This is a genomic window from Bradyrhizobium liaoningense, from assembly GCF_018130825.1.
GTDB classification, from domain to species: Bacteria; Pseudomonadota; Alphaproteobacteria; order Rhizobiales; family Xanthobacteraceae; genus Bradyrhizobium; species Bradyrhizobium liaoningense_B.
The window spans coordinates 284387-342057 of the sequence record NZ_JAFCJS010000005.1; the positions used below are offsets into that span (position 1 = coordinate 284387).

Below are 57671 nucleotides of genomic sequence, written 5' to 3' on the forward strand. Positions count from 1 at the left end.
GCCTCGGAGCAGGCGATGGGCAAGGGCCGGGTGTCGATGATCCTGATCGAGACCCCGGCCAACCCGACCAATGGCCTCGTCGACATCGCCATGATCCGCCGCATCGCCGATTCCGTCGGCAAGGCCCAGGGTCACACGCCGATCATCGCCTGCGACAACACGCTGCTCGGCCCGGTGTTTCAGCGGCCGATCGAGCACGGCGCGGACCTGTCGCTGTATTCGCTGACGAAATATGTCGGCGGCCATTCCGACCTGATCGCGGGCGCCGCGCTCGGATCGAAGGCGATCATGAAGGGCATCAAGGCACTGCGCGGTGCGATCGGCACCCAGCTCGATCCGCATTCCTGCTGGATGATCAACCGTTCGCTGGAGACGCTGAGCCTGCGCATGGAAAAGGCCGATGCGAATGCGCGCCTGGTGGCGAGCTATCTGCGCGATCATCCGAAGGTCGCCAAGGTCCACTATCTCGGCCATCACGAGCAGGACTCAGCCCTGGGGCGCGTGTTCGCACAGCAATGCCTGGGGGCGGGATCGACCTTCTCGTTCGACATCGTCGGCGGCAAGGAGGCGGCGGCGAAATTCCTCAACGCGCTGCAGATCCTCAAGCTGGCGGTGAGCCTTGGCGGTACCGAGTCGCTTGCGAGCCTGCCGGCGACGATGACCCATTCCGGCGTTCCCGCCGAGATCCGCCGGAAGATCGGCGTGCTGGATTCCACGATCCGATTGTCGATCGGGATCGAGAACCCGTCGGATCTGATCGCCGATCTCGCGCAGGCGCTGAACGCGGCTTGAGCGAGGAGCTCAAAGCGGATTGGAGGCGCGGCACGCCGACATGATCGCCGCGGCAGCCTCGTTGCTCTGCGCGCCCGAGAGCTGCCGCACGAGGCAGACGTAATAGCCCTTGCTGGATGCGTTCAACAGGGAGTCGCCGTTGACGACGAGCCAGTTGCAGGCGGAACGGATGTACTGCACCGCAAGGGGCGAACGCGTATCGCGGATGGCGGACAGCTCGCATTGCGCCTGCTTCTCCATGTCGCTCTGCGCCAGGACAGGTGCGGAGAACGAAAGCAGCGTTGCCGCAGCGACGAGGCCTGCCAGAACATGCGAGGGCCCGCGCGCCCTTCCTGGACTGGCGTTGTCGGGCCGATCGAGAACGCTGGAAACAAGCCGCACGGTGCCACTTCCCGAGATGGATGGTGCCGAAGTTTACGGCGGAACGCGCGAGGCTGGCAAGGCACGAGCGCGGACGTTGCCGGATCGTCCTCCGCCACGAATCGAAAAGGCCGGACGCTCCCTCCTTGCGTCCGGCCTTTCCGCGACGAAGCCGCGTTGTCGCTTACTTCGTCAACCTATTTCGTCACTCTATTTCGTTACCCTATTTTGTCACTTGGCCGCGAATCTCGCCGCCCGGGTTCGCCGCCGTGTGGATGTTGATGTAGTACTTGCCGGCGAGCAGGTCGGCGGCCTGCGCGTCGGTGAGCGTCGCTTCGCCCTTGACCGGGCTCGCGCCCGCATTCGCGATCGGGACCGCAACGCCGGCGTTCTTGCCGGCTTCGGCGGGGCCGTGGAAATGCGCGGCGGTGGCAGCACCGGAGAGACCGGAATAGGTGACGGTCCACGACAGCTTCTTGCTGGCGGCGTCATAGTCGAGCTCGGCCGTTCCGGTGCCGCTGCTGGTGTTGGCGGGCACTTCGGCTTTGCCGTCCAGCGTCGCCTTCAGTTTCTCCGCGCTTGCCGGGGCGGCGAACGCAACGGCAGCTCCGAGTGCCAGTGTGGCAAAAACGGCTTTGGTCATGGGTCTCTCCCTGTTGACGCCTGATTGCTGTCAATCTCCAAACAGTACGTTCTGCAGTTTATTCCCGTATTACAGCCGGACCATTTAAAATATTCGTGGCTGGATCGGGCCGGGCATGACCCTTAAGTTCGCGCGCTCACGATGGAATGATTGAATGCTGCGTCGAACTATACTTGCCGCCCTGATCGCCGCCGTCGCGGCGTTCGGCCTCTATTGGTGGTTGACCGCCCCGGCGGCGCTGGCCGTGCCGGCACCGACACGCGCCCCCGATCTCGCCAACGGGCAGGAGCTGTTCAACGCCGGCGGCTGCTCGTCCTGTCATGCTGTGCCCAATCAGCCCGATCGGCTGCAGCTCGGCGGCGGCCTCGCGCTCGGCTCGCCGTTCGGGACGTTCTACGCCCCCAATATTTCCCCCGATCCGACCGACGGGATCGGCCGGTGGAGCGAGGCTGATTTCGTCAACGCCGTGATGCGCGGCATCTCGCCCGAGGGCACGCACTACTTCCCGGCGTTTCCCTACACGTCCTATCATCTGGCTGACATCGACGACGTCCGCGATCTCTTCGCCTATCTGAAGACGCTGCCGCCGGTATCAGGCAGAGTGCGCGATCACGCGCTGCCGTTTCCGTTCAACATCCGCCGCAATGTCGGCATCTGGAAACGGCTGTTCATGGACACCGGGCCGTTCGTCGCGGACGCTTCACGCTCGCCGCAATGGAATCGCGGGGCCTATCTCGTGAACGGCTTCGGCCATTGCGCCGAATGCCACAGCCCGCGCAATCTGCTCGGCGGCGTCATCACGGCGCAGCGCTTCGCCGGCGGCCCCAATCCGGAAGGAAAGGGCTGGGTGCCGAACATCACGCAGCAGGGCATCGGTAGCTGGAGCGAGAAGGATATCGCCGATTTCCTCGAGACCGGCGACATGCCCGAGGGCGACAGCGCCTCGGGCGCGATGCGGCCGGTGATCAAGAATCTGGCGCAACTGACCGCGGAAGATCGCGCCGCGATGGCCGCTTATCTGAAGTCGCTGACACCGGTGCAGGGACCGACGCCGCCCAAGCGCAAGGAGGGCGGCTAGCCAGCGAGCTCTAGCCCGTGCCGAACGCCTTGAAGGTGATGATGGTGAGGGTGTCCTGGATGCCCGGCAGCACCTGCACCTTCTCGTTGACGAAGTGGCCGATGTCGGTGTCCTTGTCGACGTAGAACTTCACCAGCAAATCATATTGGCCGGCGGTCGAGTAGATCTCGGAGGCGATCTCGGCTTCGGCGAGCGCATTGGCGACCGTATAGGACTGGCCGAGCTTGCATTTGATCTGGACGAAAAAGGGAACCATTGCAGTCACTCCGAAAGCGCATCTGGCGGCTAATAGGCCAAAACCGGGGTGGCTTGGCAAGCGAACTTGCCGCCTTGCGGTTGCCGGGGGGCGCCTCTAGGAAGGCAGGGGCGCGGCGGCGAACGCTTCCCTGAGCCGGCGGGCCAGCTCGGCATTGCGATAGGGCTTGGTCAGGACGATCGACTGGGCGTGCGCGCGGCCTTGCTCGACCAGGGTCTCCAGGGCGTAGCCGGACGAGAACAGGACCGGCAGGCCGGGGCGGATGCGCCGGGCTTGGTCGGCGAGCTCCCAGCCGCTCATGCCGCCGGGCATCACGATGTCGGTGAACAGGAGGTCGATGGCCGGGTTGGTGCGAAGCAGCTGCAGCGCCTCCTTGCCGTTGACGGCCGAGATCACGCGATATCCAAGCGCCTCCACGCGCAGCGTGACGGAGGAGCGGACGAACGGATCGTCCTCGGCGATCAGGATCGTCTCGTGGCCGCGGGGCGCGGCTTCCTTGCGCGCCGCGATGTCGGCGAGCGATTGCTCGCCGCCGGCATGCGGCAGGTAGATGCGGACGGTCGTGCCGAGGCCGGGCTCGCTGTAGATCGAGACATGTCCGCCCGACTGCTTGGCGAAGCCGTAGACCATGCTCAGCCCGAGGCCGGACCCCTTGCCGACCTCCTTGGTGGTGAAGAACGGCTCGAAGGCGCGCTCGATGACGTCAGGGGCCATGCCTTCGCCGTCATCGGTGACCGCGATCAGGGCGTAGCTGCCGGATGCCACTTCCGGATGCTGCATGCGATAGTGTTCGTCGATCGCCGTGAGCTCGGTGCTGAGGGTGAGATGCCCGCCCGACGGCATGGCATCCTGCGCGTTCAGCGCGAGATTGAGCACGGCGGATTCGAGCTGGGCGCGGTCGGCGAAGGCCAGGATGGAGCCGGCGCCGAACGCCGTGCTGATCTCGATGTTCTCGCGCAAGGTGCGCTTGAGCAGCTTGTGCATGGAGGTCAGGAGCTCGCGGCACTCGATCGCACGGGGCTGCAGCAATTGGCGCCGGCTGAACGCCAGCAGTCGCTGCGTCAGCTCAGCGCCGCGCTCGCCCGACTGGCAGATGTCGTCGGCGAAGCGACGGAGGTCGGGACGCTCGCGGAGCTGCTCGCTGAGATATTCCGCATTGCCGATGATGACGGTGAGCAGGTTGTTGAAGTCGTGGGCGATGCCGCCGGAGAGCTGGCCGACCGTCTCCATCTTCTGCGCCTGCTGCAGCTGCTGCTCGGTCAGCTTGCGCCTGGTCAGGTCGTGGACGATGGCGACATAGATCAGCTCGCCGTCCTGCCACGCCTGGCCGACCGACAGATTCATCGGAAAGCTCGATCCGTCCTTGCGCACGCCGACCGCTTCCCCGGTTGCGAAACGCTGCGCGTGAGCGGGGGATGAGGGCCTCTCCTTGGACATCAGCATGCCGATGTCGCGATTCATGACTTCGTCGGCGCGATAGCCGAACAAGCGTTCGCAGGCGGGATTGAACAGGAGAATGCAGGCTTGCGCGTCGAACAGGATGACGCCGTCAACCGCGGTCTCGACCACGGCGGTGAGGCGCGTCATGCTCTCGCGCAGCGCGCGCTGGGTTTCACTGACCTGGCCGAGCAGCTGCGCCGCATCCCGGTTCTTGGTTTCCTGCTCCTCGAGCGCGGCCTGGACCTGCCGGAGCTCGAACGGCGAGGGGATGCTCAGGATCTTCGGCAGCAGCGGCCAGAGCGCGCCCGCGGTGACGACCGACGCCACGGCGGTGAGCGCCTTGACGATGCCCTCGATGCCGTAGACCGGCACCCAGAGCGTGTAGATCGACAGCACATGTGTCAGGCCGCAGGCCATGATGAAGACGGCGAACGCCCAGAACACCCATCCGAACTTGAGGTCGCGCCGTTTGGTGACGAGGATCGCAAGCGCGAACGGGATCGAGAAATACGCCAGCGCAATGCTGGCGTCCGAGACCGCGTGCAGCCATATCAATTCGGGTTCCCAGAGCAGGCAGATGCCGTGCGGGGAGAACATCGAGGAGTCGAGGAGACGTTCGAAATAGGCCCACATGATTGGGTTCCCGAGAGGATTGCGCGCCGGGGCTGGCCCGCAACATGGCGTTGTGGACGAATCCACGGGCCAACCTCTCATTCATCGGAATCGATGCCAAGGCCATGCCGAGGTCCTATGTTGGCGGAATGTGCACGGTTGCGGGAAGACACGCGGTCCGGTCGAGGTCGCTCTGTGCTTGATTCGCTGGCCCCATCCCACGGCCCGGCTTGCTGGCCCATCGGTGGCGCGCTAGGACAGGGCATGGCGGTGTCCCTCTCAAACGAATGTACCCGGCGATGACGACCCCGGTCGCTCTCACCATTGCCGGCTCGGATTCCAGCGGCGGCGCCGGCATCCAGGCCGATCTGAAGACCTTTGCGGCGTTCGGCGTCTACGGCGCCTCCGTGATCGCGGCGCTGACGGCGCAGAACACGCGCGGCGTCACCGGCATTCACGCCGTGCCGGCCGAGTTCGTCACCGCGCAGATCGATGCGGTCTTCTCCGATCTCGACATCGGCGCAGTGAAGATCGGCATGGTCGGCCAGGCCGACAGCATCGATGCGATCGCGGCCGCGCTGTCGCGCTGGAAGCCGCGCCACATCGTGCTCGATCCCGTGATGGTGGCGACGTCGGGCGACCGCCTGCTGGCGTCCGAAGCCGTTGACGCCTTGCACACGAGACTGCTGCCGCTGGCCTCGGTGATCACGCCGAACCTGCCGGAGGCCGCGGCTCTGCTCGGCGAGCACATTGCGGCGAGCGAGGCCGAGATCGAAGCCCAGGGGCGCCGGCTGCTGGCGCTCGGCTGCAGCGCGGTCCTGATCAAGGGCGGGCACGGCGATGGCGCCGAGAGCATCGACTATCTCGTCACCTCCGGACACACGACCGCGCTCGCCGCGCCGCGCGTTGCAACCCGCAACACCCATGGCACCGGCTGCTCACTGTCCTCGGCGGTCGCCGCGGGGCTCGCCAAGGGTGAGAACCTTGAAAACGCCGTGCGCAACGCCAAGGCCTGGATCAGCGCGGCGATCGCGGCCGCCGACCGCTTCAGCGTCGGCCACGGCCATGGGCCGATCCATCATTTCCACAAATTTTACTGATGGCGTCCCGCTCTTACCCTCCCCTGGAGGGGGAGGGTCGCTGCGCATGCAGCGAAGCGGAATGCGCAGCGGGGTGGGGTGACGGTCTCTCCACCTCGAACAGTGCCCGCGTGGAGAGATCACCCCACCCCGCTCGCGCTGCGCGCGATCGACCACGGGCGAGCTACGCTCGTCCCGGACCCCTCCAGGGGAGGGTAAGAGCCGACCGAGCCAAATTTCATCATCCTCGTTGCAGTTCCGGAGTCTTGCGGGCGCCGCTGCGGCGCCATGTCGCCTGATTGTCGCATGCGACTGATATTCGCGGGGAGGGCGAGGCAAGGCGTGATTCGTATTTGAAGGTGCCTCAAGGGTTCAATCGGTCATCCCCCTGTCACGGGACATTGTTACAGGCTGGCGCATGGGAAGTTACGATGTGAGTGACGAGAGCCCGGAGCGGCGCTTTCGCACGTTGTTCATCTCCGACGTTCATCTCGGAGCCCGCGGTTCTCAAGCCGACCTTCTGCTCGACTTCCTGCGTTACCATGATGCCGACACGATCTACCTCGTCGGCGACATCGTCGACGGCTGGGCGCTGAAATCGAGCTGGCACTGGCCGCAATCGCATAACGACCTCGTCCAGAAGCTTTTGCGCAAGGCGCGCAAGGGCGCCAAGATCGTCTACATCCCCGGCAATCACGACGAGTTCCTGCGCAACTATTACGGCACGCATTTCGGCGGCATCGACGTGGTCGAGAACACCGTCCACACCGGCGTGGACGGCAAGCGCTATCTCGTCATCCACGGCGACATCTTCGACCTCGTGGTGCAGAACGCGCGCTGGCTCGCCCATCTCGGCGACAAGGCCTACGACTTCGCGATCCAGATGAATCGCTTCGTCAACTTCTTCCGCCGCATGTTCGGCGTGCCCTATTGGTCGCTGTCGCAATGGGCCAAGCAGAAGGTCAAGAACGCGGTCAATTATATCGGCGCGTTCGAGCAGGCGCTCGCCGCCGAGGCGCGGCGCCACGACGCCGACGGCGTGATCTGCGGCCACATCCACTATGCCGTGATCCGTGACGAGGCCGGCATCCGCTACATGAATTGCGGCGACTGGGTCGAGAGCTGCACGGCCCTCGTCGAGCATGACGACGGCCATTTCGAGATCATCACTTGGGCGGATCATTTGCAGAAGCCGGCGGAAGTCCCGCAGGTCGCAGCCAGAGCTGCATAACAAGGGCCACTTGATGCGCATCCTGGTCGCGACCGACGCCTGGCACCCGCAAGTCAACGGTGTGGTTCGGACGCTGACCAAGCTGGCTGATGCCGCCAAGGGGCTTAGCGTTGAAGGTCTTGGCGTCGAGTTCACGTTCCTGACGCCGCAATCGTTCCGCACCTTCGCGATGCCGAGCTATCGCGACGTGCGCCTCGCGATGCCGCGGCCGGCGCGGATCGCGAGACTGATCGAGGAGGCGCGCCCCGACAGCATCCACATCGCGACCGAAGGGCCGATCGGCCTGATCGTCCGCCGCTATTGCCGCCAGCGCAAGCTGCCGTTCACGACCAGCTTCCACACCCGCTTTCCCGAATATGTCCGCGCACGCGTGCCGGTCCCGGGCTCGCTGATCTGGCGGGCGCTGCGCCGTTTCCATGCGCCCAGCCGCGCCGTCATGGCGGCGACGCCGGCGCTCGCCCACGAACTGACCGAGCGCGGTTTCGACAATGTCGTGCTGTGGCCGCGCGGCGTCGACACCGGCCTGTTCCACCCCCGCGCCGTCGACCTCTGCCTGCCGGCGCCGGTGTTCCTGTCGGTCGGCCGCGTCGCGGTGGAGAAGAATCTCGAGGCCTTCCTCGCCCTCGATTTGCCCGGCACCAAGGTCATCGTCGGCGACGGCCCGGCGCGCGCCGCGCTCGAAGAGGCCTATCCCGATGCGATCTTCCTCGGTGAGAAGCACGGCGAGGCGCTGGCGGAAATCTATGCCGCGGCCGACGTGTTCGTGTTCCCCAGCAAGACCGACACGTTTGGCCTGGTCCTGCTGGAGGCGCTGGCGAGCGGCCTGCCGGTCGCGGCCTTCCCCGTGAAGGGTCCCCGCGACGTCATCGGCGATGCACCGGTCGGCGCTCTCGATCACGATCTGCGCAGTGCCTGCTTCGCCGCGCTCGGTGTCTCCCGGCAGGATTGCGTCGAATTCGCCGCCAACTACACCTGGGAGGCCTCGGCGCGGGTCTTCATCGACAGCATCCAGGCGGTCGGGGCGGTGATATCGGGCAGGAATGGGGCGGAGCCGGTTAGTTTCGTAGCCTGAAAACCAGGACGCATCGCGCGGAGGTGTCTTGCCCGGGCCTCACTGGCCGCGATAACATTCCGCCATGACCGAACAGCTCCTTCCGGTCGGCCCCGCCGACATCGATGCCGCAGCGCGCGTGATCGCGCCCTACGCCATCCGCACCCCGCTGTTGTCCTTTCCCGTGCTCAACGAGCGTGTCGGTGCCAAAGTGTTCCTGAAGCCGGAGATGCTCCAGCGCACCGGCTCCTTCAAGTTCCGCGGCGCCTTCAACAAGGTGTTCTCGATCCCGCAGGACAAGCGCGCCGGCGGCGTGGTCGCGTTCTCCTCCGGCAACCATGCCCAGGGCGTGGCGGCCGCCGCAAAGATCCTCGACATGCAGGCGACCATCGTGATGCCCGCGGACGCGCCGCTGTCCAAGCGCGAGCGCACCAAGTCCTACGGTGCCGAAGTGGTGCTGTATGATCGCTACAACGACGACCGCGAGGCGATCTCGCGCGGCATCGCGGAGAAGCGCGGCGCGACGCTTGTCAAACCCTATGACGATCCCTTCGTGATCGCAGGGCAGGGCACCGCCGGCCGCGAGATCGCGGAGGACATGGCAACGCTCGGCCTCAGCCCCGACATCGTGGTGGCGCCGGCCTCCGGCGGCGGCCTGATCGCGGGCGTCGCGACGGCCGTGAAGGCGCGCTATCCGCAAGCCGAGATCGTGGTGGCCGAGCCCGAGGCGTTCGACGATCACGGCATCTCCCTGACCGCCGGCCATCGCGAGCCGCATCCGCCGGCAGGCCGGACCATCTGCGATGCGCTGATGGCGCTGATGCCTGGCGAGATGACCTTTGCGATCAACAGCAAGCTGCTCGCGCGCGGTGTCACCGCGTCGGACAAGGAAGTCGGCGCGGCCGTGGCGTTCGCCTATCGCGAGCTGAAGCTGGTGGTCGAGCCGGGCGGTGCCGTCGGCCTTGCCGCGCTGCTTGCGGGACGCCTCGACGTTGCCGGCAAGAACGTGGTCATCGTGCTGTCAGGCGGCAATGTTGACGCTGATCTGTTCGCCGAGCTGGTGGCCTGAGAGCGGTTTCCCTGCCGCCATCCTTCGAGACGCCCGCTTTGCGGGCTCCTCAGGATGAGGACGGAGTGTGTGGCAACAGTTCAACCGGCACCGATGCTCATTAGCCTCATCCCGAGGAGACCGCGAAGCGGTCGTCTCGAAGGACGAGGCGTGCGCACAGGCCCATGTCTATTCCCAGACATGAAGAAGGGGCAGAGCGTTTCCGCTCTGCCCCTTTGTCGTTTCGCTCGCCGCGATCAGTGCATGAAGCCGCGGTGGTTGTTGCCGCCGCCCATGCTCGGGGCCTGGTTCATCGACTGGCGGAAGTTGTTGTTGCTGTTGACCATGCGGTTCGGCGTCGTGTTGAGCTGCGGACGGTTGGTCTGCGGGTTGTTCTGGACCTGCACCTTGTTCACCGGATTGTTGTTGAGCTTCACGATGCCGGTGTTGCCGTTGTTGACGCGGATCGGGTTGTTCTGCGTCTGAACAGGCTTCACGTCGACAGTCGTGCCACCCTTGCCGACATTCACCGGCATGCTCACGATCTTGCCCGGATTGCCGTTTGCGTTGCCGGCGTTCGGCTTGGTGTTGGTCACGGGCAGCGTCACGATCTTGCCGGTGCCGCCAGTGTTGGTCGTGTTGGTGGGCGCAGGCAGGGTGACGATCTTGCCCGGGGTCTGCGACGGCGTGCCGTTCGGCTGGTTGTTGCCGGCCGGCAGGCCCCCGACCTGGCCGCCGTTGCCGAGCTTGCCGATGACGTTGCCGTCGACCGGCTTCTGCACGACGGGCAGGTTGCCATTGACCTGTGCACCACCATTGCCCTGCATCAGCGGCATGTATTTGGGCTGGCCGAGATTGCCCATCTTGAAGACCGGGGCAATGTTCTGCGGCGCCAGGAACTTGGTCGGCTGCATCAGGGGGATCAGCTTGGGCTGGGCTGCGAGCTTCAGTGCGGACACGGCATAGGGGCTGGTGCCGTAGCTGTCGTAGAAGGTCTGGTAGCCGAGCGGCGAATTCGCGAGCACGGCCTTATGCCAGGCCTGCGAGATCAAGAGGTTCGAGAGCAGCCAGCGGATGTGGTCGCACAGCGGGTCGTGCGGATACATCCGGATGAACTCCTGATAGTACTCCGGCCGTCCCTCGGACACGACGTAGTCATAGGCCTGACGCGTCGAGCGGCTCGGCAAATTGGAAGCCATCTGCACCACGGGCGCATTCACCGGCGCGCGGTTGGCGGCCACCGCGGTGTCGCCGAAGAAGGTGAAGTCGGACGTGAGCGAGGAGCTCTCCCACGGAATCTGTGCGCCGCTGGTAGTCTGGTTCACCTGGAGACGCACGCGCTTGAACAGCTGCTCGATCGGCACGTTGGGCTCGCGCGCGACGTTCAGGAAGGCCTGCGTGTAGGGGCTGTGGCCGCCGGTGCCGTCCTGTGCCTCGGCGCCCGGCGCGGTCGAATAGCCGACGATCGAGCCGTTCGGCGCATCGACGATGGCAAGGCCGCGGCCGGCGTCGTTGACGGACGGGAAGGGGTTGTTGCGGCAGGCATCGAGGATGACGATGCGCATGCGGCTCGGGATCGTCTCCAGCGTCGACATCACGTCGACGAGGCGCACCGAATTGTTGACGAGCTCGGTGGGGCTGGACACCCTCGCATCGACCGGAACGAGATAGTTCTCGCCGGCGAGCTGCACGCCGTGACCGGCGTAGTAGACCATCGCCACCGTGTTCGGACCGCGCGCGGACACTTTTGCGGAGAAGTCCTGCACCACGCGGAGCATGTCGTTCTGGCCGAGGTCGGTTGCCGAGACCACCTCGAAGCCGGCGGAGTTCAGGAACTGCGCCATCGATTGGGCGTCATTGTCGGGATTGGCGAGCTGCGGCGCGTTCTGGTAGTTCGAGTTGCCGATCACCAGCGCCACGCGCTGCTCCGGCCCTTGCAGGGCGGTTGGCGCCGGCTGGACCGGGGCGACTTGCGCGGACACAGGGCCGCAGGCAAAGCCGAACAGGCTTCCCACGAGGCTGGCCGTCATCAGGAAAGGTCTTAGGCGGAACATGGCGTGCTCCTTTCGGCACTGATCTCGATGCGAGATTGGTTGCGAGGCAGACTGGCCGCGTTCGAGTTCGGGGTCCGTGATCCCTGTCACCATGGTAGGCTGCGTGATCTGAATCACGCTTGGAACCTGCTATGGTGAATGGCCGGTTCTGCGGCGAAGAACATGCTCCGGGGGATGTGCCGTCACATGCTGAAATCGATCGATCCGATCCTCACGCCCGATCTGCTCTGGCTGCTCGCCTCGATGGGGCACGGCGACGACCTGGTTTTCGTCGATGCCAATCATCCCGCGACCCGTATCGCCCGGAGCACGACGTCGCAGCGCCTGATCCAGCTGCCGGGCATGAGCATGGAGACCGCCATCCGCGCCATCATGTCGGTCTATCCGCTCGACGATTTCGATCCTGATCCGGTGCGCGTGATGATGCCGGTCGACGATCCCGATCGCGTGCCCGAGGTGCAGCGCGCCGTGCTCGCGGAGATCGAGCGCGCTGTTGGCCGCACTGTCACTCCCGGCAAGCTCTCGCGTCCGGATTTTTATCGCGCGGCGGCAGCGGGCTTCGGCGTGGTGCAGGTGGGGGACAGCAGGGGCTATGGCTGCTTCCTGATCCGCAAGGGTGTGATCTGAATCGTGATGAGATTGGGGCGAACGGTCATCGCGCTTCAGGCTGCTGTTTGAACATATCTCCGCGCTAAAGCATGATCCGGAAAAGTGCGAAGCGGTTTTCCGGAAAGATCATGCGCAAGCAACAACTCAAAGCGCGATGACGATCCATCCAAATCTCATCGCGCTTTAGCCCCGCCCCACCAGATGAGTCGCCGAGCGCCAGGCGTGCTGCGACAGGGCTTCGAGGTTTCGCACCGCCTCGACACGAAGCAGAGCGGCGTCGGCGGTCAGGGTTCCATTGGCCACCGCACCGAGCGTCGCACTGCGATGGGTGCGCAGCATTTCAGCGAGCTGTGTCGTACAACGCTCGAGCTCGGCGATCGCCTCGTCTGGCGGGTCGGCGCGCGGACCGGCCATGGCGTCGCCGGCACGTGAGGCGGGTACGGCGTGCGGCGATCCGTCGACGCGGGGCGGCGCCGCCACGCCGCGCGCAATCGCAGCCGCGCTTCGCATGATTTCGGCACATAGCTCTCCGGCGCGGATGTCCTCCGGTCCGCCTGCCACCGAAGCGAAATTGTCTCCTCCACTTGCGAGGTCCGTCAGCCGGGACGCGTCGTCGAGGGCGTGCAGCGTGCTCGTCAGACGCTGTTGCTCGTCGTCGGTCTCGGGCGGTCCAGCTACATCCGACAGGAATATTTGTGCCTGGCGCACGGCATCGGCCGCTTCCTCTACGGATACAGGGTCCTTCCCCAGGCGTATCGATCCAGAGCGGCCGGCCAGTTTCGCCTCGACCGAACTGCACACCGTCAAGAGCACGCGCGCGATCGTGCGCCGTACCGCTTCCACCGCCACGATCGGGGTCTCAAGCGACGAAGGATCGAGACATCGCGTCAGCGGCGAGCCGCGCTCGGGCAGAATCCGTTCGACCAGTCGCGTGAACGGGTGGATCAGGGGCAGCAGGACCGCGACGCCGACGACGTTGAAGGCCGTGTGGTAGCCGGCGAGCAGCGTGACGCCGTCGATCGTGTCAGAGGCGCGCAGCAGCATGGGCGTTACGATGGGAAAAGCCACCAAAGCGATGAGTGCGGCAATCAGCTTGAAAAGAACATAGGCGATGGCCAGCCGCTTCGCGGTCGGGCTCGCGCCGATCGCGGCTAGGGCGGAACTCGTCGCTGTTCCGATGTTCTGGCCGATGATCAGGGCGCAGGCCTGGTCCAACCCGATCGCGCCCGCGAAATAGGCGGACAGGGTCACCGCGATCGCGGCCGTCGACGATTGCATCAGCGCGGTCATGACCAATCCGATCACGACCAGCGCCAGCACGCCGAACAGGCCTGACCACCATGAGACCCCGGAACTGCCGAGGACTGCGGGCAGGTCCGCCGGGTGCAATCGTTCAGCCAGGCCGCCCATGCCCTGCTGCAGGGTTGTCAAGCCGAACAGCACAAGTCCGAAGCCGGCGAGCGCGGCGCCGACCCCGGAGATTCGTCCTTTGCCGAGAAGCTTGGTCAACGCGCCGACGAAGATCATCGGCAGCGCCGCGGCCGTGAGCGAGACGCGGACGCCGATCAGCGCGACCAGCCAGCCGGTCCCGGTGGTGCCGATATTCGCGCCGAAGACGAGGCTCAACCCCTGCTGGAAGGTCAAGAGGCCGGCGCTGACGAGACCGATCGTCGTCATGGTCGTTGCGCTGGAGGACTGCACCAGCAGCGTGACCACGGCCCCCCAAAACGAGCCAAGCAGCGGCGTCGACGCAGCCTTGCCGAGCACCGTGCGTAGCGCAGAGCCGGCCAGCGTCTTCAGGCCCTCCGTCATCACGGTCATGCCGAGCAGGAAGAGACCTACCCCGCCGAGCGTCGAAATCGCCGTGGACATGTGTGCTCCTTCCGACAGGGCACCACGAATAGTGAAGCAGACAGTACAGCAACCGAGTGCTGATGGGTCGGGTCAATTATTGCACGATGGTCGGGCTTCCCGCGTTTCGGATGGGCGTGATCAGCCGGGGGACGTCATCAGATCGGTCAGCCACCCGATCGCCGCGAGCCAACGCACAACGATTCCGCGAAAGCCGGCATGGCTGCGTGTGCGGGATATTGACCGAGGCGGCGAAAAGCCTCGCACTCGAATTTGAGTGGCCTGCCTGCATTTGATTGTCTATGGTCGATCCATGTCTCGTCTTGTGTGTCTATTCGTTGCTGTCATCCTGTCTCTGCTGCCCGCTGTCGCGACCGCTGAGCCCGTGCAAAAGCGCCCCAAGCCGGTCTGGAAGGGCTACGGATTCCTGCCCGGCTATCGTCAGCCGCTGAGCAACAGCATTCCGCTCTACAAGCAGAAGGACGCCATGCGGCGCCTCGCGCGCAGTGAACGCCGCCATTGGTACATCGACCCGGTTCCGCAGTATTACCGCTGGGACGGCGAGTGGCACTATTTCGGCCGGCCCGGCTTCGGCGGCGGCCGCTACAACGGCGGCAGCTTTGGTCCGTGCTGGACGCGGACGCCGATCGGGGCGGTGTGGAATTGCGGGTGAGCGCGAGCGGCTAGGGGAAACGCCTGATCACCTCGATCAATCCGACGATTGCGGCATTGAACGGTTCATCCTTCGAGGCTCCCCGCACGATGCTGCGCATCGTGCGCCTCGCACCTCAGGATGCCGGAATTGGTACTGTCGTCATTGCGAGCGCAGCGAAGCGACGAGGCAATCCAGAGTCTGTCCGCGGAGGGATTCTGGATTGCTTCGCTGCGCTCGCAATGACGATGTGGAGGGAGCATCGCTTGACGCGGTCCACACGAAAAGCATCGCGTGGCGGTTTCAACCGTAACCAAATTGAGCCCAGCTGAAACGCAGCTGTCGTCTGCGTGCACTAACTCACCGGCACCTCGGGTTTCGGATGGAGTTGCCGGCATGCTGTCTCGGTTCAAGGACAAGATCGTCATCGTCACGGGGGCCGGCAGCGGCATTGGTGCGGCCACCGCGAGGCGCTTCCACGCCGAAGGGGCCGTCGTCGTGCTGAACGGGCGCCGGGAGTTCAAGCTCGCCGAAGTCGCCGCCGAGCTCGGTGCGGACCGTTGCTTGATCCGGCCCGGCGACGTCTCGGTCGCCGCCGATGTCGAGAGCCTGGTCGCCGACGTGGTGCGGCGCTTCGGCCGGATCGACATCCTCGTCAACAATGCGGGGAAGGGAGGAATCGGGGATTTCCTCGATATGCCGATCCAACATTGGCGCGATGTTTTCGCGGTCAATGTCGACGGCCTCCTCAACATGACGCGGGCCACGCTTGTGCATCTGATCGATAGCCGCGGCACGATCGTGAACGTATCGTCCCTGTGCGGGCTCGGTGGCGATCGGGGCCTGAGTTTCTATAATGCAGCGAAAGGCGCCGTCAGCAATCTCACGCGCAGCCTGGCCATCGAGTTCGCTGCAAAGGGGGTGCGCATCAATGCAGTCTGCCCGACGACCACGCTCACCGACATGACAACTCCGGCGTTCGAAAATTATCCCGAACTGCTCACGCGGCTGGTCGAACGCATTCCGATGGGACGTGCAGCGCGGGCCGACGAAGTCGCAAGTGTGATCGCATTCCTCGCGAGCGAGGATGCAAGCTTTGTGAACGGGGTGAATCTGCCGGTTGACGGCGGCGTCGATGCCTCGACCGGCCAGGCTTTCTTCAAATAGGGCTAATGCGGGCGCCCGCCCCCTTACGAGAAGAACGCGATCTTTTCGGCCTGGGTCATGCGGCGGATCGGCGCGAGCGGGTCGTTGGCGGGGGCGCGGGGCTTTTGCAGGATGCCGCTGGCGAGGATGGTGGCGCCGAGTGAGGGCTCGGGCGACGGAGAAGGCATGGGCGAGGGCATCGGCAGCGTTGCGGCCGGTGCTGCGGCGAGTGATGCCGTGGCTGCCATTGCCGGGGCCTGCTGCTCCATCACTTCGGCCGCAGCTTCCGCGATGGCGTCGGTGAGGCGTGCGAGCGAGTCCATCGCGATCGGTGCATGGGCCGCGGGCTCTTCCGCGATCGCTGTGGCGACGGGCTGTGGTGCGACCGGCTCGGGAAGCTCGGCGGCGATCGGAGCTGCGGCCTCAGCAGCCATCGGCTCCGGACTCGCGACGGCCATCTCGACCGGCTCGATGATCTCGTCGAACTCCGGATCGGGCGCGGCCATCTCCAGCGCGATGGCCTCGAGGATGGCTTCGTCCTCGGCTTCCGCGGCGGCATCGAGCGAAAGCGCGTCGGTGACCTCGGCGGCCGCGCTGGGCTCTGTGGTCGGCTCTTCGAGAGCGACGTCTTCAACCGCGGCGTTTTCGAGCGCGGCGTTGTCGGGCGCGATCTCGCTGTCGGCAGCGGCCTCCGGCGCGACGGTCGCATCCATGGCTTGCTCGGCCATCGCGAATGCTTCAGCGCTGCCGGCTTCCTCAACCGCTGCTTCGGGTTCGGGAGCCGCGGTGATGTCCTGCGGCGTCTCCGTAAAAGCCACGGGAGCTTCGCTCGCCATCTCGGCGGGTGCGACCTGCGCAGCTTCCGCCACCGCGGAGGGCGCCTCCTGCACCGGAGCCGGCGAGGGATGCTCTGCCTGCGGCGTTGCGCCGCCTTCGGTCTGCTCGATCCGGTCCCTGAGCAGATCGAATGCGGCCTTGAGCTCGACGCGGGGGTCGATGGTCGAGATCTGTCCGCAGGCGGCCTCGATCGAGGCGAGCTGCGAATCAATGAGGTCGCAGATTCGCCCGTCGGCGCCGATCTCGCGCCAGCGCCAGGAGATCTCCTTGATGATGCGCACGCCGCGCGGGATCGGCGCGAGACTTGCCTCGATCGCGGCGGGATCGAACGCCGCGATCGCGATCGTCTCGGCCTCGCGGATGGCGCGGCGGATCTCGACCAGCGCCTCCGGCAGGCGGTCCTCGACGACGGGTTGTCGCTGTGCCGCAAGGGTTTCTTCGATTTTCGCGACCGCATCCAGCACCATGCGGGTATCCGCATTGCGGTTGCGCTTGGCATATTCGCCGAGGAACCAGCGGCCGCGCGCGGTCTCCATGAAGGCTTCGCGGATCGCGTCGTAATCCTGCTCGTTCGGCTCGGCCGCGCGGGCAGACATGGGCGAAAGGGCGAATGCTTCGTTGGCCATGACAATCTCGTCGCGCAAATCAGTGCGCGTTACAGTAACGATCACCACGATATCGACCGAATCGCAATTGGTTTGATGCAGACCGAATCACAAATCCCCACGCCAGCGGCCGTAAAGCGGCGATTCGCCGTGAGCCTCGCCCTGTTCTATTCGGCGCTGTTCGCGGTGGCGGGCACGCAGTTGCCGTTCTTCCCGGTCTGGCTGAAGGCGATCGGCATCGACGCAGCCTGGATCGGCCTCATCAACGCGCTGCCGGCGATCACGCGCTTCACCACGCTGCCGCAAATCACCGCCTTTGCCGAAAAGCGCCATGCCATTCGCGCCGGCATGATGCTGTCGGTGCTGGCGACCGCGATCGGCTTTGCGGCCGTCGGCTTGCAACAGCAGCCGCTGGCGCTGTTCCTGATCTACGCGCTCACCTGCATGATGTGGACGCCGTCGACTCCGCTGACCGATGCCTACGCGCTGCGCGGCGTCGCCCGTTACGGTCTCGACTACGGACCCCTCAGGCTGTGGGGCTCGGCGGCGTTCGCCGCCAGCTCGCTCGCCTGCGGCTATCTCGTCGACGTCATCGCGGCGCGCGATCTGATCTGGGTGATCGTGGCCTGGGCCGTCGTTGCGGTGCTCGCCAGCCTGCGGCTGCAGCCGCTCGACGACATCAGGCGCAAGAGCGCCGGGACGCGCCCCGACACGGCGCTGCTGCGCGATGTCGGCTTCTGGGCGCTGATCGCCTCGGCGGCGCTGATCCAGGGCAGCCACGTCGCCTACTACACCTTCTCGGCCATCAACTGGCAGCTCCATGGGATCAGTGGGCTGACGATCGCGGGACTGTGGACGCTGGGCGTGATCGCCGAGATCGTCGTGTTCGCGCTGTCGCCGCGCTTCCTGCTGCATCCGTCCACGATGATGGCGATCGGTGGCTTGAGCGCCGTGGTGCGCTGGATCGTCACCGCCAACGAGCCGCCGCTGGCGCTGCTCGCGATCGTGCAGCTCGGCCATGGCCTGACCTTCGGCATGACCATCGTCGGCACCATGAGCTTGCTGGTGCAGCGCGTGCCGTCGCATCAGCTCGCGCGGGGGCAGGGCTATTACGCCGCATGCAGCGGGCTATTGGGCGCGATCACCTCGATCGCGTCAGGCGCGATCTACGCCCGCATCGGCGATGGCCTGTACTACGTCATGGCCGCGATGGCCGCGGCCGGCGCGCTCGTGATCTGGTCGGCGCGGCACCGGCTCAAGGCTCAGCCCCAGAGCGAGGAGTCCGGCGGATAGACCAGGCTGCCGTCATAACGCAGGCCGTGATCGCGGTCGCGCGCCAGCAGCAAGGGGCCGTCGAGATCGACGAAGCGCGCCTGCGGCGTCACCAGCATCGCTGGCGCCATCGACAGCGAGGTCGCGACCATGCAGCCGATCATGATCTCGAAGCCGAGCGCCTGCGCGGCGTCGGCCATCGCGAGCGCCTCGGTGAGGCCGCCGGTCTTGTCGAGCTTGATGTTCACGGCGTCGTAGCGCTCGCGCAAGGGGGCGAGCGAGGCGCGGTCATGCACGCTCTCGTCGGCGCAGACCGCGAGCGGCCGCCGGATCCGCGCCAGCGCCTCGTCCTTGCCCGCGGGCAGCGGCTGCTCGACCAGGGTGACGCCCGCGGCGGCGCAGGCGGCGAGGTTGGGCTCCAGATTGGCCTCGGTCCAGGACTCGTTGGCATCGACGATCAGCTCGGACTCCGGAGCCGCCTTGCGCACGGCTGCGATGCGCTCCGGGTCGCCGTCGCCGCCGAGCTTGATCTTGAGCAGCGGCCGGTGCGCCGCTTTGGCGGTGGCTGCCGCCATGGCCTCGGGCGTGCCTAACGAAATCGTGTAGGCCGTGGTGCGCTCACCGGGGATCGGGCGGTCGAGCAGGCTCCAGGCCCGCCGGCCGGCCGCCTTGGCCTCCAGGTCGATCAGGGCGCAATCCAGCGCGTTGCGGGCCGCACCAGGCGGCATGGCGGCCTGCAAGGCCTGCCGGGTCAGGCCGCCGGCCACGGCGTCCTGCATCGCCTGGATGGCCGCAAGGGTCGCCTCGGGGGTCTCGCCATAACGGGGATAGGGCACGCATTCGCCGCGGCCGATGAGGCCATTATGGCTCACTTCGGCCACAACGGTGACGGCCTCGGTCTTGGCGCCCCGGCTGATCGTGAAACTGCCGGCAATGGGAAAGCGCTCGATTCGCGCCACGAGGGCCGGAACTTTACTGGAAGTCATTTTGAACTCTGGCGAAATCTGAACCTGCTAGTTACCTGTAGCAACTAACATTAACCACTTGGGGATACCTTCTCTGGGTAAGGGCGCGTGCGCAACTATCTGAATTCATCTGTTTCTTGCGCCCCGGCGCGGGAGCGGACATCTTGAATAGTGATCCGAAGCTGGAACGGATTGCGAAGGGCAACGCGCTGGCACTCTGCGCCACCGGAACCTGGACCGCGAGCTTCGCGCCGGTCCTGGAACGGATGGTGGCGGATGCCGAGAAGCTCGCCGGCGGTCCGCAAAGCATCTTCATCGACGTCTCCGAGGTCGCCAAGCTCGACACGTTCGGCGCCTGGCTGATCGAGCGGCTGCGCCGCAGCCTGACCCAAGGCGCGGTCGAGGCGCAGATCGCCGGGCTGTCGGCCAATTATTCGAGCCTCGTCGACGAGGTGCGGCGGGTCCGGGCGACGCCCGTGGTCGAGACCTCGACGATCACCATCACCGGCATGCTGGAGCAGATCGGCCGCACTGTCGCCGGTGTCGGCGGCACCGTGGCAGGCCTGATCGACATGCTCGGCGCGGTGCTGGCGGCTGGCTTTCGTGTGCTGATCCACCCGCGCTCGTTCCGCCTGACCTCGACCGTGCACCACATGGAGCAGGTCTGCTGGCGCGCGGTGCCGATCATCGTGCTGATCACCTTCCTGATCGGCTGCATCATCGCGCAACAAGGCATCTTCCACTTCCGCCGCTTCGGCGCCGACATCTTCGTCGTCGACATGCTCGGCGTGCTGGTCTTGCGCGAGATCGGCGTGCTCCTGGTCGCGATCATGGTTGCGGGCCGCTCGGGCAGCGCCTACACCGCCGAGCTCGGCTCGATGAAGATGCGCGAGGAGATCGACGCGTTGCGCACGATGGGGTTCGACCCGATCGAGGTGCTGGTGCTGCCGCGCATGCTGGCCCTGGTGCTGGCGCTGCCGATCCTCGCCTTCCTCGGCGCCATGGCCGCGCTCTATGGCGGCGGTCTCGTCGCCTGGCTCTATGGCGGGGTCGACCCCGAAGCTTTCCTGCTGCGCCTGCGCGACGCCATCTCGATCGACCATTTCATCGTCGGCATCGTGAAGGCACCTGTCATGGCCGCGGTGATCGGCATCGTCGCCTGCGTCGAGGGCCTCGCGGTGCAGGGCAGCGCGGAATCGCTGGGGCAGCACACCACGGCGTCGGTGGTGAAGGGCATCTTCTTCGTCATCGTCATGGACGGCGTGTTCGCCATCTTCTTCGCCTCGATCGGAATGTGACGATGGCTGGCGAGATTCAAGATCCCATCATCCGCGTCCGCGATATCACCGTGCAGTTCGGCACGACGCGCGTGCTCGACGGGCTCAACCTCGACGTCAAGCGCGGCGAGATTTTGGGCTTTGTCGGTCCTTCCGGCGCGGGCAAGTCGGTCTTGACGCGCACCATCATCGGTCTCGTGCCGAAGGTCGCCGGCAGCATTGAAGTGTTCGGCGTCGACCTCGATTCCTCCAGCACGTCGCAGCGGCGTAATGTCGAGCGGCGCTGGGGCGTGCTGTTCCAGCAGGGCGCGCTGTTCTCCTCGCTGACCGTGCGGCAGAACATCCAGTTTCCGATGCGCGAATATCTTCGCGTCTCTCAGCGGCTGATGGACGAGATCACCATGGCCAAGCTCGCCATGGTCGGGCTCAAGCCGGAAGTTGCCGAGCGTTTCCCGTCGGAACTCTCGGGCGGCATGATCAAGCGCGTCGCGCTCGCACGTGCGCTGTCGCTCGATCCGGACCTCGTGTTCCTGGACGAGCCGACCTCGGGTCTCGATCCGATTGGCGCCGGCGATTTCGACGAGCTGGTGCGGACGCTCCAGCGCACTTTGGGTCTGACCGTTTTCATGGTAACCCACGATCTCGACAGCCTTTACACCGCGTGTGACCGCATCGCCGTTTTAGGGAACGGTAAGATCATTGCGGCAGGGTCGATCGCCGACATGCAGGCCTCGCAGCATCCCTGGCTGAGGCAGTATTTCCATGGCAAGCGCGCCCGCGCGGTCATGAGTTGAGTAGCCGGAGTACTTCATGGAAACGCGGGCGAATTACGTCCTGATCGGATCGTTCACGCTGGCGGTGATCGCCGCGGCGATCGGCTTCGTGCTCTGGTTCCAGTCGCTGCACACCACCAAGCAGCGCAGCCCCTTACGCGTCGTGTTCGAGGGCCCGGCGGCGGGCCTGCGCAACGGCGGTAGCGTCAACTTCAACGGTATCAGGGTAGGTGAGGTGGTCTCGGTGAAGCTCGACAACCCGCGGCGGGTTGTCGCACTCGCCATGGTCGAGAACAACGCCCCGATCCGCAAGGACACCCTGGTCGGCCTCGAATTCCAGGGCCTCACGGGCGTTGCCGCGATCTCGCTCAAGGGCGGCGAGGAGGCGGCACCGCCGCCGCCGCTCGACGAGGACGGCATCCCGACGCTCACGGCCGATCCCAATAAGCTCCAGGACGTCACCGAGGCGATCCGCGGCACGCTGCAGAACATCAACAAGATCGTCGCCGACAATCAGGAATCGGTGAAGAACTCGCTGAAGAATCTGGAGACCTTCACCAACTCGCTGGCGCGCAACTCCGAGAAGATCGACGGCGTGATGGCCAAGGTCGACGGCGTGATGCTCAAGGCCGACAACCTCATGCTCGGCCTCAACACGCTGGCCGGCGGCAAGGACGGCGGCGAGCTGTTCCAGGCGGTGAAGTCGATCCGCGAACTCGCCGACGATTTCGACAAGCGCTCCGGTGCGTTGATCAGCGATGGCCGCCGTACGCTGGGCGACATCAGCCGCGCCGTGAACAATTTCGACCGCAACCCGACCCGCGTGCTGTTCGGCGCCAGCAACTCATCGCAAGCCGCCCCGCAGCCCGAGCCGCCCAAGCCCGCGGCGACTCCGGAGCGCCGGCGGCAATAGCGCGTCATCCACGGACCCCTCCTCGTCATTGCGAGCGTAGCGAAGCAATCCAGACTGCCTCGGCGGGGGACAGTTTGGATTGCTTCGTCGCTTCGCTCCTCGCAATGACGGTGCTTACGCCGCGAGGCCTCCTCCGCCACTCGCTATTCGCGATCTTCGCTTCACTCAAGACGATACGAAAGTATGGGGGTCTGGCCGAGCCAAGGTAGGGGAGGGGCTGGCCGTCGTTGTCAGCTATATCGCGCTCAAGTCGCGCCCAAAAAGGCGCGTCGACTTCACTCACAGGGGAGGAGAGCGCGTGGTACGCCTGTTGCTGTTGTTGCCGTTCATCGGCCTCATGATCGTGCCGTTCTACAATACAAGGGAGCCGCAGCTGTTCGGCTTCCCGTTCTTCTACTGGTACCAGCTCGCCTGGGTGCCGCTGACCTCGCTGCTCACCTGGATCGTCTACAGGAGCGTGCGTCGTGCTGACTGATGTCGATAGCGCGGCGTTCGCCGTCTTCCTCGCACTGTTCATCCTCGTCACCGGCATGGGCTTCGTCGCATCGCGCTGGCGCAAGCCGGAGACGCTCGCCCATCTCGACGAGTGGGGCCTCGGCGGCCGCAAGTTCGGGACCTGGATCACCTGGTTCCTGGTCGGCGGCGACTTCTACACCGCCTACACCGTGATCGCCGTTCCGGCGCTGGTCTATGCGGTCGGCGCCTACGGCTTCTTCGCGCTGCCCTACACCATCATCGTCTATCCCTTCGTGTTCGCGGTGATGCCGGTGTTGTGGAAGGTCGCCAAGGAGCGCGGCTACGTCACCGCGGGCGATGTGGTACGCGGTGCCTACGGCTCGCGCGGGCTCGAGCTCGCCGTTGCGGCGACGGGCGTGCTTGCGACGATGCCCTATATCGCACTCCAGCTCATCGGCATGGAGGTGGCGATCAAGGCGCTTGGCCTTCATGGCGAGGTGCCGCTCGTCCTCGCCTTCCTGGTGCTGGCGCTCTACACCTATTCGTCGGGGCTGCGCGCACCGGCGCTGATCGCCTTTGTCAAGGACATCATGATCTACATCGTGGTGATCGCCGCGATCGCGATCGTGCCGTCCAAGCTCGGCGGCTACGGCGCGATCTTCACCGCGGCGGATGCGGCATTCGCCGCGAAGGGCTCGGGCGGCATCCTGCTGTCGCCGGCGCAGATCGTGCCCTACGCCTCGCTGGCGCTCGGCTCGGCGCTCGCCGCCTTCATGTACCCGCACACCCTGACCGGCATCTTCGCCTCGTCCGGCGGCAACACCATCCGCAAGAACGCGATGCTGCTGCCGGCCTATACGCTGCTGCTCGGCCTGCTTGCGCTGCTGGGTTACATGGGGCATGCGGCGGGGCTCAAGCTCGCCAGCAACAACGACGTCGTGCCCGAGCTGTTCAAGACGCTGTTCCCGAGCTGGTTCGCGGGCTTCGCCTTCGCGGCGATCGCCATCGGCGCGCTGGTGCCGGCGGCGGTGATGAGCATCGGCGCGGCCAACCTGTTCACCCGCAACTTCTGGAAGGTGTGGGTCGATCCGAAGGTGACGCCGGCCGGTGAAGCGAAGGTCGCCAAGATCACCTCCATGCTGGTGAAGGTCGGCGCGCTGCTCGCCATCCTCTTGATGCCGACGCAGTTCGCGCTCGACCTGCAGCTGCTCGGAGGCCTCTGGATCCTGCAGACGCTGCCGGCGCTTGTGTTCGGTCTCTATCTGAACTGGTTCTCGAGCACCGCGCTCCTGGCCGGCTGGGCCGTCGGCCTCGCAGGCGGATCGTGGCTGGCCTGGTCGGACGGGTTGAAGCCGCTGCACGGTATCGATTTCGGCGCCGGCAAGGTCGCGATCTACACCGGCGTGCTGGCGCTGGCGCTCAACATCGTGGTCGCCGTCGTGGTCAACCTCGTGCTCAAGGGCCTGCCGCAGGCGCGGATGTCGCGCGAGGCGGCCTGACGTCAAGCTTCGATCGGCGGCCGGGCTCCCGGCCGCCGATCCCGAAAGTGCCTTCCACGCGATTGAAAACGCTCTAGAGCTTTCCGTTCCGATTGAAGCGGAACGGAAGACTCTAGATTCTTGTTTTGAGGCGTTTCTTTACGCGAACCGGTGTCCACTTCGCTGGAAAACGCTCTAGTATCCGCCCGCGTTCCGGACCCGCCCATGGGCGGATCGATCTCGAGTGAGGATGTCTTGCAGGCGTGGTTCGTTCTCACTGTCGCTGCCGGCTATGTGACCACGCTGTTCCTGGTTGCCTGGTGGGGCGACCGGCGGAGCGCCGGCGGGCCGCTGGTTTCGCCGAACTCCTGGGCGGCCGCGATCAGCTATTGCCTGACGCTTGCGGTCTACAACACCTCATGGAGCTTCTACGGATCGGTCGGGCGCGCCGCCACCAGCGGTCTGGACTTCGCCACGATCTATGTCGGTCCGACCCTGGTGCTGCTGTTCGGGCAGCGGCTGCTGTCCAAGGTGATCGCGATCGCGAAGGCGCAGAACGTCACCTCGATCGCGGACTTCATCGCCGCGCGCTACGGCAAGAGCCAGGTGCTGGCGGCCTTCGTGACGCTCGCCTCGCTGCTGGGGGTGCTTCCCTACATCGCGCTTCAGCTCAAGGCGGTCGGCAAGAGTTTTGACTATCTGATCCTGCAGCCCGAGCGGGCCGGCGGCGAGGCGCTGCGGTTCTGGCAGGACTCCGCGTTCGGCGTGGCGGCATCGATGGCGCTGTTCGCGATCGTGTTCGGCGTCCGGCATGTTCACGCCAGCGAGCATCATCGCGGACTGATGCTCGCGATCGCCTTCGAAAGCGTCGTCAAGCTGGTGGCATTCCTGATCGTGGCGCTGTTCGTGCTGTTCGGACTATCCGGCGGGCCGGCCGCACTGCTGTCGCAGTTCCAGTCGGATCCGCAATTGGCGGGAATCCTGAGCTTCGACCCGACACTGCCGGTCTGGCCTTCGACGATCATCATCTCCGCCATCGCCTTCCTGTGCCTGCCGCAGGCATTCCATGTCGCTGTCGTCGAGAATGAGAGCCCGAACCACACGCGCACCGCGGCCTGGCTCTACCCGACTTACCTTGCGCTGTTCAGCCTGCTGATCCTGCCGATCGCCGCGGCTGGGCTCACGAGGTTCGGCGCCATGATGGATCCCGACACCTACGTCATTTCACTGCCGATCGCGGCGGATGCCGGCGCCGTCAGTCTGGTGGCGTTCCTGGGCGGGCTGTCGGCCGCCACCGGCATGGTGATCATGACGTCCGTCGCGCTGAGCACGATGCTCTGCAACGACGTCATCATGCCGCTGCTGCTGCGCTCGCGCTTCTTCGGCCTGCGGGCGCAGAGCCGGCCGGTGACCTCGGTGCTGGTGGCGGTGCGCCGGTTCTCGATCCTCGGCATCCTGTTGCTCGCCTATCTGATGCACCGCTTGGTCAACCAGTCCTATCCGCTCACCGTGATCGGCCTGTTGTCGTTCGTTGCGGTCGCGCAGTTCGGGCCGGCCTTCGTCGGAGGCTTGTTCTGGCCGCGCGCCAACAAGGTCGGCGCGTCGGTCGGGATCGCGGCCGGATTCTGCATCTGGGCCTATACGCTGCTGCTTCCCTCGGCCGCGCCGCTCTGGCCCGGGGTCGAGGAGGTCGTGCGCCATGGCCCCTGGCAGCTCGCCTGGCTCAAGCCGAACGCGCTGTTCGGACTGGAGGGGCTCGATCCGATTTCGCATGCCACGCTGTGGAGCCTTGCCGCCAACCTCGTCTGTTTCCTGGCATTCTCCGCGCTCGGACGGCAATCGACCGTCGAGCGCAACCAGGCTGCCGCGTTTGCCGACGGTGTCGTCCGCGAGATGGTTCCAAAACTGTCGTCGCGCGTGGTGGTCCGTCTCGACGATCTCCGCGCGCTGACGCTGCGCTTTGTCGGCGTGGAGCGGGGCGCGGCGGCATTCGACGGTTATCTGGCTGCTCGCACGACCGGTGCCGGGCCGCGTCTCGATCCGTCGGGCCTCGTCGATCTCGACTCGATCCGCTTCACGGAGAACCTTCTCGCCGGTGCGATCGGCGCGGCGTCGGCGCGCGTGGTGATCGCGGCGTCGCTGGAAGGGCACTCGCTGTCGCGGCGGGAGGCGATGGCGATGTTGGACGAGGCCTCCGAGGCGTTGCGCTTCAACCGCACGCTGCTGCAGAGTACGCTTGAAAGCGTGCCGCAGGGCATCTGCGCGTTCGACGCCGATTTCAACATCACCGCCTGGAACGGCCGCTTCATCGCGCTTTTGGACCTGCCGCCGGACTTCGTGCGCGTCGGCCTTCCGCTGGCGGAGCTGATCGCCTTCAACGTTGAGCGCGGCGAATATGCCGCCTCCGAATTCGCAGCACTCCTGGTCAATCGCGATGTCGCGACGCAGAGCTGGCCCTACCGGTACGAGCGCAAGCGGCCCGACGGCACCGTGCTCGAGATCGTCTATGATCGCATTGCGGAGGGCGGCTACGTCTCGACCTATACCGACGTCACCGAGCGCCATCGCGCCGCGGAAGCGCTGCGGCGGGCCAATGAGGGTCTCGAGCTGCGCGTCCGCGAGCGCACCGAGGCGCTCGAGCAGGCCAAGGCGGAGGCCGAGCAGGCCAATCTCGGCAAGACCCGTTTCCTGGCGGCGGCCAGCCACGATCTGCTGCAACCCCTGAACGCGGCGCGGTTGTTCCTGTCCGCGCTCGACGAGAGCCTGCACGCCGCGACGCCATCCGGCGGAGCAGAGAAGGAGCGCAATCTGGCGAGCAGCGCGATCACGGCGCTGCGCTCGACCGAGCATGTGCTCGACCGGCTGCTCGACATCTCCTCCTATGATGCCGGCGCCGTTCGCGCCGAGCCGTTCGACTTCCCGATCGCCGATCTGCTCGTGCAGTTGAAGGTGGAGTTCTCGGCGATGGCGCGCGAGCGCGGGCTCGTCCTGCGCGTCGTCGATTGCGGGCTGGCGTTGCGCAGCGATCCGCATTTCCTGCGGCGGATCCTGCAGAACCTGCTGTCGAACGCGCTGCGCTATACGCCCAAGGGCCGTATCCTGCTCGGCTGCCGGCGGCGCGGCGGCGATCTGCGCATCGAGGTCTGGGATACCGGCGTCGGGATCGCGGCGGAGGATCAGAAGCGGATCTTCGAGGAGTTCCAGCGTCTGGCGCCAGGTTCGGAGAAAGGCCTGGGCCTCGGCCTTGCGATCGTGGATCGCGTCTCGCGGTTGCTGGGCCATCCCATCGACGTCCGATCGCGGCCCGGACAAGGCTCGTGCTTTGCCGTCACCGTGCCGCTGGCGCGCGGAGCGGGAACGCCGCTTCAGCGCAAGCCGGCAAATGCGCCGCCCGCGGTCGCCGAGCGCGCGCTGACGATCCTGTGCCTCGACAATGAGGCGGCCATTCTCGACGGCCTTGCGGCATTGCTCGGCGGATGGGGGCACCATGTGCTGGTCGCCGCGGACGCCGACGCGGCGATGGCGGCCGCCGCGGCCGATCCGCCGGATCTCGTGCTGCTCGATTATCACCTCGACGGCGGTCGCAGCGGCTTGGACTTTCTCGACGATCTCAGGCAGAAGTCGGGGCGCGACGTCCGCGCGCTGATCGTCACGGCCGATCGCAGCGAGGCGGTGCGCCAGGAGGCGAGGGCGCGCGGCTGCGAGATCCTGTCGAAGCCGGTCAAGCCGGCGGCGCTGCGGCGCTTCCTCGGCAGCGAAGCCTTGAGCCGGCAGCTCGCGACGAAACAGGAGACCCCCTGACAATGCGCATCCTGATCGGCGACGATCATCCGCTGGTGCAGGCTGCGTTGCGCAGCGCGCTTTCGACCGTGCTGCCCGATCTCGACATCGTCGCCTGCCAGTCGCTCGACGAGGCGCTGGGCGTGCTGTCGGCCCAGTCCGACGAGATCGACCTGATCCTGTGGGACCTGACCATGCCGGGCATCCAGGGATTTGCCGCGCTGTTCATTCTGTCGGCGCAATTCCCGACCGTGCCGGTGGCGATCATCTCGGCACGGCAGGACGCCGCCACGATCCGCCGCGCCATTGCCTATGGCGCGTCCGGTTACATCCCGAAATCGCTCAGCCTGCCCGAGATGGCGGATGCGATCACGAAAATCCTCGCCGGTGAAATCTGGATGCCGCCCAACGTCGGCGGTCGCGGCTCGATCCAGAGCGCCGATGTAGAGCTGGCCGCGCGAATGGCGACGCTGTCGGCGCAGCAATTGCGCATTCTCGCGATGATCGTCGAAGGCAAGCTCAACAAGCAGATCGCGGGCGAGCTCGATATCGCCGAGCAGACCGTGAAGGGCCATGTCTCGACCATCCTGCGCAAGCTCGGCGTCGGCTCACGGACGCAGGCCGCCGTCCTGGCCGAGCGGCTGTCGTTCGCCCAGCCCGGGGGCAATTGAGCTTTCCACGCCCAAACGAAAACGGAGGCCGCGAGGCCTCCGTTTCCCTGTTCGTCAGTCGCTATTGCCGTCTCATCCCAGCCGGCCCGCCGCGTGGGCGAGCAGAGTGTACACCAGACCCGTCTCCGAGGTCAGGTGGCCGCGCAGCTCCTGCGGGCCGCGGCCGTCGCGGGCGACTTCGTCGAGCAGGCGCTCGAACTCGGCGACGTAGCGGTCGACCGTGCCCTTGAAGTTGCGGTCGGCGCGGTACTTGCGGGCGACCTCGTCAAAGGCCTTCTGGCCGGCGGGCGTGTAGAGGCGCTTGGTGAAGGCCTTGTTCTCGCCGCGCTGGTAGCGGTCCCACATCTCGGCGGCGAGGTTGCGATCCATCAGCCGGCCGATGTCGAGCGACAGCGATTCCAGCGGATTGCCGCTGCTCTGCGCGGCCTGCGGCTGCGGTGCAGGGGCAGCAGCACGGCCACGGGCAGCCTCACGGCCGTTCGGAGCGCCCTGATTGGCGTCCGTGCGGTTGAGCAGGTCCGACAGCCAGCCGTCACGGCCCTGGTCGTTGCTGGAAGGCGCGACCGGCGGCGCTTCGGTACGGCGCGAGGGAGCGGGCATGCCGAGGTCCGGCGGCGGCAGCGTCGAGGCGCTGCCGGTGTCGCGCATGCGGGTCTCGGTCGCCCGGACGCCGACGGTCGCCATGATCGGCTCTTCCTGACGCTGGACGGCGACAGAAGCGCGGCCCGCCGTCGATACGTCGAGGCCGCGGCCATGCTGGGCCACGATGCGGTTGAGCTCGGCGAGGGCCTCGATCTGGTCGACGATCACCTTGCGCATCTGCGCAGTGCTCTCGGCGGCCTCCTGCGGCATCTCGAGCACGCCGCGACGCAGCTCGTTGCGGGTGGCCTCCAGCTCGTTGTGCATCTCGAACGCCATCTGCTTCATGCTGGCGACGAGGTTGCCGAACTTCTCGGCCGACTGCTTGAACATCGTATCCGCCTCGTCGGTGGTCTGGCGGTAGATGTCGTGCATGGCGTCGATAGTCTGGCGATGCTCCTCTTCGGAAGCCACACGCACCGCCTCGAACTGGCGGGTGATCGCGGCCGAGCCTGCGCCGGCGGTCTCGGCGACGACCCGGGCGATGTCGCGGGCACGCTCTTCGGCCGCGGCCAGCGATTCATCGAGCAGGCCGGTGAAGCGCGACAGCCGCTGGTCGAGATCGGCCGTGCGCAGGTCGATCGTGGTGACGAGCGATTCCAGCGCCTGCTTGCGCTCGGCGAGCGAGGCGGTGGTGTTCTTGTTGCTCTGCTCCACGACCTGCGCAGCATCGACCAGCGCCTTGCCGTGCTTGTCGAACTGAACCGACAGCTCGCCGAGATCCTGGAGCGCCTTCGTGGTCTTGCTGTTGAACACGTTGAGCTGGTCTTCCAGGTTCTGCGTCGCCGCGCCGTTGCGCGAGGTGACGTCGTTCATCGCCGAGACGAAATCGGCAACGCGCGTCACCAGCGCCCGCTCCAGCGAGTTGAGGTTGTCGTGCGCACCGGTCAGCACCTCCTGGAGGAGGATGTTGCCTTCGCGCAGACGCTCGAACAGGGCGACCGTATCGGTGCGCAGGATCTTGCTGGTCTCCTGCATCTCGGTGACGGCCGCGATCGAGACCTGGCGCGACTGGTCGATCGCGGAACGCGAGGCCTGCTCGAGGTCCTTGAGCGACTTGCCGACCGCGCTCGTGGCGATCTCGCTCGCCGCATTGATGGTGCGGGCGACTTCCGAGCCGTTGCCCATCATGGTCTGCGAGAACGCATGGCCGCGCGTCTCGATCGACTTCAGCGCGTCGGAGGTGACGCGGTCGATGTCGAGCGTGAGCTGGCTGGTCTTGGAGCCGATCGCATCGACCAGCGAGCCGCGCTTGGCGTCGATCATGTTCGACAGACGGTCGGCCTGCTGCTGCACGTAGGTGACGATCTCGTCGGTCTTGCCGGTCATGGCCTGGCCGAAGCTGGAACTGGCGGCAAGCACCGAGCGCTCGACGTCGGCCGAGCTCGACTTGACCCGCGAGCTCGCCTCGTTGGAGGCGGAGATCAGCGCGTTCTGGGCGTTGAGCGCGCTGGCCTGGATGTCGCTGGTCGCATTGGCGGTCGCCGTGCTCAGGGCGCGCTCGATCTCGGTCGAGATCGTGCGGATCTGGCTCGCGGCATCCGCCGAGGTCGAGGTCAGCGAGGTCTGGGCCTCACGCGCGCTGTTGAGGATGGTCGAGGCGGTGTCGGCGCCGACCGAAGTCAGCGTGCGCTCGATGTCCGTGGTCAGCGACTTGATCTGGCTGGCCGCATCGGTCGAGGCGGAGATCAGCGTGCCCTGGGCCTCTCGGACGCCGCTGGTGAGCGCCTCGATGGTGGCGCCGCCGGCGGTCGCCAGCGCGCGCTGCATCTCGGCCGCGAGCGAACGGACCTGGCCGGTCTGTTCTGCGGAGACAGCAAGAAGGGTACTCTGGGCGTCGCGGGCGCTGATCGTGATGGTCTCGGCGGTCGTTTGGCCGGCCTGCGAGAGCGAACGATGCACCTCGGCCGCGAGCGACTTGACCTGGCTTGCCGCATCCGAGGACGCCGTCACCAGCGTGCTCTGGGCTTCGCGGGCGCCGGTCATGATGGTCTCGGCCGTCGCGGTGCCCGCCATCGTGAGCGAGCGCTGCACGTCCGAGGACAGCGCCTTGATCTGGTTGGCGGTCTCGCTCGAGGCCGCGATCAGCGCGCTCTGCGCATCGCGGGCGCCGGCGGTGATCGATTCCGCCGTGGTGGCGCCGGCCATCGAGAGCGAACGCTGCACGTCGGCGGTGAGCGTCTTGACGTGGTTGGCCGCGTCCGAGGACGCCGTGACGAGCGAGGTCTGCACCTCGCGCGCGCCGGCCAGGATCGAGGCCGCGGTGGCAGAACCCGCCGCCGACAGCGTGCGCTCGACGTCGGCCGCGAGCCCCTTGATCTGGCTGGAGGCATCGCCCGAGGCCGCGACCAGGGTCGACTGCGCTTCGCGGGCGCTGGACAGGATCGAGTTGGCGGCGCCGGTGCCGACCGCGGTCAGCGCGCGCTCGACCTCGACGGAGGTCATCTTGAGCTGGGCGTTGACGTCGGAGGAGACCGTCATCAGCGACTGCTGGGCGGTACGCGCACCGGTCTGGATCGTCTCGCTGGTGTTGACGACGAGGTTGGTGAGCGAGCGCTCGGCGTCCTCGACATGCGAACGGATCGCGGTCGAGATCATCTCCGCGCGGGACATCATGTCCTCGCTGGCCTGGCGGCCGCTGCTCTCGATGCGGCCGGCGACGGCCTCGACGCGCGAGCCGAGCAGGTCCTCGAACTGCGCCACGCGCACGTCGATGTCGTTGGCGACCGAGCCGACCTTGGTCTCGATGGCCTGGTGGATGTCCTGGAAGCGCGCGGTGACCGTGTCGGTCAGGTGCGTGCTGCGGCCGTCGATGATCTCGGTGACGCCGGTGATGCGGCGGTCGACCGCCTCGATCGCCTGCGCGGTGCCGTCGGTGAGCGTCGAGGTCAGCAGCGTGAGGCGCGTGTCGATCGACTGCACGGCCTGCGAGGCGCCGTTGGTCACGGCGGTGGTGAGGTAGGTGAGGCGGGAGTCGATGGATTCGAGCGCCTGCGTCGCGCCGCCCGTCAGCGTCGTCGTGAGGTGCGTCAGGCGGGTGTCGATCGACTGGATGGTCTGCGACGCGCCATCGGTCAGCGAACTCGTGAGGTGGTTGAGGCGCCCGTCGATCGTATCGATGGTCTGCGCTGCGCCGTCGGTGAGCGACGTCGTGAGGTGGGCGAGGCGGGACTCGATGGATTCGAGCGCCTGCGTCGCGCCACCCGTCAGCGTTGTCGTAAGGTGGGTCAGGCGGGTATCGATCGACTGGATCGCCTGCGCGGCACCGTCGGTGAGCGACGTCGACAGCGTGTTGAGGCGGCCGTCGATGGTCTCCGTCACCGACCTGGCGCGGGTGTCGAACGACTGCTCGAGCGCGGCGACGCGGCCGATGAGCTGGTCGTCGAAGGTCTTGATATGGCCTTCGATCGTGCCGTCGAGGCCGGCGATCTTGCCGTTCAGCGAGCTATCGAGGTGGTTGACGCGTTCGCCGATCGTGGTCTCGAACTGCACCAGGCGCTGGTCGAGCAGGGCCGTGATCTCGCCGCCGTTGGAGGTGAAGCGGGTGTCGAAATTGTCGACATAGGTCTTCAGCGACTCATGGATATCCTGGGTGCGCTGGCCCATGCGCTCGACGATCTCGCCGCCGAACGTCTTCACGGTACGGTCGAACTCGGAGATGTGGCGGGTGATCAGCGCGCCCAGCGTGCCGGAGTCGCGGGCGAACTTCTCGACCAGCTCGGTGCCCTGGTTCTTCACCAACTCGTCGAAGGCGCTCATCTGCAGCGACAGCGAGTCGTGCGCAGTCTCGGTCTGGCTCACGACCTTGGCGACGAGGGTGTTGACGGTGGCGTCGAGCGCCTCGCTGGCCTTGTCGCCGCTCGTCATGATGTGGTTGGCGAGGCGGCTGCCGGCGTCGTCGATCTTGGCGGAGAGATCGTTGGAGCGCAGCTCGAGCTCGAGCAGCAGCGAATCCGACGAGTTCTTCAAGGAGTCGTGCACCTGCTCGGTGCGCTCTGAGATGCCGTCGACGATCGCGGCGGAGCGCTGCTCGAACTCGCCGGTGATGCGGTCGATGCGCTCGTTCAGCATCTCGTGGACGCGGTCGGCGAGGTCGACGAACTCGTCGTGGACGTGGCCGGTCTTGAAGTTGAGGCTGGTGGTCAGCCGCTCGCTGGCGTCGAGCACGGCGCGGGTGGTCTCGTTGCTGGCTTCCTCGAGGCGGTCGAGCAGGTCGCCGCCGCGCTCGCCGAGCGCCAGGATCATGTTGTCGCCGGCATTGCTCAAGGCGCTGGTGATGTGGGCGCCGCGCTCTTCGAGCGCGCCGGTGATGGACTTGGCGACCTCGTCGACGCGCGAGGCGATCGCGTCCGAGATCAGCGCGATGTCGTGGCGCAGATCGATCTGCACGCCGGAGATGGCGCTGCGGACCTGCTCGGCCTGGCCGACCAGGTTGTCGCGCTGATGCGCGATGTCCTGGAGCAGGGCGCGGATGCGCACCTCGTTGTCGCTATAGGCGCGCTCGAGCGCGGCGACCTCGTTGGCGACCAGCGTCTCCAACTCGCCGGCGCGCGCAATCGCGCGCTCGATGCCGTCGCCCATCGCCGCGACCTCGCGGCGGATGGCCTGGCCGACGGTGACCATGGAATCGGAGGCCGAGCCTTCGGGCTCGGAGAAGCGGATCGCGACCTGCGCCATCGCCTGCGCGATCATGCGCATTTCCTGGCCGCGCCAGACGAGGCTCGCCAGGAAGTAGAACAGCATGATCGGCGCGAAGAACATCGCGATCAGGCCGGCGATGACGAGCACGCCGCCGCTCTGGCCCATGGCGGCCTGGATCGAGGGCAGGAAGCCGACCGTCAGCGCGGCGCAGGCGGCGAGCCAGACGCCGGCGAAGATCGTAGCGAAGGTGTAGACGCTGCGGGCAGGGCGGCCCCTCTGGAGCGCCTGGAGCAGCTGGCCGATGGTCTCGCGGTCGTCATTGGCGGCGCGGCGTGTGGTGCGCGGCTCCTCGACCGGGTCGAACACGGTCGACCGTTCGTTGGCAGCGGGGCGCGGCTCGAAGCTCGGATCGTCGAAGACCGGGGGCGCCGGAGGCTCCACCGCAGGCGCCGTTTCGCTCCGCATCGAGGCGTTGCGGCTGGTGTCCGTAGCGGTGTCGCTGATGTTCAGGGCTTCCTGGATCGCAGAAAGCGCAACTTCTGTGGGGTCTTTGACCTTCTTGGGAGTGTTCGCCATGTTCAGTCCGAGCCCTCGTTACTTGTACACGCCCCCCGCGAGCTCTGCGCGCTACGCAAGCCCACAGACCGGATCATGCCGCTTATGCGGATCTCCGAGCCGTCCCCACCCGGACGGCTTGTCCGCCAATTTCCGCAACATCCTATTGGCAGAGCGTGGCGAATGAAATGCCCGCGATTAAGACAATCTTAATCATCGTTAACAGGATCGCGCCGTAACGCCTTAGCAATAAATGAAATTCTCCACGGAACTCGGCCAATTGCGGCGACTTTTCGTCAATAAACCGGCAGAATTACGTAAACCAGCCCAAACATTTCGTTAACCATTTTCGTGCTTGGCTGGGGCGAACCGTACCGCCGGACCGGCGGAACCATCGCGCGATGCCGGGGGCCTTCGCCATGACGCCTGAACTGCAACGGATGGACTGGATGCCCTCGCCCCCGCTTGCGCCCATCGACAGCCCGCTCGATCTCGATCACCTCTCCCGGATGACGCTCGGCGACGCTGAACTGGAACAGGAAGTGCTCGCGATGTTCGCCGAGCAGGCCGTCCGCCTGCTCGCCGCGATGGCGGCCCTGCCGGCCGACACCGGCGCGCTCGCACACAAGCTCAAGGGCTCGGCCCGCGGGATCGGCGCCTTTGCGGTGGCCGACGCTGCCGCCAGCCTCGAGACGGCGGTCCGGACCGGCCACGACCGGCTCCATGCGCTTGCCGCGCTGAAAGAGGCGGTGGCCGAGGTCCGTGCCGCGATCGCGGCGATCCTGAAGCATTAGGCGGGCGCCCCACAAATATGGGGCCTGCGCACTAGCCGTTTGATTTGACGCGTTTTCTGCGCGCGAACCGGGATCCACGCCGCTCGAAAACGCTATGGCGCCGGGCTAACCGACCCGTTATAGGACAGCCCAGACCCTCCTTCATTCCCAACATCGCGGCAGCACGAGCACACATGGCCAAGATTCACTTTGTCGACCACAAGGGCGAAACCCGCACGGTGGAAATCGAGAACGGCGCGACCGTGATGGAAGCCGCCATCCGCAACAGCATTCCCGGCATCGAAGCCGAATGCGGCGGCGCCTGTGCCTGCGCGACCTGCCATGTCTATGTCGACGAAGCCTGGCGCGAGAAGGTCGGCAGCCCGACGCCGATGGAAGAGGACATGCTGGATTTCGGCTTCGACGTGCGCCCGAACTCGCGCCTGTCCTGCCAGATCAAGGTCTCCGACGACCTCGACGGGCTGGTCGTGGCGACGCCGGAACGCCAGGCCTGATCGTCCCTCGATATTACTAGGTGCTCGGCGGCGCGACCACGACGCCGCGCTTGTGCCAGGGTCTGAACTTCTCGATCACCTCTGCGGTCAGCGGTGTCGGCCGGCGTGTTGCCTCGTCGAGCAGGACGCCGACGGAGGTCGCTGACGCAATGCACGTCCCGTTCGAGAACACGGCCTGCTCGAAGGTCACGGAGGTTCGTCCGAGCTTCACGACGCCGAGGCCGAGCTCGATCGTGTTCGGCCAGTGCAGCTCGGCGCGAAAATGCATGTCGAGCCGCACCATGATCCAGGCGAGGCCCGGCGGGGTCAGCCCGTATTCGGGAAGCTTCATCAGCGTGACACGGCCGGTCTCGAAATAGGTGGCGTAGACCGCGTTGTTGACGTGCTGGTTCGGGTCAAGGTCGCCGAAGCGGACATTGTCACTGAGGCGGAACGGAAAGTCCTCAAGGCGCGGCGTCGTGTCGAGGCGGGCTGGTGCGTTCACCGGTTGATCTCCGTCATATCCGTCCTCGTTACAGCCCAGTTATTTTGGCCCGGCAAGTGGGCACGGCGGCGGGGCGATCCCGCTTTTATGCCTTCCCTGTTCCATCCCCGTTGGCTAGACAGGCAGGGTCACCTCTGCCCAACGGGCGCCGTCCAACCGATAACGACCGATAAAGAGACGACATGAGCGACGTGATCAAAACCGATGTGCTGATTATTGGCGCCGGCCCCTGCGGTCTGTTCGCCGCCTTCGAGCTCGGCCTTCTCGACATGAAGGCGCATTTCGTCGACATCCTCGACAAGGTCGGCGGCCAGTGCGCCGAGCTCTATCCGGAAAAGCCGATCTACGACATTCCCGGCATCCCGCACGTTTCGGGGCAGGGGCTCACCGACGCGCTGATGGAGCAGATCAAGCCGTTCCACCCGACCTTCCATCTCGGCGAGATGATCGAGACCGTGGAGAAGATCGGCGATCCCGCGTTCCGCTGCACCACGGACGCCGGCAAGGTGTTCGAATGCAAGGTGGTGGTGATCGCCGCCGGCGGCGGCTCGTTCCAGCCCAAGCGCCCGCCGGTGCCGGGGATCGAGGCCTATGAAGGCACCTCGGTGCACTACGCCGTGCGCAAGATGGAGACGTTCCGCGACAAGAGTGTGCTGATCGTCGGCGGCGGCGATTCCGCGCTCGACTGGACGCTCAACCTGCATCCGCTGGCCAAGCGCATCACGCTTCTGCACCGGCGCGACGAGTTTCGCGCAGCCCCGCACAGCGTCGAGCAGATGCGCGCGCTGGTCGCCGGCGGCAAGATGGATCTGCGGCTCGGCCAGGTCACCGCGCTCTCCGGCGCCGACGGCAAGCTCACCGGTGCGACCGTGAAGGGCAACGACAACAGCATCACGGAAGTCGCCTGCGACACCATGCTGCCGTTCTTCGGCCTGACCATGAAGCTCGGTCCGGTCGCGAACTGGGGCATTGCGCTCGAGAACAACCTAGTGCCGGTCGAGACCAGCGCGTTCGAGACCAACGTGTCAGGCATCTTCGCCATCGGCGACATCAACACCTATCCCGGCAAGATCAAGCTGATCCTGTGCGGCTTCCACGAGGGCGCGCTGATGTCGCAAAAAGCCCATCGTTATGTCTATCCGGAGAAGCGGCTCGTGTTCCAGTACACGACCTCGTCGTCCAGCCTGCAAAAGAAGCTCGGAGTCAACTGACGCCGAGGGGGCGACAAGGCGATGCCCCATGTTTCTGGTGCTGGAACCGTTCGCGAAATCGCCGTAGTGTGCGGCCATTCCGGTCTTGGCTTAGGATAGTCTTGGCTTGACAAAGTCTTGGCACAGCAAGGCGATTGGCTCAGCAAGGTGATGATAATGCGGACTCTCATTTCCAGCTTTCGGCTGCTCCCCTTCCTCGCGCTTGCGCTGTTGCTCGGCGCATCGAACCCGTCCGCGGCGCAGACCGCGGAGCCGACGGCCGCAGGCCTCTGGCAGAAGGTCGAGGACGGCAAGACGGTGGGATGGTTCCTCTTCATCGACCGCAGCGGCATCTTCGAAGGCGTGATCGCAAAAACCTTCCCGCGGCCCGGCGACGATCCGAACGAGGTCTGCAGCAAGTGCACCGACGATCGCAAGAATGCGCCGGTGCTCGGCATCTCCTTCGTCCGCAACATGAAGCGCGAGGGATTGAAGTACGAAGGCGGCAACGTGCTCAATCCGCGCGACGGCCAGATCTGGAAGGCCAACATGAAGGTCAGTCCCGATGGCCAGACGCTGACGCTGCGCGGCTATCTCGGCTTCTCGCTGCTCGGCAAGGACGAGACCTGGACGCGCCTGCCCGACACCAACATCGCCCAGGTCGATCCCGCCATCGTCGCGAAATATTTGCCGGCGCAGGCCGCCGCGACCAAGCCCGCACCCGCGCCTGCGGCCAAGAAGGGCGGCGCGATGATGGCGCCGGCGCCGAAGCAGTAGGGATTTTCGCGCGACCGTTGTCGTCGCAGCCGTCGCTCCACCCACCAGTGTCATTCCCCGCGAAAGCGGGGAATCCAGTACGCCGCGGCTTCTCCGTATCCTCGCACTGTCTCTGGAATACTGGATCGCCCGATCAAGTCGGGCGATGACAGCTGAGTGTGTGGCTCGCGCGTGCCTTGATCTCGCGGGCTACCAGACCGTCAATATGTCCGCGCCTTCTTGCACGGCGCGTAGAAGGTGCCGTTGCCGGCGACGACACGCTCGAGGCACTGCCGGGGATCGGTGATCTCGCCGTCGACCTGGAAATAATAGGCCTGCGATCCCAGGCTCAGGACGTAATGCCCCGGCGCCAGATCGAGCCCCGAATCTCCGGCGTGGAGTTCATGCATCTCGGCCTTCCCCGGAATCGGCGATACCCGGAACGGATAGGAGAAGTTGCGGATCACCCCGACATCCTCTCCGCCACCGAGCGCCTTGCCGGCGGCGTCGCTGGAAAACTCCCTGGCGATCTTCGCCACCACCCGAACCTCGACGCGTTCGGGAATGGCGTTCGCGACATCGCGGCGGAAGACGATGAACTTGACGCGGCCGTTCGGCAGATGCGGCCGATCGGGCTTCCTGAACTCCGGTGAAATCGCAATCCGCATGTCCGGCGCCATCACGCCGGTCGCGGTCAACTCCGTCAGCGACTTGTCGTCGATCAGGGCGTAGATGCCGTAGTCGGTCGGAAGCACGCGCGTCGGGGCGGGGGCGGCGGGCGTCACCATCTCCGGCTTGGCGACCGCGATCGTCGTCTCCGGCTTGGGTGCGACCAGCGCGACCTCCGGGGGCTGGGAGGCGATCTGCCGGCGCAGCGCTGCGATATTGTCCCGCTGCGAAACGATCAGGATGACTGCGCTGACGGCAAGCAGGATGGCTGCCGTGCGCTTGATCACGGGCAGGAGCGGGCCCGAGATCGCAGGCAGCTTGCTGCGCGGCCTGCCGACGCCCGATGGCAAGACGGTCGCATCGCCGGACACGAGAAGACCGGCGGCCTCCTTTGACGAGGTGAGTTGCTGCGACGGCAGGCGCTCCAGCGGCGCCTCATCACGCGAGAATTTCTCGACCTCCTCGATGGCGATCTCGAGCGCCTGCTTCATCTGGTCGATGTTTCTGGCGTCGGCGTAGGTGAACTGCTCCTGGAGCTTGTAGCGGGCGAGGTCGTAGACCATCTGCCGCCTGGCGTCCGCGTCGTCCTTCACCGTCTCCAGCATGCGCGAAATCACCAGCGCAAACTGCACCTGGTTTGCGGGCAGATCGGTCGCGTCCTGTGGGCCAGGGAGCAACTCTCTCGAATTCATAGCGCTGCCGGTCCAATGCCAGTCACGCCGTCACCTGATTCTCTAATCGAAACAGCCGGTTAAACAAATGCGATAAGTTTCGCGGCCACGTTCGTACACGTTGAGGTGCAACAAGGAAAGCCTCGAAAATAGCCGCGTCAAATCGCCGGCGCGTCACGTCTGCAGGCATACGCATGCGTGGGCAACTGTGTGCAGCAGTAGTTCTCCGGAATGCGCGCTGGCGCCGGATTTGCATAGCTTGTCGCAAAGCTGCTGGGGGAGCGAGTCGCCGTCTCACTGCCTGCCGCCAACGTGCGGGAGGCGGACGGTGGCGCCTGTCCCTCGCGGCGCTGACTTCGATCCGCGGGAAGACGACATGACACTTGCAAGACCGTGTGCGGCCATGATGCTCGGCCTGACCGTGCTGCTGGCGACATCGGCGCTGGCGCGCGACGACGGGCGCTACGCCAATTCGCCGCTCAAACCCTGGTTCGAGAGCCTGCACAGCGCGTACGGGCAGTGCTGCTCGGATGCCGACGGCTATGTGGTCGCCGACGTCGACTGGGAATCCGACCAAGGGCGCTATCGCGTCCATCTCGACGGCGAATGGGTCGTGGTGCCGGAGGGAGCCGTGATCACCGAGCCGAACAAGATCGGCCGCACCATGGTGTGGAAGCACTATGTCGACGGCCACCCGCGCGTGCGCTGCTTCATGCCGGGCAGCATGACGTAGAGGTTGCAGCTAGAATCTGTAGGTCACGCTGCCGAGCACGGTGCGGCCGATACCGAGGAAGCAATCGCCGCGCGCCAGGCAGGTGGTGAGGTGGCGCTTGTCGAAGAGATTGCTGGCATTGACCTGCAGCCGCCAGGGACCGGTCTCGTAACGGACCAGGGCATCGAACAGCGTGTAGTCGGGCGTGCGGATGGTGTCGGTGCCGTCCCAGGAGGCGCCGATATAGCGCACGCCGCCGCCGAGCGTGACGCCGGGCAGGCCGAGCTGGGACAGGCGATACTTCGCCCAGAGCGAGGCCTGGTGATCCGGCACGGTCTCGACATGCTTGCCGGCATTGTCGCCGCTTTCCACGCGGGCATCGAGATAGGTGTAGGCGCCGATCAGGTCGAGGTCCGGCGTGATGCGCGCCAGCACCTCGAGCTCGGCACCGCGGATGCGCACCTTGCCGGTCTGGATCGAGAGCATCGGGTTGTCGGGATCGCTGGCGAGCCGGTTTCGCTCGGTGGTGTCGAAGATCGCGCCGTTGATCGCATTGCCGGGCGCCGGATTGTACTTGAAGCCGAGCTCCACCATCTCGCCGCGCTGCGGCGCGCAGACCCCCGTCGCGCAGACACCGCTGCCGAACACCGGATTGAACGACTGCGCATAGGTCACGTAAGGCGTGACGCCGAACGGCAGCTCGTACATCAGCGCGGCGCGGCCAGTGGTCGCCTGGTAATGCTCGACCGGAAAACCCTGCGTGTCGCTGGTGACGTAGTCGTGGCGCAGGCCAAGCACGGCCAGCCATGGTCCGAGCCGCAACTGGTCCTGGGCGTAGAGGCCGAGCTGGCTCTGGCGAAGATCGGGCTCGGCCGACATGTCCGGCGGCGTGACGCCGGTGTAGACCGGCGCGTAGAGATCGAACGGCGTCGCGTCGTAGCCTGCACCGGACGAAGCGCGCTCCTTGTAGCCGCGGTAGTCGACGCCGAACAGCGTCTTGTGCTGGACGGCGCCGGTTGCAAACTTCAACTCGGCATTGCTGTCCGAGGTGAAGTTGTCCTTGACGCTGTCACGAGCCCACACATAGCGCGCCACCGTGCGCCGGCTCGCGTCTAGGAACGGATTGTCCGGCGTGGAGTACACGTCCGGATACAGGCCATGATAGATGCCCTCGACATGCGCATAGCGCATGTTCTGCCGGACCGTCAGCGCATCGCTGAAGCGATGCTCGAACAGGCTGGAGACCGCGCCGGTCTCGGTCTGGTAGCGATCCCAGCCCGGCTCGCTGGTGAAACGATTGACCGGAATGAAGCCGTTGGGACCGGGATAGAGCGTGCCTTCGTGGGGCAGAAAGGCCGTGGACGAGCCGGTGGTGTCCTTCTGGTAGGTGCCGAGCACCGTCCAGCTCGTGTTGTTGGTCGGCCGCCAGGTCAGCGACGGCGCCAGCACGATGCGGTCGTCCTTGACGTAGTCGGTCTGCATGTTGCTGTCGCGGAAGACGCCGACGAAACGGTAGAGCCACTCGCCGTCCTTGGTCAGCTTTCCCGTGGAGTCGAGCTGCACCTGCTTGCGGTTGAAGCTCCCGTACTGAACGCCGATTTCGCTGGCGGATTCGGCCTGCGGACGCTTCGAGATCAGGTTCAACAAGCCTGCAGTCGAGGTGTCGCCGTAAAGCACGGAGGAAGGACCGCGCAAGACCTCGATGCGCTCGAGCGTATAGGGCTCGGGCCGCCATTCGTTGAAGTTGAAGGTGTTCACCATACGGGTGCCGTCGAGATAGATGTTCGGGTCCTGGCCGCGAATGCGCGGATAGTCGCCGCGCGAATCCGCGCCGTAGGCGTCGGCGAATACGCCGGGGACGTAGCGCAGCGCCTCCTGCACGGTGGTCGCGCCCTGATCGGTGACGCGGTCCGCGGTCACCACGCTGATCGATTGCGGCGTCTCGCGCAGCGGAGTGTCGGTCTTGGTGCCGGTGCCGCTGCGGGTGGCGACGTAGCCGCGGACGGGTCCTGTCGCGGTCTCCGCGCCGGTGCTAATGCCGGCCGCCTGCGTATTGGCGTTGGACGGCGCCCGTTCGGCCTGACGGCGGCGGCTCGCCGCCTGTGCGGCCTGACGGGAGCGAGGCGAACGTGAACGCGCTGCCGGCCGCGACGACTGCTCGACCACGACGGCCGGCACCTCCTGCGGCGACGATTGCGCCTTGGCAGGCGCCGCGTCCATCAGGCTTGCCAGCAGCGGCAGCGCTCCTCCGATCAATCCCGCCGTCGTTCTCAGATATGTTGTCATTCGCGACCCCATCATTTGCGGGGCGGACGACTAGCAAGCGCACTCGCGGGCTTGAAGTGCAGGAGGGACGCAATGGTCCTTCAATCATCCGATTTGGAATTAGTATTCATATAAATCGAGCGCGCGCCGATTGATGTCGGCGCGCGGATGCGTGAATGAGAGAATGGCGCGGTGCGCCTGGATGCGACCGCTCAGCGCGCTTCGCTCTGCGCATTCGCGCTCGCAAGCTGCTTGACGCGCGGCGACAGCACCGACACCTGCGCGGGCGAGGCGGGCATGCCGGCGACGATCATCGCGGGCGCGGTCGATTGTTCCTCGACGCCGGCGCCGCCGAGCACCTGGACCTGCGTCGTCGAGATCGGAAACGATTTCACTTCGTAGGAGGGAAGCTCGCTGGCGAATGCAGCGGCCGAGCTGGCAATCATTGCACCGGCAATGGCAATCATCGAGAGAACGCGCATTGGAAAATCTCCGTGAAAGATGTCAATCGGAGGTTTGGTCGCGTTGATGCCGGGGCAGGTTCGCTCGCGTGCGAACATTCCTGTTGCCGCCGGCGCACATATTGGTTGCTTGGTGCGAAAGGATGAAACGAGGAAGAAGTTTTTCGCGCCAATGTTTCCGGACGGTTTCGCGCGCGAAGCCGATGCGCCTCGCTCAGCGCTCTTGCAGATCGAGCTGCGGAGATCTCGCTGCCGTGGTCGCCTCGGGAAAGCACAGGCGCATTGTCGTGCCGCAACCGGGTGCAGAAGAGATGACGAGGTCGCCGCCATGGGCGGCCATGATCTCGCGGACGATCGACAGGCCGAGACCGGCGCCGCCGCCTGCGCCGTTGCCGGTCTGAAACGGCTCCAGCAGCTTGTGCGCCGCGCCGTCGGGCAGGCCTGCGCCGTCATCTTCGACCGATATGCTGCCGCGGCCGAGCGTGGCGACAATGCGTCGCGCGCCACGGGCATGGATGAGCGCGTTGCCGACGAGATTGGCGAGCGCACTGCGGATGGCAGCGTCCACGCCCTGCACCCGGAATGGCCCTTCGTCAGCCCGCTCCAGCGCAAGCTCGATGCCGGCGTCGAGCGCCGACGGCCCGAAATCGGCCAGCACCTCAAGCGTGATCTCGGCAAGATCGATCGGTCGTTTCTCGATCGCGTGATTCTGCAGGCGCGCGAGGTCGAGCATCGCGGACACCAGCGAGGTGAGGCGGCGAACGTCCCGCACCAGCTCGACCTTCAGGGCCGGATCGGGCACGTCGTCGATCTTCGCGCGCAGCAGCGTGAGCGGCGTGCGGAGCTGATGGGCGGCATTGCCGAGAAAGCGGCGCTGCATCCGGATATAGGCGTCGATCTCGCCGAAGGCGCGGTTGAGCGCCTCGACCAGCGGCTTCAGTTCGCGGGGGACCTCGGACAGCGATATCAGGCCTTGCGGTGCTGCAGGGTCGATCGCGAGCGCGCGATGCGCGACCCGTTCGATACCGCGTGAGACGAAACGCGCGGCCAGCGCCGCGCCGACGGCAACGGTCGCGGCAAAGGCCAGCGCCAGCAGCATGATTGAAAAGACACTGCGGATGAGAAAGTTTCTTGCGATCCGGCCGAACCGGACCTGGGGCTCGCCGACCATCATCGTGAGCTGCAACGAACCTCGTTGCACGACGGCGAGGCAGAAGGTGCTCTTCTGGTCGAGCGTGTTGAAGACTGAGGCGCCGATTGGTCCGTGATAGGGAAATGCGAAGGGGAGGGCGGGGCGGCGTTCGCTGCCGTACTCGCTGACCACGTCGCCGGCGGATACGACGTACCAGAGGTTCGGGCTGTCCGCCTTCAGCTCTTCGAGGGCGCGCGTCGGGCGCACCGTGAGGTTCTGCCCTTCGATATCGGTGGCGCGGTCGAGAACGGCAACCACGACCCGGCAAGCCCTGAATTCGCGCTCCTCCATCGGATAGCGCCACATGAAGAGGCCGAGCATGATCAGGAAGATCGTCGTCGCGGCGATGCCGAGCGACAGCGCAAACGTTCGTGCGATCGAGGTCATCGCGGCGCTGCCAGCCGCAGGATGTAACCGATGCCGCGCATGCTGCGGATCTCGACGTCGCCGCCGAAGGCCGCCAACTTCTTCCTCAGGCGCGACACCTGCGCCTCGAGCGTGTTGGATTCGATCTCGTCGTCGAAACCGTAGATTTCCTCGATCAGGGCGGCGCGGGTGATGACGCGGTCGCGCCGCATCAGCAGCGCGCCCAGGATCAGCGCCTCGCGCCGCCGCAGCAGTATCTTCCTGTCGGCGACCACGACTTCATTGCTGCCGAGATGCAGCTCGACATTGCCGAGCGACAGCACGGCAGGCGCGAGCAGGCGGGGCCGCCGCAACACGGCGCGCACCCGTGCAAGCAGCTCCTGCGGCTCGAACGGCTTGCCGAGATAGTCGTCGGCGCCGCCATTGAGGCCGTCGACGACGTCTTCTTTGGTGTCCTTGGACGTCAGCATGATGATCGCAGGGCGATCCGGTGACTGGCTCAGCGCGGTGACAACCTCGAGTGCATCGCCGTCGGGCAGCATCCGATCGACGATCGCGAGATCATATTTGAAATTGTCCAGCGCCTGACGGGCATCGGCAACCGAGCCGACGAGATCGACGACGCCGTGCAATTGTCCAAGCAGGCGGCTGATATAGGCGCCGATCTGCGGTTCGTCTTCGATCACGAGCGATCGCACGCGGGTCGTCCCTGACTCTCCTGGGGCCACAATGCCCCCAACGTTGACGCTCTCTGCCCGAAGTCCGGCGGTTCGGTTCGTGCGCGAGTTCCGTTTAATGCAGCGAGCTTGGCGAATAAAAGGCAGGAACGAACGGGCTGAGCGGCAGGCGCGGTCAAAAGTTGTGGGCGTGAACGCGTGCCGGGCAATGTTCGGGCAATGTTGATCCGGCCGCGCACCCCGCGCGCGGAATGTCGCGGGCACGGTTGCCCGTTGCAATCTTGGGGCAATTTTGCCGGACCACATGCTGGGCTCCTGATCACACAGTCGACTCGGCCAGTAAGGCCGGTCCGGGGCCCTGAAATGAAGCATATTGACGAAGCCGCTCTCCGCCTCACGGTGAAGGCGCGGCGGACGACCGCCTGTCTTGTCGCGCTCGCTGCGATCACGGCGACCGCGCAATCGGCATCGGCGCAGACCGCGTTCACGCTGCCGGCCCCGCCATTCGAGCTGCCGATGCTGCCGTCGCCGTCCGGAAACTGGACCGTCGTGGTCGGTATCGGCGGCGAATACACACCTGACTTCGTCGGGTCGAAGAACAGCAAGTTTCTCCCGATTCCGATCTTCACCATCCGCCGTGCCGGCTCGATCGATCAGTTTCGCGGGCCGCGCGACAGCGCCAGCATCGCGGTGCTCGACGTCGGCAATTTTCGCGCGGGCCCTGCGTTCAAATACGTTTCCTCGCGCAAAAGCGACAAATATGCCGAGCTGACCGGTCTTGGCGACGTCAAGGCCGCCTATGAGCTCGGCGGCTTCGTCGAATATTATCCGGTGGATTGGCTGCGCCTGCGCAGCGAGTTGCGTCAGGGTTTCGGTGGCCACACCGGCGCGGTGGCCGACGTCTCCGCCGACGCCATCGTGCCGCTGATCGAGAGACTAACGATCTCGGCCGGCCCGCGCTTCACCTGGAAGAGCACCAAGGCGACCGCGCCCTATTTCGGCGTCGACGCCGTGCAGGCGCTGGCATCGGGGTTGCCGATGTACAATGCCAGAGGCGGCGCGCACTCGGTCGGCTTCGGCAGCCAGATCTCCTATCGCATCAATCCGCAGTGGGAGGTCCATGCCTATGTCGAATACGAGAAGCTGCTGGGCGATGCCGCGGACAGCCCGCTGGTGAAGCAGCGGGGATCGTCGAACCAGACCACTGTTGGCCTGGGTGCGTCCTATTCGTTCGATTTCAGGATTCGATGAGCCGCCATGCGTCGCATTGCTGTTCTATGGATTGGCCTCGCGGTCGCGTCCGCCATCCTCGGTGCCGCCGCCGCATTCGAGACGCGCGCGAGCCGGCTGCAGGCGATCAAGACCGTCGGTATCGTCTCGGCCATCGGCGAGGAGATGAGCCTGACGCGCGCCGGCCTGACCGGGCTCGGCAACACCGCGCAAAGCCTCTCGATCAGCGCATGGGGACTGGACGAGTTGATCGTCCAGCAGGCGACGAAGCTCTTGAGCGGACGCTTTCGCGTGCAGCCGGTGACTTACAGGCGCGCTGCGTTCGCAGCCATCAGGGATTCGGCGGTCGCGCCCGTCAATCTCCTGCGCAGCGATCCGTTCAAGGAATTGGTTCGCAGCGATGTCGCGCCGCAGGGGATGGATGCGTACATCGTCGTCACCCGGGCAAGATCGAAGCTTGGCAACGGCCGCAACGTCGAGGGCGTCGGGCTCGCCGAATACCGGACGCTGCTTGCGGATTACGGCCTGATCCACGCGCTCTACGAAGTCCGCGTCATCGACGGCAAGTCGTTCGACGTCATCGAGAAGCGGGTGGCTGCGCCGCTCGACAATACCGGGACCGTGCGGATTGCCGGCCCGAGCGGACCGGTCGACGAGACGTTTGGCGGCCCGGCTTCAGGGGAGCGGTTGCGTACCGCAATTGCCGATCTCATCACGCGCAGCCTGCCCGTCACGCTGGGCGATATGCACCTGATCGACAGCCAGTGACCCCTTAGGTCACCGGCGCCGGATTGAACAACGTGAGATCATTGTGGATGCCCCAGCGGTCCGACCACGGCTTGGTGCGGCCAGAGGCGACGTCGAGGATGAGGCGGAACAGGTCCCAGCCGCACTCCTCGATGGTCTTCTCGCCGGTGGCGATGCTGCCGGAATCGAAATCGATCAGGTCCTTCCAGCGCCGTGCGAGCTCGCTGCGGGTCGCGACCTTGATCACGGGCGCGGCGGCAAGGCCGTAGGGCGTGCCGCGACCGGTGGTGAACACCTGCAGCGTCATGCCGGAGGCGAGCTGCAGCGTGCCGCAGATGAAGTCGGACGCCGGCGTTGCCGCAAACAGCATGCCCTTCTGCGTCGCCTTCTCGCCGGGCGAGAGCACGCCGGTAATGGCTGATGATCCGGACTTCACGATCGAGCCGAGCGACTTCTCGACGATGTTGGCGAGGCCGCCCTTCTTGTTGCCGGGCGTGGTGTTGGCGCTGCGGTCGGCGCCGCCGCGGGCGAGATAGGAATCGTACCAGGCCATCTCCCGCACCAGCGCGCGGCCGACGTCTTCGTTGATGGCGCGGCGGGTGAGCAGCTGGATGGCGTCGCGCACTTCGGTCACTTCAGAGAACATCACGGTGGCGCCGGCGCGCACCAGGAGGTCCGCGGCAAAGCCGACGGCGGGGTTCGCGGTGACGCCGGAGAAGGCGTCGCTGCCGCCGCATTGCAGGCCGATGACGAGATCGGAAGCCGGGCAGGTCTCGCGCTTGCGCGTGTTGAGCACCTTCAGGCGCGCCTCGGCCTGAGTCATGATCGCATCGACGATCGCGCCAAAACCGTCGAAGGCCTCGTCCTGCATGCGCACGATGGCATCGCTGACACCTTCCGGCACCAGTCGCTCGGGCGCGAGCTTCTCGCAGCCGAGGCCGACGACGAGAATCTCACCGCCGAAATTCGGGTTGAGCGCGAGGTTCTGCAGGGTGCGGATCGGCACCACCGCGTCGGGCGCGGTGATGGCGACGCCGCAGCCATAGGCGTGTGTGAGCGGCACGACGTCGTCGACGTTCGGATACTTCGGCAGCAGCTCGGCGCGGATGCGCTTGACCGCATATTCCATCGTGCCCTTGACGCATTGCACGGAGGAGGAGATGCCAAGGATGTTCTTGGTGCCGACCGATCCGTCCGGATTGCGGTAGCCTTCGAAGGTGAAACCTTCGAGCGGCGGCAGCGGAGCCGGGACGGCGGTGGAGATTTCCAGCTTGTCGAGGGCAGGGGCCTCCGGCATGCGGATGCGCGCCTCGTCCACCCATTCGCCGGCGAGGATCGGCGAGAGCGCGTAGCCGATGATCTCGCCATAGCGGATGATCGGCGCGTCTTGCGCGATGTCGACCAGCGCCGTCTTGTGTCCCTGCGGCACGAAGGCGCGCAGCGTCAGTCCGCTGGCGAAGCGGGAGCCGGCGGGAAGCCCGAAATCATTGACCACGATCGCGACGTTGTCGCGCTCGTTGAGCTTGATGTAGCGGGGCTGCTCTTTCGCTGCGACGTCCTGGTCCATCGCGGACTCCGGGATTTGTAGGGTGGGTTAGCGCAGCGTAACCCACCAATGTCTTCATCCTTGGAAGCAGAAGAGGTGGGTTACGCTGCGCTAACCCACCCTACGATGTCAGCCTATCAGCCCGGGAAAGTATAAGCCGTCTTCACCGTCGTATAGAACTCGCGGGCATAGGAGCCCTGCTCGCGGGCGCCGTAGCTCGAACCCTTCCGGCCGCCGAACGGCACGTGATAGTCGACGCCGGCGGTCGGCAAATTGACCATCACCATGCCGGACTCGCTGTTGCGCTTGTAGTGCGAGGCGTATTTCAGGCTGGTGGTGCAGATGCCGGAGGCGAGGCCGAACTCGGTGTCGTTGGAGATCGCCAGCGCCTCCTCGTAGTTCTTGGCGCGGATGACGGCGGCGACCGGGCCGAAGATTTCCTCACGCGCGATGCGCATGTTGTTGTTGGCCTCGGTGAACAGCGCCGGCGCGAGGTAGTGGCCGGGGTTCTCGCGCTTGAGCAGCTCGCCGCCGAAGGCGAGCTTGGCGCCTTCGTCCTGGCCGATCTTGATGTAGCGCAGGTCCTGGTCGAGCTGGCTCTGATCGACCACGGGGCCGATATGCACTCCGGCCTTGAGCGCGTCGTCCACCGACAGGCCCTTCAGCCGCTCGGCCACCGCAGCGACGAAGCGGTCATGGATGCCTTCGGTGACGATCAGGCGCGAGGACGCCGTGCAACGCTGGCCGGTGGAGAAATAGGCGCCATTGACGGCGACCTCGACGGCGGTCTTGAGGTCGGCGTCGTCGAGCACGACCAGCGGGTTCTTGCCGCCCATCTCGAGCTGGAACTTCTTCATCGGGTTCGAGAGCACGCAGGCCTGCGCGATCTTGCGACCGGTCTGCACCGAGCCGGTGAAGGAGATCGCGGCTACATCAGGATGATCGAGGAGGGTCTGGCCGACGACGGAGCCGGAGCCGACGACGAGGTTGAACACGCCGGCGGGAATGCCGGAGCGGGTGATGATCTCGGACAGCGCGTGCCCCGAGCCGGGCACCAGCTCGGCCGGCTTGAACACCACGGTGTTGCCGTAGCAGAGCGCCGGCGCGATCTTCCAGGCGGGGATCGCGATCGGGAAGTTCCAGGGCGTGATCATGCCGATGACGCCGACCGGCTCACGGGTGAGCTCGACGTCGAGGCCGGGGCGCACCGAGGCGCCCTTTTCGCCGATCAGGCGCAGCGCTTCACCGGCGAAGAACGCAAAGATCTGGCCGGCGCGGGCGACCTCGCCGATGCCTTCCGGCAGCGTCTTGCCTTCCTCGCGGGCGAGCAGGCGGCCAAGCTCTTCCTTGCGGGCGAGGATTTCAGTCGAGATCTTGTTGAGCGCGTCGTAGCGCACCTGCGGGGTCGACTGCGCCCAGGCAGGGAAGGCGGCCTTGGCGGCGGCGATCGCCTTCTCGGTCTGCGCCTTATCGGCCTTGGCGTATTCGCCGACGAGATCGTTGGTGTTGGAGGGGTTGATGTTCTTGGTGACGCCGGAGCCGTCGACCCATTCGCCGCCGATGAAGTTTTTAAGGATCGCAGTCATCTTTTTCCTCCAGGGGAACGCTCTTTAACGGACGAGGCAGGGACGCTTGTCGTCAAACGTCCAGCCGGGGATCAAGTCCTGCATGGCCATAGCGTCATCCCGGGCGCCAAGTCCATGCTTCTTGTAGAGCTCATGCGCGGCCTCGATGGCGGCACGGTCGATCTCGATGCCGAGTCCCGGGCGGTCCGGGACGGCGATCTTGCCGCCCTTGATCTGGAGCGGCTCTTTGGTCAGGGCCTGGCCGTCCTGCCAGATCCAGTGGGTGTCGATCGCGGTGACCCTGCCGGGGGCGGCGGCGCCGACATGGGTGAACATGGCGAGCGAAATGTCGAAATGGTTGTTGGAGTGCGAGCCCCAGGTCAGGCCGTTGTCACGGCAGGTCTGGGCCACGCGGACCGAGCCTTGCATTGTCCAGAAATGGGGGTCGGCCAGCGGAATGTCCACCGCGCCCAGGCGCAGCGCATGGGAGAGCTGCCGCCAGTCGGTGGCGATCATGTTGGTCGCGGTCGGCAGGCCCGTGGCGCGGCGGAACTCGGCCATGATCTCGCGGCCGGAGAAGCCGGCCTCGGCGCCGCAGGGGTCCTCGGCATAGGCGAGGATGCCGTGCATGTCCTTGCAGAGGTTGATCGCCTCATCCAGCGACCAGGCGCCGTTGGGGTCGAGCGTGACGCGCGCGTTCGGGAAACGCTTCGCAATCGCGGTGACGGCCTCGATCTCCTGCTCGCCGCGCAGCACGCCACCCTTCAGCTTGAAGTCGGCGAAGCCGTAATGGTCGTGGGTGGCCTCCGCGAGCCGAACCACGGTCTCGGGCGTCATCGCCTCCTGGTGGCGGAGGTTGAACCATTCCGCCTTGCCGGTCTCGCCCGTGACGTAGTCGAGCTTGCTCTTGCTGATATCGCCGACGAAGAAGAGATAGCCGAGCGTCTCGACGCTCTTGCGCTGCTGGCCTTCGCCGAGCAGGGCGGCGACCGGCAGGTTGAGATGCTGGCCGAGCAGGTCGAGGAGGGCGGATTCGATCGCGGTGACCGCGTGGATCATCACGCGCAGGTCGAAGGTCTGCTTGCCGCGGCCGCCGGCGTCGCGGTCGGCGAAGGTGGTGCGGATGTCGGCGAGGATGTTGTTCATCGCGCCGACGGTCTTGCCGATCAGGAGATCGCGGGCGTCCTGCAGCGTCTGCCAGATCTTCTGCCCGCCCGGCACCTCGCCGACGCCGGTGTGGCCGGCATTGTCGGTGAGGATGACGATGTTGCGGGTGAAGAACGGCGCATGCGCGCCGCTGAGGTTGAGGAGCATGCTGTCGCGGCCCGCGACCGGGATCACCTGCATCGCCGTGACGACCGGTGCGCCGGAGATATTGGTCTCGGCCATCGCACGCTCCTCCCTGTTGTCGGCTGCTATTCTGCAGCCTGTTGTGACGATCGTGCGGCGGGCAGCTTCTTCACCAGCGCGGCCAATTCCGCGATCTCCTGCTCGGTGAGATCGGTCAGCGGCGGGCGGACCGGGCCGGAATCGCGGCCGATCACCTTCATGCCGGCCTTGATGATCGAGACCGCATAACCCTTCTTGCGGTTGCGGATCGCGATCAGCGGCAGGATGAAATCCTTCAGGCCGGCGTGGATCGCCGCATGGTCGCGCTTGCGCACGGCGGCATAGAAGTTGGTGGCGAATTCCGGCACGAAGTTGAACACGGCCGAGGAGTACGTCGTCACGCCCATGTCGAGATAGGGCAGCGCGAAGGTTTCCGCGGTCGGCAGGCCGCCGACATAGGTGAGGCGGTCGCCGAGCTTGGTGTAGACGCGGGTCATCAACTCGATGTCGCCGATGCCGTCCTTGTAGCCGACGAGATTCGGGCAGCGCTCGGCGAGACGCGCGAGCGTATCGGGCTGCAGGATGGCGTTGTCGCGGTTGTAGACGATGACGCCGATCTTCACGGAAGCGCAGACCGCCTCGACATGGGCGGCAAGGCCTTCCTGCTCGGAATGGGTGAGGTAGGGCGGCAGCAGCAAGAGGCCGTCGGCACCGGCCTTTTCCGCTCCGATCGCGATCTCGCGGGCGATCGCGGTGCCATACCCGGTGCCGGCGAGCACGGGCACGCGGCCCTTGGTCTCGTCGACGGCGACCTTGACGACCTCAGGAACCTCGGTCGGGGTCAGTGAAAAGAACTCGCCGGTGCCGCCGGCGGCGAAGAGACCTGCGACATCATAGCCGCACAGCCAATCCATGTTGGCGCGGTAGGTGGCCTCGTCGAAGGAATAGTCAGCCTTGAACGGCGTGACGGGGAAGGACAGGAGGCCCGATCCGATCTTCTGGGCCATTTCCTGCGGGGTCATCTTGCTCATGGGCGCGGCTCCCTTATTGCGTGTTGTGGAGGACGCAAGCAGAAGGCTGCGCGTCCATGCGCCGTGGTTTAGGCAACCGTTCGATGCGCGTCCAAGCCAAAGCCTATATCGACCGATGCGAATTCAGCATCAATCGTCCACGGCATCCGCGGAGGACAATTCACCGGCGATTTTGACCAGTGCCGACAGCAACGGGTTCTCGTCCTCGCGGCGCCAGACCATGAACAGCTCGACCGGGACGCGGGTGCGCAGCTTCAGGGGACGCAGCCGCACGTCGGAGATCTTCAGGCTCGCGGCCGCCGCCGGCACGATGGCAAGGCCGAGGCCGGCGCGGACCATGGCGAGGATGGAGTGGATCTGGCTGAGATGCTGCACGTAGCGCGGCAGCACGTCGGCGCGGGTGAAGAGGGCCACCAAGAGATCATGGAAGTAGCGGCTCTCATAGGGCGAATACATCACGAAGGGCTGGTCATCGAAGTCCTTGATGGTGATGCTCTCGGCATTGGCGAGCGGATGCTTCTTCGGGATCGCGGCGAGCAGGGGTTCGGCGACGACGCGGCGGCTGGTGAGCTCGGGGCGGGCGATCGGCGGCCGGAGCAGGCCGGCGTCGATCTGGCCTGATGTCAGCGCCTCGAACTGGTCGCCCGACACCATCTCCTTCAGCGAGAAGTCCACCTCGGGCAGCTTGGCGCGGCAGGCGGCGACGAGCTCGGGCAGGAAGCCGTAGGCGGCGGCCGCGGTGAAGCCGATCTTCAGCGAGCCGGTCTTGCCGAGCGCGATGCGGCGGGCGACCTGCGAGGCGCTTTCCGCGAGCTTCAGGATGCGGCGGGCTTCGGGCAGGAAGCTGCGTCCCGCAGGCGTCAGGCGCACCGAGCGGCTGGTACGCTCCAGCAGCGGCGCGTCGATGATGTGCTCGAGCACCTGGATCTGCCGGGACAGCGGCGGCTGGGTCATGTTGAGCCGTGCGGCGGCGCGGCCGAAATGCAATTCCTCCGCCACCGTGACGAAACAGCGGAGCTGGTTGAGGTCGAACATCGATACATGCCTTAGATGGATAAGGCGTTTCCCCGGCACTTCTAGCATCGATCATCCCCAAAACAAAGACGGCGGCCGTGAAGCCGCCGTTGAGTTGCCTGGTCAAGCTCCCATGGGAGCCCTCAGGAGGAACGTTTGAGCGTCACCCGCTCGATCTTGCCGACGATGACGAGATAGGCGAAGGCGGCCACCAGCGCGTTGGCCCCGACGAACACCAGCGCGCCGTTGAACGAGCCGGTCGCGGCCAGGATGTAGCCGATCACGATCGGGGTGGTGATCGAGGAGAGGTTGCCGAAGGTGTTGAACAGGCCGCCGGAGACGCCGCCGGCTTCCTTCGGCGAGGTATCGGAGACGACCGCCCAGCCGAGTGCGCCGATGCCCTTGCCGAAGAAGGCGAGCGCCATGAAGCCGACCACCATCGCCTGTCCGTCGACATAGTTGCAGGCGATGATCGACATCGACAGCAGCATGCCGCCGACGATCGGAATCTTGCGCGCCATGGTGAGCGAGCCGGTCCTGCGCAGGATGGCGTCGGAGATGATGCCGCCCAGCACGCCACCGATGAAGCCGCACAGCGCGGGCAGGGTCGCCACGAAGCCGGCTTGCAGGATCGACAGGCCGCGCTCCTTGACGAGGTAGACCGGAAACCAGGTCAGGAAGAAATAGGTCAGCGTGTTGATGCAGTACTGGCCGAGATAGACGCCAAGCATCATGCGGTTGGAGAGCAGCTGGCGGATGTGATCCCAGCCGGAGCCGGCCTCGGGCGCGCGCTCGCGCAGCTGATCGTCCTTGGGCGCGTCGAGATCGACCAGCGCGCCGCCCTCCTTGATGTAGTCGAACTCCGCCTCATTGATCGAGGGGTGCTCCTTCGGGCCATAGATGGTCTTGAGCCAGACGAGGCCCATGACGACACCGAGCGCGCCCATCACGAAGAACACGAAGCGCCAGCCGTAAGAATGGGCGATCCAGCCCATCAGCGGCGCGAAGATCACGGTGGCGAAATACTGCCCGGAATTGAAGAAGGCCGACGCGGTGCCGCGCTCATTGCCGGGAAACCAGGCCGCGACGATACGTGCATTGGCGGGAAAGGATGGCGCTTCCGCGACGCCGACAAGGAGGCGGAGCGCGAACAGCACGATGATGGCAGCGCCGGCGCTGAGGAAACCGACCCAGCCCTGCATCAGCGTGAACAGCGACCAGATGATGATGCTGAAGGCATAAACGAGGCGCGAACCGTAGCGGTCGAGCAGCCAGCCGCCCGGCACCTGCGCCGCGACATAGGACCAGCCGAAAGCCGAGAAGATCCAGCCCATGGCGACGGGATCGAGATGCAGCTCCTTGGAGAGTGCGGGACCGGCGATCGACAGCGTGGCGCGGTCGGCATAATTCACGGTGGTGACCAGGAACAGCATGGTCACGATGAACAGCCTGACGCGAGACCTCCTCACGTCCGCTGCGGACACCACTGCGCTCATTGCGCCTCCTTAGAACTCGAAATGTTTCCTCAAGGCGAGTCCTAGAGGCGCGTGCGGCAAGGTGTCCAAGTTCAAGGGAGTATCGATCGATGCCGTTTTTGGATTGATGGAACGGCAGGTTGGGGGAACGATCGTGAAATCGTGAGAATGCGCAAGCGAGCTAGCGCCAACACTCAACTGTCATTCCCCGCGAAAGCGGGGAATCCAGTACGCCGCGGCGTCTCGATTCAATCACGTCTGTACTGGATCGCCCGCCTGCGCGGGCGATGACACCGAGGGTGTGGCGAGCTACGACGGCCGCGCGGCCTACTGCTGCGCGCTCGGCAGCAATTGCGGCAGAAACCCGCGCGTCACGTTGGGCGGCACGGCATCGAGGCCGAGCACGGTGCTCGCGGCGGGCAGTGCCGCATCCGCCATTGCGGCGTGGCCTTCGGCGCTCGGATGCACGGCGCCGCCGTAGACGGCGGAGAGCACGCCCCAGGTGGCGTCGTGGATGTCGGTCGGCTGGCTCGCGGCCGGCAGGCCCTGCGGATAGGTCATCGCGGCGAAATAGCTGTCATTGGCGTCGCGGATCCAGCGCGCGCGCGGCAGGTAGGCGCGATACTCCGAGGCGCCGCGGCCGCACAGCATCGGCTGGCTCGCCGCGCTGACGATGTCGGGGTTGAAGCTCTGGCCGTTCTCGGCAAAGCAGCTGCGGTCGAATTCGGGATCGTTGCCGGAATGGGCGCAGAAGCCGTGGTCGGCGAACGCGGCCTGATGGGCGTCGACGAAGGTCATGCGGTCGGATTCGGGATCGCGGCACAGCGCACCGCGGGTGCAGGTGGCGAGCCCCTTCAGCTGCGGCAGGAACTCGGTGTCGACGAAGGTCGAGACGCGCGCGAGGCGCTGCGGATCTGCGTTGAAGGAGGGATGGATGTCGAAGCCGGCGCGGCCGCCGCGGCAGGGCACGCCGCCGTCGGCGAGCGCGGGATTGGCGTAGGACACATAGACCACATGTGAGAGGTCGCCGCCGACCAGCGGCTTCAAGGCCTCGCGCAGCTTGACGAAATTCTGCGGCAGCTCGCGCGCCAGCGCGTCGCGGGAATCGTCGACGCTCGCCATCACGCCGGAGCGGCGGAACAGCGCGCGCTCGGTCGCGGTCTCGACGATGACGTCGGCGACGAGGCCGGAGAAATAAACGTCGTTGGCGCCGACCGACAGCAGCACGAGATCGAGCGTGCGGTCCGGCTGGCGTTTCTTGGCCGCGGTGAGCGCCTCGCGCAGCTCGGCGACCTGCGCGTTCACGCTGGTGTTGCAGACGCCGGTCTTGCCGGGTGGACATTCGCGGGCGCGCTGCGAGCCCAAGAGACCGTCGCCGATGCTGGCGCCGGTGCAGGCGAGCGGCAGATAGGTCACGGCGACGTGGGTGTAGCGCACAGCGAGCGCCAGCGCGGTGCGGGCCTGATAGCTGTAGAGCGAGCGGTGGCAGGGTGCATTGAACCACAGCGCGCTGTAGTGCTGCCAGTTGGCGAGGGTGTCCGGCGCCTCGCAGGCGCGGCCGCCCTTGTAGCCGGCGCGGCTCGGCCGGTAATACTGCGCACCGGCGGTGCCGAGATAGGAGCGGAAGCAGAAGCCTTCGTCCGACAGCGCCAGCGGCCGGTCCGGATTGCCTTCGCCGGAGGCGATGCTGTCGCCGAGTCCGGCGACGAAGATGTCTCGCACCTGGATCTCGGTCTGGACCCGCTGGGTCGGGTCGGAGCCGGCGGAGACGTCGACGGTCGCAACCGTCTGCTTACCGTAGCGGACGCGCAAATTGACCGGCTCGGCGCAGTCGAAAGTCGAGGTCTGCGGTCCGTCGCCATCGTCGAACGACCAGGCGCAGGTGGCCCCGACCGGCACTGCGCCGACGAGGCGCACGGTTACCGGGTGGTCGATCGGGGTGAGGTAATTCTCTTTGACGTTGTCGCGGGTGCAGGGCTGGTTGACCCGGCCCTGCAGGTCGATGCAGAGCCGGTTGACCATGTTGCGGGCCCAGCCTCGCCCCTCGCTCTGGAGCTCCAGTGACTGCTCGGCGGCCAGAATGCTGCGGTTACGCGCGTTCTCGACATGGAGCAGGAAGTCGCGCTCCTCGCGGAACAGGCGGAAGCGGTTGCGCACCTCCCAGGAGATCTGCATGGCGCCGGCATCCTGCGCCGCCGCGCGCGGAAGCGGCAAAGCGGTCAGAATTCCGGCAAGCAGC

At 66.0% G+C, this 57671-nt stretch carries 46 protein-coding genes (2 of these 46 running past the window's edge); 24 read left to right on the top strand and 22 right to left on the bottom strand.

The window, feature by feature from the left end; translation table 11 throughout:
- On the top strand, positions 1 to 792 hold the 3' portion of the coding sequence (locus tag JQ603_RS23165; RefSeq protein ID WP_212342861.1) for a cystathionine gamma-synthase family protein. The gene continues 492 nt to the left of window position 1, outside the view; 792 of the gene's 1284 nt are visible here — the last part of the coding sequence; its start codon lies beyond the left edge, outside the window; it ends in the stop codon at positions 790 to 792.
- A 9-nt stretch (positions 793 to 801) separates the two neighbouring features.
- Here the strand turns inward: JQ603_RS23165 and JQ603_RS23170 are convergent, their stop codons facing one another.
- Positions 802 to 1173 carry a VF_A0006 family four-cysteine protein gene (locus JQ603_RS23170; protein ID WP_212342863.1) on the bottom strand — a complete coding sequence of 124 codons (372 nt, stop codon included), beginning with the start codon at positions 1171 to 1173 and terminating at the stop codon, positions 802 to 804.
- 202 nt (positions 1174 to 1375) lie between these two features.
- Positions 1376 to 1795, bottom strand: coding sequence for a CHRD domain-containing protein (locus tag JQ603_RS23175; protein WP_212342865.1), 420 nt, complete (start codon positions 1793 to 1795; stop codon positions 1376 to 1378).
- 154 nt (positions 1796 to 1949) lie between these two features.
- On the opposite strand from JQ603_RS23175, the gene JQ603_RS23180 reads away from it, so the two are divergent.
- Positions 1950 to 2873, top strand: coding sequence for a c-type cytochrome (locus tag JQ603_RS23180; protein ID WP_212342866.1), 924 nt, complete (start codon positions 1950 to 1952; stop codon positions 2871 to 2873).
- A gap of 10 nt (positions 2874 to 2883) precedes the next feature.
- Here JQ603_RS23180 and JQ603_RS23185 read toward each other — a convergent pair whose 3' ends face one another.
- Both JQ603_RS23185 and JQ603_RS23190 read right to left on the bottom strand, forming a co-directional pair.
- Complete coding sequence (locus JQ603_RS23185) at positions 2884 to 3129, bottom strand: Lrp/AsnC ligand binding domain-containing protein (protein WP_018642903.1); 246 nt, start codon at positions 3127 to 3129, stop codon at positions 2884 to 2886.
- Positions 3130 to 3225: 96 nt separating this feature from the next.
- A complete protein-coding gene (locus JQ603_RS23190) occupies positions 3226 to 5202 on the bottom strand; it encodes an ATP-binding protein (protein WP_212342868.1) in 1977 nt (658 codons plus the stop codon).
- 278 nt (positions 5203 to 5480) lie between these two features.
- Here JQ603_RS23190 and thiD point away from each other — a divergent pair, with 278 nt between their 5' ends.
- The 4 genes from thiD (at position 5481) to JQ603_RS23210 (ending at position 9611) form a co-directional block, all read left to right on the top strand.
- Complete coding sequence (gene thiD / locus JQ603_RS23195) at positions 5481 to 6281, top strand: bifunctional hydroxymethylpyrimidine kinase/phosphomethylpyrimidine kinase (protein ID WP_212342870.1); 801 nt, start codon at positions 5481 to 5483, stop codon at positions 6279 to 6281.
- Between the two features lie 397 nt (positions 6282 to 6678).
- Positions 6679 to 7491 (top strand): UDP-2,3-diacylglucosamine diphosphatase, encoded by an 813-nt coding sequence (locus JQ603_RS23200; RefSeq protein ID WP_212342873.1) that lies wholly within the window; start codon positions 6679 to 6681, stop codon positions 7489 to 7491.
- Between the two features lie 13 nt (positions 7492 to 7504).
- Positions 7505 to 8563: a glycosyltransferase family 4 protein gene (locus JQ603_RS23205; RefSeq protein WP_212342875.1), complete on the top strand. Its 1059-nt coding sequence runs from the start codon at positions 7505 to 7507 to the stop codon at positions 8561 to 8563.
- A 64-nt stretch (positions 8564 to 8627) separates the two neighbouring features.
- The gene (locus JQ603_RS23210) at positions 8628 to 9611 is read left to right on the top strand and encodes a threonine/serine dehydratase (protein ID WP_212342877.1); all 984 of its coding nucleotides are present in this window, start codon (positions 8628 to 8630) and stop codon (positions 9609 to 9611) included.
- Between the two features lie 236 nt (positions 9612 to 9847).
- On the opposite strand, the gene JQ603_RS23215 is transcribed toward JQ603_RS23210, so the two are convergent.
- Entirely contained in the window at positions 9848 to 11644 is a 1797-nt protein-coding gene (locus tag JQ603_RS23215; RefSeq protein ID WP_212342879.1) for a caspase family protein, read from the bottom strand.
- Positions 11645 to 11830: 186 nt separating this feature from the next.
- Between JQ603_RS23215 and JQ603_RS23220 the strand changes: the two genes are divergently transcribed.
- Positions 11831 to 12271 (top strand): RbsD/FucU family protein, encoded by a 441-nt coding sequence (locus tag JQ603_RS23220; protein WP_212342881.1) that lies wholly within the window; start codon positions 11831 to 11833, stop codon positions 12269 to 12271.
- A 165-nt stretch (positions 12272 to 12436) separates the two neighbouring features.
- Here JQ603_RS23220 and JQ603_RS23225 read toward each other — a convergent pair whose 3' ends face one another.
- Entirely contained in the window at positions 12437 to 14125 is a 1689-nt protein-coding gene (locus JQ603_RS23225) for a Na/Pi cotransporter family protein (RefSeq protein ID WP_212342883.1), read from the bottom strand.
- Positions 14126 to 14417: 292 nt separating this feature from the next.
- On the opposite strand from JQ603_RS23225, the gene JQ603_RS23230 reads away from it, so the two are divergent.
- On the top strand, positions 14418 to 14777 hold the full coding sequence (locus JQ603_RS23230) for a hypothetical protein (RefSeq protein ID WP_212342885.1): 360 nt from the start codon (positions 14418 to 14420) through the stop codon (positions 14775 to 14777).
- A gap of 273 nt (positions 14778 to 15050) precedes the next feature.
- Positions 15051 to 15923: an SDR family NAD(P)-dependent oxidoreductase gene (locus JQ603_RS23235; protein ID WP_349630756.1), complete on the top strand. Its 873-nt coding sequence runs from the start codon at positions 15051 to 15053 to the stop codon at positions 15921 to 15923.
- A 23-nt stretch (positions 15924 to 15946) separates the two neighbouring features.
- On the opposite strand, the gene JQ603_RS23240 is transcribed toward JQ603_RS23235, so the two are convergent.
- Positions 15947 to 17365: a hypothetical protein gene (locus tag JQ603_RS23240; protein WP_212342886.1), complete on the bottom strand. Its 1419-nt coding sequence runs from the start codon at positions 17363 to 17365 to the stop codon at positions 15947 to 15949.
- Between the two features lie 75 nt (positions 17366 to 17440).
- Here JQ603_RS23240 and JQ603_RS23245 point away from each other — a divergent pair, with 75 nt between their 5' ends.
- Positions 17441 to 18637, top strand: coding sequence for an MFS transporter (locus tag JQ603_RS23245; RefSeq protein WP_212342887.1), 1197 nt, complete (start codon positions 17441 to 17443; stop codon positions 18635 to 18637).
- On the opposite strand, the gene dgcA is transcribed toward JQ603_RS23245, so the two are convergent.
- Positions 18607 to 19602 carry an N-acetyl-D-Glu racemase DgcA gene (gene dgcA, locus JQ603_RS23250; RefSeq protein ID WP_212342888.1) on the bottom strand — a complete coding sequence of 332 codons (996 nt, stop codon included), beginning with the start codon at positions 19600 to 19602 and terminating at the stop codon, positions 18607 to 18609. The two genes, JQ603_RS23245 and dgcA, sit on opposite strands and share 31 nt — an antisense overlap.
- A 143-nt stretch (positions 19603 to 19745) precedes the next feature.
- Here dgcA and JQ603_RS23255 point away from each other — a divergent pair, with 143 nt between their 5' ends.
- From JQ603_RS23255 to JQ603_RS23285, 7 genes are all read left to right on the top strand, one after another.
- Positions 19746 to 20879, top strand: coding sequence for an MlaE family ABC transporter permease (locus JQ603_RS23255; protein WP_212342890.1), 1134 nt, complete (start codon positions 19746 to 19748; stop codon positions 20877 to 20879).
- Positions 20880 to 20881: 2 nt separating this feature from the next.
- Positions 20882 to 21652 carry an ABC transporter ATP-binding protein gene (locus JQ603_RS23260; protein ID WP_212342891.1) on the top strand — a complete coding sequence of 257 codons (771 nt, stop codon included), beginning with the start codon at positions 20882 to 20884 and terminating at the stop codon, positions 21650 to 21652.
- 16 nt (positions 21653 to 21668) lie between these two features.
- The gene (locus JQ603_RS23265; protein WP_212342892.1) at positions 21669 to 22544 is read left to right on the top strand and encodes an MlaD family protein; all 876 of its coding nucleotides are present in this window, start codon (positions 21669 to 21671) and stop codon (positions 22542 to 22544) included.
- Positions 22545 to 22842: 298 nt separating this feature from the next.
- Positions 22843 to 23019, top strand: coding sequence for a DUF3311 domain-containing protein (locus tag JQ603_RS23270; RefSeq protein WP_212342893.1), 177 nt, complete (start codon positions 22843 to 22845; stop codon positions 23017 to 23019).
- On the top strand, positions 23009 to 24499 hold the full coding sequence (gene mctP, locus JQ603_RS23275; RefSeq protein ID WP_212342894.1) for a monocarboxylate uptake permease MctP: 1491 nt from the start codon (positions 23009 to 23011) through the stop codon (positions 24497 to 24499). Before JQ603_RS23270 ends, mctP begins: the two co-directional genes overlap by 11 nt.
- A 234-nt stretch (positions 24500 to 24733) precedes the next feature.
- The gene (locus tag JQ603_RS23280; RefSeq protein ID WP_212343299.1) at positions 24734 to 28279 is read left to right on the top strand and encodes a hybrid sensor histidine kinase/response regulator; all 3546 of its coding nucleotides are present in this window, start codon (positions 24734 to 24736) and stop codon (positions 28277 to 28279) included.
- Complete coding sequence (locus JQ603_RS23285) at positions 28276 to 28929, top strand: response regulator (RefSeq protein ID WP_212343300.1); 654 nt, start codon at positions 28276 to 28278, stop codon at positions 28927 to 28929. The genes JQ603_RS23280 and JQ603_RS23285 overlap by 4 nt, the downstream gene beginning before the upstream one ends.
- Positions 28930 to 29001: 72 nt before the next feature.
- Here JQ603_RS23285 and JQ603_RS23290 read toward each other — a convergent pair whose 3' ends face one another.
- Positions 29002 to 34785, bottom strand: a complete 5784-nt coding sequence (locus JQ603_RS23290) for a negative regulator of septation ring formation (protein ID WP_212342895.1) — start codon at positions 34783 to 34785, stop codon at positions 29002 to 29004.
- Between the two features lie 398 nt (positions 34786 to 35183).
- Between JQ603_RS23290 and JQ603_RS23295 the strand changes: the two genes are divergently transcribed.
- The gene (locus tag JQ603_RS23295) at positions 35184 to 35558 is read left to right on the top strand and encodes an Hpt domain-containing protein (protein ID WP_212342896.1); all 375 of its coding nucleotides are present in this window, start codon (positions 35184 to 35186) and stop codon (positions 35556 to 35558) included.
- Between the two features lie 173 nt (positions 35559 to 35731).
- The gene (locus JQ603_RS23300) at positions 35732 to 36052 is read left to right on the top strand and encodes a 2Fe-2S iron-sulfur cluster-binding protein (RefSeq protein WP_018642875.1); all 321 of its coding nucleotides are present in this window, start codon (positions 35732 to 35734) and stop codon (positions 36050 to 36052) included.
- A gap of 16 nt (positions 36053 to 36068) precedes the next feature.
- On the opposite strand, the gene JQ603_RS23305 is transcribed toward JQ603_RS23300, so the two are convergent.
- On the bottom strand, positions 36069 to 36536 hold the full coding sequence (locus tag JQ603_RS23305; protein ID WP_212342897.1) for an acyl-CoA thioesterase: 468 nt from the start codon (positions 36534 to 36536) through the stop codon (positions 36069 to 36071).
- Positions 36537 to 36718: 182 nt separating this feature from the next.
- Here JQ603_RS23305 and JQ603_RS23310 point away from each other — a divergent pair, with 182 nt between their 5' ends.
- Both JQ603_RS23310 and JQ603_RS23315 read left to right on the top strand, forming a co-directional pair.
- Positions 36719 to 37747, top strand: coding sequence for an NAD(P)/FAD-dependent oxidoreductase (locus JQ603_RS23310; RefSeq protein WP_212342898.1), 1029 nt, complete (start codon positions 36719 to 36721; stop codon positions 37745 to 37747).
- A gap of 156 nt (positions 37748 to 37903) precedes the next feature.
- Positions 37904 to 38503, top strand: coding sequence for a DUF2147 domain-containing protein (locus JQ603_RS23315; protein WP_212342899.1), 600 nt, complete (start codon positions 37904 to 37906; stop codon positions 38501 to 38503).
- Between the two features lie 200 nt (positions 38504 to 38703).
- Here JQ603_RS23315 and JQ603_RS23320 read toward each other — a convergent pair whose 3' ends face one another.
- Positions 38704 to 39828: a hypothetical protein gene (locus JQ603_RS23320; protein WP_245003793.1), complete on the bottom strand. Its 1125-nt coding sequence runs from the start codon at positions 39826 to 39828 to the stop codon at positions 38704 to 38706.
- A gap of 370 nt (positions 39829 to 40198) precedes the next feature.
- On the opposite strand from JQ603_RS23320, the gene JQ603_RS23325 reads away from it, so the two are divergent.
- Entirely contained in the window at positions 40199 to 40555 is a 357-nt protein-coding gene (locus tag JQ603_RS23325; protein ID WP_212342901.1) for a hypothetical protein, read from the top strand.
- 9 nt (positions 40556 to 40564) lie between these two features.
- On the opposite strand, the gene JQ603_RS23330 is transcribed toward JQ603_RS23325, so the two are convergent.
- The 4 genes from JQ603_RS23330 to JQ603_RS23345 all read right to left on the bottom strand — a co-directional run bounded on the left by JQ603_RS23330 (position 40565) and on the right by JQ603_RS23345 (position 45801).
- Complete coding sequence (locus JQ603_RS23330) at positions 40565 to 42820, bottom strand: TonB-dependent siderophore receptor (RefSeq protein ID WP_212342903.1); 2256 nt, start codon at positions 42818 to 42820, stop codon at positions 40565 to 40567.
- 191 nt (positions 42821 to 43011) lie between these two features.
- Positions 43012 to 43281 (bottom strand): hypothetical protein, encoded by a 270-nt coding sequence (locus JQ603_RS23335; RefSeq protein ID WP_212342904.1) that lies wholly within the window; start codon positions 43279 to 43281, stop codon positions 43012 to 43014.
- Positions 43282 to 43474: 193 nt separating this feature from the next.
- Positions 43475 to 44839: a sensor histidine kinase gene (locus tag JQ603_RS23340; protein ID WP_212342906.1), complete on the bottom strand. Its 1365-nt coding sequence runs from the start codon at positions 44837 to 44839 to the stop codon at positions 43475 to 43477.
- Entirely contained in the window at positions 44836 to 45801 is a 966-nt protein-coding gene (locus JQ603_RS23345) for a response regulator transcription factor (RefSeq protein WP_245003794.1), read from the bottom strand. Before JQ603_RS23345 ends, JQ603_RS23340 begins: the two co-directional genes overlap by 4 nt.
- Before the next feature lie 57 nt (positions 45802 to 45858).
- On the opposite strand from JQ603_RS23345, the gene JQ603_RS23350 reads away from it, so the two are divergent.
- Positions 45859 to 46746 carry a MipA/OmpV family protein gene (locus JQ603_RS23350; RefSeq protein WP_245003795.1) on the top strand — a complete coding sequence of 296 codons (888 nt, stop codon included), beginning with the start codon at positions 45859 to 45861 and terminating at the stop codon, positions 46744 to 46746.
- A gap of 6 nt (positions 46747 to 46752) precedes the next feature.
- Entirely contained in the window at positions 46753 to 47493 is a 741-nt protein-coding gene (locus JQ603_RS23355; protein ID WP_212342911.1) for a hypothetical protein, read from the top strand.
- Positions 47494 to 47497: 4 nt separating this feature from the next.
- Here JQ603_RS23355 and garD read toward each other — a convergent pair whose 3' ends face one another.
- The 7 genes from garD to JQ603_RS23390 form a co-directional block, all read right to left on the bottom strand.
- A complete protein-coding gene (gene garD / locus JQ603_RS23360) occupies positions 47498 to 49039 on the bottom strand; it encodes a galactarate dehydratase (protein WP_212342913.1) in 1542 nt (513 codons plus the stop codon).
- Between the two features lie 116 nt (positions 49040 to 49155).
- A complete protein-coding gene (locus JQ603_RS23365; protein ID WP_212342915.1) occupies positions 49156 to 50604 on the bottom strand; it encodes an aldehyde dehydrogenase family protein in 1449 nt (482 codons plus the stop codon).
- Between the two features lie 24 nt (positions 50605 to 50628).
- Positions 50629 to 51972 carry a glucarate dehydratase gene (gene gudD / locus JQ603_RS23370; protein ID WP_212342917.1) on the bottom strand — a complete coding sequence of 448 codons (1344 nt, stop codon included), beginning with the start codon at positions 51970 to 51972 and terminating at the stop codon, positions 50629 to 50631.
- Between the two features lie 26 nt (positions 51973 to 51998).
- On the bottom strand, positions 51999 to 52943 hold the full coding sequence (kdgD, locus tag JQ603_RS23375) for a 5-dehydro-4-deoxyglucarate dehydratase (protein ID WP_212342918.1): 945 nt from the start codon (positions 52941 to 52943) through the stop codon (positions 51999 to 52001).
- A gap of 129 nt (positions 52944 to 53072) precedes the next feature.
- Positions 53073 to 53978 carry a LysR substrate-binding domain-containing protein gene (locus tag JQ603_RS23380; RefSeq protein WP_212342919.1) on the bottom strand — a complete coding sequence of 302 codons (906 nt, stop codon included), beginning with the start codon at positions 53976 to 53978 and terminating at the stop codon, positions 53073 to 53075.
- Between the two features lie 122 nt (positions 53979 to 54100).
- Entirely contained in the window at positions 54101 to 55453 is a 1353-nt protein-coding gene (locus tag JQ603_RS23385; RefSeq protein WP_212342920.1) for an MFS transporter, read from the bottom strand.
- A gap of 306 nt (positions 55454 to 55759) precedes the next feature.
- Positions 55760 to 57671, bottom strand: the 3' portion of a protein-coding gene (locus JQ603_RS23390; protein ID WP_212342921.1) for a hypothetical protein. The gene runs 41 nt beyond the window's last position; 1912 of the gene's 1953 nt are visible here — the last part of the coding sequence; its start codon lies beyond the right edge, outside the window; its stop codon occupies positions 55760 to 55762.

Excerpts from the sequence above, each read along its gene's own strand:
- JQ603_RS23185 (WP_018642903.1), bottom strand. The coding sequence starts at position 3,129 with ATGGTTCCCTTTTTCGTCCAGATCAAATGCAAGCTCGGCCAGTCCTAT.
- JQ603_RS23210 (WP_212342877.1), top strand. The coding sequence starts at position 8,628 with ATGACCGAACAGCTCCTTCCGGTCGGCCCCGCCGACATCGATGCCGCA.
- JQ603_RS23205 (WP_212342875.1), top strand. The coding sequence starts at position 7,505 with ATGCGCATCCTGGTCGCGACCGACGCCTGGCACCCGCAAGTCAACGGT.
- JQ603_RS23365 (WP_212342915.1), bottom strand. The coding sequence starts at position 50,604 with ATGACTGCGATCCTTAAAAACTTCATCGGCGGCGAATGGGTCGACGGC.
- gudD (WP_212342917.1), bottom strand. The coding sequence starts at position 51,972 with ATGGCCGAGACCAATATCTCCGGCGCACCGGTCGTCACGGCGATGCAG.
- JQ603_RS23190 (WP_212342868.1), bottom strand. The coding sequence starts at position 5,202 with ATGTGGGCCTATTTCGAACGTCTCCTCGACTCCTCGATGTTCTCCCCG.
- JQ603_RS23225 (WP_212342883.1), bottom strand. The coding sequence starts at position 14,125 with ATGTCCACGGCGATTTCGACGCTCGGCGGGGTAGGTCTCTTCCTGCTC.
- JQ603_RS23175 (WP_212342865.1), bottom strand. The coding sequence starts at position 1,795 with ATGACCAAAGCCGTTTTTGCCACACTGGCACTCGGAGCTGCCGTTGCG.
- JQ603_RS23290 (WP_212342895.1), bottom strand. The coding sequence starts at position 34,785 with ATGGCGAACACTCCCAAGAAGGTCAAAGACCCCACAGAAGTTGCGCTT.
- JQ603_RS23260 (WP_212342891.1), top strand. The coding sequence starts at position 20,882 with ATGGCTGGCGAGATTCAAGATCCCATCATCCGCGTCCGCGATATCACC.
- JQ603_RS23240 (WP_212342886.1), bottom strand. The coding sequence starts at position 17,365 with ATGGCCAACGAAGCATTCGCCCTTTCGCCCATGTCTGCCCGCGCGGCC.
- thiD (WP_212342870.1), top strand. The coding sequence starts at position 5,481 with ATGACGACCCCGGTCGCTCTCACCATTGCCGGCTCGGATTCCAGCGGC.
- JQ603_RS23215 (WP_212342879.1), bottom strand. The coding sequence starts at position 11,644 with ATGTTCCGCCTAAGACCTTTCCTGATGACGGCCAGCCTCGTGGGAAGC.
- JQ603_RS23200 (WP_212342873.1), top strand. The coding sequence starts at position 6,679 with ATGGGAAGTTACGATGTGAGTGACGAGAGCCCGGAGCGGCGCTTTCGC.
- JQ603_RS23345 (WP_245003794.1), bottom strand. The coding sequence starts at position 45,801 with ATGTGGTCCGGCAAAATTGCCCCAAGATTGCAACGGGCAACCGTGCCC.
- JQ603_RS23350 (WP_245003795.1), top strand. The coding sequence starts at position 45,859 with ATGAAGCATATTGACGAAGCCGCTCTCCGCCTCACGGTGAAGGCGCGG.
- JQ603_RS23315 (WP_212342899.1), top strand. The coding sequence starts at position 37,904 with ATGCGGACTCTCATTTCCAGCTTTCGGCTGCTCCCCTTCCTCGCGCTT.
- JQ603_RS23300 (WP_018642875.1), top strand. The coding sequence starts at position 35,732 with ATGGCCAAGATTCACTTTGTCGACCACAAGGGCGAAACCCGCACGGTG.
- JQ603_RS23335 (WP_212342904.1), bottom strand. The coding sequence starts at position 43,281 with ATGCGCGTTCTCTCGATGATTGCCATTGCCGGTGCAATGATTGCCAGC.
- garD (WP_212342913.1), bottom strand. The coding sequence starts at position 49,039 with ATGGACCAGGACGTCGCAGCGAAAGAGCAGCCCCGCTACATCAAGCTC.
- JQ603_RS23355 (WP_212342911.1), top strand. The coding sequence starts at position 46,753 with ATGCGTCGCATTGCTGTTCTATGGATTGGCCTCGCGGTCGCGTCCGCC.
- dgcA (WP_212342888.1), bottom strand. The coding sequence starts at position 19,602 with ATGACTTCCAGTAAAGTTCCGGCCCTCGTGGCGCGAATCGAGCGCTTT.
- JQ603_RS23180 (WP_212342866.1), top strand. The coding sequence starts at position 1,950 with ATGCTGCGTCGAACTATACTTGCCGCCCTGATCGCCGCCGTCGCGGCG.
- JQ603_RS23245 (WP_212342887.1), top strand. The coding sequence starts at position 17,441 with ATGCAGACCGAATCACAAATCCCCACGCCAGCGGCCGTAAAGCGGCGA.
- JQ603_RS23230 (WP_212342885.1), top strand. The coding sequence starts at position 14,418 with ATGTCTCGTCTTGTGTGTCTATTCGTTGCTGTCATCCTGTCTCTGCTG.
- JQ603_RS23385 (WP_212342920.1), bottom strand. The coding sequence starts at position 55,453 with ATGAGCGCAGTGGTGTCCGCAGCGGACGTGAGGAGGTCTCGCGTCAGG.
- JQ603_RS23310 (WP_212342898.1), top strand. The coding sequence starts at position 36,719 with ATGAGCGACGTGATCAAAACCGATGTGCTGATTATTGGCGCCGGCCCC.
- JQ603_RS23330 (WP_212342903.1), bottom strand. The coding sequence starts at position 42,820 with ATGACAACATATCTGAGAACGACGGCGGGATTGATCGGAGGAGCGCTG.
- JQ603_RS23220 (WP_212342881.1), top strand. The coding sequence starts at position 11,831 with ATGCTGAAATCGATCGATCCGATCCTCACGCCCGATCTGCTCTGGCTG.
- JQ603_RS23340 (WP_212342906.1), bottom strand. The coding sequence starts at position 44,839 with ATGACCTCGATCGCACGAACGTTTGCGCTGTCGCTCGGCATCGCCGCG.
- JQ603_RS23380 (WP_212342919.1), bottom strand. The coding sequence starts at position 53,978 with ATGTTCGACCTCAACCAGCTCCGCTGTTTCGTCACGGTGGCGGAGGAA.
- kdgD (WP_212342918.1), bottom strand. The coding sequence starts at position 52,943 with ATGAGCAAGATGACCCCGCAGGAAATGGCCCAGAAGATCGGATCGGGC.
- JQ603_RS23265 (WP_212342892.1), top strand. The coding sequence starts at position 21,669 with ATGGAAACGCGGGCGAATTACGTCCTGATCGGATCGTTCACGCTGGCG.
- JQ603_RS23295 (WP_212342896.1), top strand. The coding sequence starts at position 35,184 with ATGACGCCTGAACTGCAACGGATGGACTGGATGCCCTCGCCCCCGCTT.
- JQ603_RS23325 (WP_212342901.1), top strand. The coding sequence starts at position 40,199 with ATGACACTTGCAAGACCGTGTGCGGCCATGATGCTCGGCCTGACCGTG.